The sequence below is a fragment of the Pseudosulfitobacter pseudonitzschiae genome (genome assembly GCF_900129395.1).
Classification (GTDB): Bacteria; Pseudomonadota; Alphaproteobacteria; order Rhodobacterales; family Rhodobacteraceae; genus Pseudosulfitobacter; species Pseudosulfitobacter pseudonitzschiae.
This window is the reverse complement of the sequence record NZ_FQVP01000003.1, coordinates 1-55023: the sequence shown is the minus strand read 5'-3', so window position 1 is coordinate 55023 and position 55023 is coordinate 1. Positions and strand designations below refer to the sequence as shown.

The following is a 55023-nucleotide window of genomic DNA, read 5'->3' as shown; positions in this document are numbered from 1 at the left end:
AGCAGCCGAACTTGCGGCTCAGCGGCCAGTCGGCTTGCGAATGCTCGACGATCACACGGATGTAGACACGCGCGCCGGGGGCGTGTTCGGCCAACTTCAACAGCTCTTCTTCCGCGTCTGCAGCGAACAGGTCGATCCCCACGCCATAGGCAAAGGCGATGTCCGACACTTTCTTGATGGTGTTGCCGAACGAAATGTCACAGGCTTCGGCGCCCTGGCTCAGGCACAGTTCGATTTCCGCCCGGCTTGCCGCGTCAAAGCGCGATCCACGGGCCACGAGGGTGCCGATAATTTCGGGTTGCGGGTTTGCCTTCACGGCATAGTGGATACGGGCACCAGACAGGCCCTCGGCCAGCGCATCGTACTGTGCGGCCACACGCATGGGGTCCAGCACCAGTGTGGGACGGTCGAATTGACGGCTGGCAATATAAGCAGCCGCGCGGTCATGAGAAATAGCATCAGCGGCGCGGGCAATGCCGCGTGTTGTAACGTTCATGGACATCTCCAATGACAACCGCCCATCGAAGGGCGGGGTTGAGTATCAGAGACGTTACCGTCGCTACATAAACGCGGGTCAGTCAGGTGAACTGACCGGCCAGAGGCGCGTGCGTTGGCGTCTGTAAATGCGCACGTATATGCATTGTGGATTCGTACAAGATGTAAAATGCAGTCGGCCCCGTTTTCTCGAAATTCAAACAGTTGCGCATCATAGGTTCAGCCTGCACAAAAGGGCGGCAGGGTTGCCCCCACCGCCCTTTCACAGGTCTAATTTGCCTGCAATCAGTTGTCGTCGTCTTCGTCGTCGTCACCGCCCTCGGGCAGGTTGAACAGGTTGGCGGCATCCAGGTGCGCGCTTTTCTTGTCTTCGTCTTCATCCTCATCACGGCCTGACAGGCTGAATGTCTCCAGACCTTCGATCGCCGTGGGGATCTTGGGCTCGGCCTCCATACCAAGGCTTTGCTCGGTGCTGACCAGCTTGCGGCGCTCGTCATCGGTCATCACGGCACCTTCAGCGGCCTTCTTGGCAGCGGCCTTTTGAACGGCGGCGTCCAGTTCGGACTGTTTGGTCAGGCCAAGCGCGACGGGATCAACAGGCTGGATGTTGGCAATGTTCCAGTGCGTGCGCTCACGAATCGCCTGAATGGTCGGCTTGGTTGTGCCCACCAACTTCGAGATCTGGCTGTCCGCCAGTTCGGGGTGGAACTTGACCAGCCAATAGATCGCGGCGGGACGGTCCTGACGTTTCGACAGCGGCGTATAGCGCGGGCCACGGCGTTTTTCCTCGCCCTGGGCAGCTGCGTTGAATTTCAGCTTCAGCTTGTGCGCGGGGTTCTTTTCCGCGGCGTCGATTTCGTCCTGCGTCAACTGGTTGTTGGCGATGGGGTCAAAGCCTTTGACGCCTGCTGCCACGTCACCGTCGGCGATGCCCTGCACTTCGAGTTCATGCATTTCGACGAAGTCGGCAATCTGCTTGAAGCTGATTGTCGTATTGTCCACCAGCCAGACGGCTGTCGCCTTGGCCATGATCGGTTTTGCCATTGTCTCGCTCCTTTAAGCATAACTTTCCCGTCGCCTGAAAGGGCTGTCCTGCGGGGCAGAACGGTTTCCATTGTCGGGGAACTTGGCGGCTATATACTGTTCCAAGGGGCATAAGGAAAGAGGCGAATGCGCGCAGCACTGATCTGGCTTTGTATGGCCCTGCCCGTTTGGGCGGAAAACGACCGTGCGGGGGTGTTCGACTATTACGTGATGTCGCTGTCATGGTCGCCCAACTGGTGCCTGCGGGAAGGCGATGCGCGCAGGTCACCGCAATGCGATGACAGCCAGGATCACGGCTGGATTCTGCATGGCCTGTGGCCGCAGTACCATCGCGGATTTCCATCCTATTGCAACACCGCTGAGCGCCCGCCATCGCGGGGCATGACCGCACAAATGTCTGATATCATGGGCACATCCGGCCTGGCATGGCACCAGTGGAAAAAACACGGAACCTGCACCGGCCTGAGCGCCGCCGACTATTATGCCCTGTCGCGCGAGGCCTATGCCTTGGTCGTGCGCCCACCCGTTTTTCGCAAGATCACCAAGCGGATGAAGCTGCCTGCATCCGTCGTCGAAGAGGCATTCCTGCAAGCCAATCCCGGATTCGAGCGTGATGGCATCACCATCACCTGTCAGGACGGCATGATAGAGGAAGCCCGCATCTGCCTCTCGCGTGATCTGAAACCGGTGCCCTGCGGGCAGGACGTGGTGCGCGATTGCCGGATGAAAGACGCCGTTTTCGATCCCGTGCGATAGCAAAGAAGGCCGGAACCTGCGGCGGGGATACCTGGTGCCAAAGAACCATACGCCCGGACGCAAAAGGGGCGGATCACCACAGTGTCCGCCCCCCTCCCTGGTTCATAAAGTCCGCGCCAGAGGCTTCCGCGGGGGCGGCAGCCGCTACAGCGTCAGGATGGTGCTGCCGGTCGTCTTGCGGGCCTCCAGCGCGCGGTGCGCTTCGGCCACATCTTTCAGCGCAAACCGTTGATCGATGCGGATCTCCACATCACCGGACAGTACCTTGTCGAACAGGTGTTGCGCCATTTGCTGACAGGTTTTGTGGTCGGCAATATGGGTAAAGATCGACGGTCGGGTGATTTTCAACGATCCCTTGGGGCCCAGAATGCCCAGGTCAAACGGCGGCACCGGCCCAGAAGCATTCCCGAACGAGATCATCATGCCCAGAGGTTTCAGGCAATTCAGCGATCCGTCGAACGTGTCCTTGCCCACGGCGTCCATCACCGCGTCAACGCCCTTGCCGTCGGTCAGTTCACGCACCCGTGCGACCCAGTCCTCGGTGCGATAGTTGATGCAATGCGCGGCCCCATGCTCGCGCGCCAGCGCGCATTTTTCGTCCGTACCAGCGGTGCCGATCAGCTTGATCCCTTCCGACCGCGCCCATTGACAGGCGATCAGCCCCACACCGCCGGCGGCCGCGTGGAACAGCACCGTATTGTTCATTTGCAATGGCGTTGTCCGATGCAGCAGATACTCTACCGTCATGCCTTTCAGCATCATCGCCGCACCCTGTTCAAAGCTGATGTCGTCGGGCAGCGGACAGACCTGTGCCGCGGGCATCACCCGCGCCTCGCAATAGGCACCGGGTGGTTGTGCCGCATAGGCTGCACGGTCACCAACGCTGAGGTGTGTGACCCCCTCGCCCACCGCCTCGATGATCCCGGCGGCCTCCATCCCCAGCGCGTGAGGCAGTTTCATCGGATAAAGCCCCGTGCGCTGGTACACGTCGATGAAATTCAGCCCCACCGCCTTGTGCGCGATACGCACTTCACCGGGGCCGGGATCTCCGACGGGGCGGTCTTCGAGAACAAAATTCTCGGGCCCGCCGTTTTCCTTGATGATTGCTGTCAGTGCCATGTCAGGGACCCCCTTATGCGCCGCCGATTTCCAGAACGATCTTACCGATATGGGTGCTGGTTTCCATGCGCGCGTGCGCGTCGCACGCTTGCTCGAAGGCAAAGGTGCTGTCCATCACCGGCGCAATCTTGCCCGCCGCCAGCAACGGCCAGACCGCTTCGCGCAGGTCCTGTGCGATGCGCGCCTTGGCCAGATCGCTTTGCGGACGCAGCGTGCTGCCCGTCATCGTCAGTCGGCGCGTCATCAACGGGGCAAAGTTCATCTCGACCTTGGGCCCTTGCAGGAACGCGATCTGCACCAGCCGCCCATCATCGGCCAGCGCCGACAGGTTGCGCGGGATGTAATCGCCGCCCACCATGTCCAGGATCAGATCGGCGCCGCCTGCCTCTTTCATGACCTCGACGAAATCCTCGTCCTTGTAGTTGATCGCCCGCTCTGCGCCCAGTTCAACACAGGCGGCACATTTTTCTGCCGACCCAGCGGTGACAAAGACCCGTGCGCCAAAGTGCTGGGCCAACTGGATTGCCGTCGTGCCGATCCCGCTGGACCCGCCGTGGATCAGGAACCGCTCGCCGCCTTTCAGCCCGCCGCGCGTGAACACGTTGGACCAGACGGTAAAGAAGGTTTCGGGCAGGCAAGCCGCCTGTTTCATGTCCATGCCGTCAGGCACAGGCAGGCAATGCGCGGCGGGTGTTGCCACGTATTCTGCATAGCCACCGCCGGGCAGCAGGGCACATACCTTGTCGCCCACGGCCCAATCGGTCACGCCTGCGCCAACTTCGGTGATCACGCCCGACGCTTCCAGCCCCGGCAGATCGCTGGCGGTCTTGGGTGGCGCGTACATGCCTGCACGTTGCAGGGCGTCGGGGCGGTTCACACCGGCAAAGGCCACCTTGATGACAACCTGACCGTGCCCGGCCTGCGGCATCGGGCGTTCGGTGGGTTGCAATACGTCCGGCCCGCCGGGCTTGGTGATCTCGATCGCGCGCATGGTCTGTGTCATGGGGAACTCCTGAATGTCATTTTCACATGCCTAGCAGGGCGCAGGCCGGGACGGAACCGACAGCACATCACGCGGCAGGCGCGGCACGTGGCGTCAATTGCGGGGCTTGCTCCAGCGACCGGGAAAACCGCCCCGGTCCGAAGGGCGCCTGATCGCTTCCATCAACTTGTTCGGGCCTGCCATCAGCCTGGACAGAACAGGATTGTCACGCACCTGCGCCTTGAGCTTTTCGATCTGCATGACGTTGTCGATGCGCCTGTCCAGAAACGCCCATGTCGCCTGGTGGTCGATACTGTCATCGCCCAGCCAGTACAGCACAGTCGAACCATAGACACCCGACAGCGTGGCCCGCTTGGTGTACCAGTTCACATCGTCCGAGGTGTCACCCAACGCGGTCCAGATGGCATCGGCCGTGCCCCAGATCGCCTTGGCCCCGTCGGCGGCATGAGTGGGCAGCGCAAACAGCGTGGTGCCACGGCGCACGGCTTCCTTGTCCTCGACCGCCTCAAGCCGGTAGCGCACGGCGGCAGCGATGCGGTCACGAAAGCGCAGGGCGCTCAGGTCTTCGGACTGCAACCGCGCGACCATCGCCTGATCGCCCGCCGCATGATAGGCCAGCGCCAGATCGACCGCACCGCGCGGGCACACGGCACGCGCAACCGCCGGCGCCACGTCCGCGTCGCGGATGGCGGCCTGAAAGGTCGCATCGGTCCAGCCGTCGAATGCCACGTGGCTCAGGGCCGCCTGCAACAGCGCCTCCTTGGTTTCGGCATAGTTCGCGTTCATCTCGATACCTCCTTGTGGCGGGTGCGTCCGGGTACTGGACAAACTAGGTCACAGTTGCTATATGCCCACTTCCTGCAAATCCTTGCAACTCAACTTAGAAAGGTGGTGAAAACCACATGCAGGTTAGTGTTCGCGACAACAACGTCGATCAAGCGCTGCGCGCCCTGAAGAAAAAACTTCAGCGCGAAGGTGTGTTTCGTGAAATGAAGCTTAAGCAGCATTTCGAGAAACCCTCCGAGAAAAAAGCACGCGAGAAAGCCGAAGCGATCCGCCGTGCCCGCAAGCTGGCACGCAAAAAGGCTCAACGCGAAGGTATGATGTAAGTCATCCCCGGCGTAAGCTGCTTTAAGATTACGGACCCCCGCATGGCCACGCCTGCGGGGGTTTGTTGTTTTCCGGGGCAGGCGAATCGCGCTTAGCCGCGTGCGGCGGCCAGGATCATGTCGCTGGCCTTTTCCGCCATCATGATCGTCGGCGCATTGGTGTTGCCACTGGGGATGGCAGGCATGGCGCTGGCATCCACCACGCGCAGGCCGCCGACCCCGCGCAGGCGCATCTCACCGTCCAGCGGCGCATCATCGCCCCCCATCCGCACCGTGCAGGTGGGATGAAAGATTGTCGTGCCCACATCCCCTGCCGCCTGCGTCAGCTCGGCATCGGTCTGCGCCTGCGCGCCGGGCTTCAATTCTTCCGGCGCATAACGTTGCATCGGGGTCTGCGCCATGATCTCACGCACCTGACGGATGGCATCACGCGCAACCTGACGGTCGCCTTCGGTGGACAGGTAGTTGGGCGCGATGACAGGCGCATCGTGCGGGTCCGCCGACGCAATCTGCACCGTTCCACGGCTTTCGGGACGCAGGTTGCAGACACTGGCGGTGATTGCGGGGTAATTGTGCAAGGGCTGGCCAAACGCCTCGAGCGACAGCGGCTGTACGTGATATTCCAGATCCGCCGTGGCCAGGTCGGGACGCGACTTGCTGAACGCGCCCAACTGGCTGGGGGCCATCGACATCGGGCCGCTGCGGCGCAGGGCATATTCCATGCCGATCATCGCCTTGCCCCACAGGCTGTTGGCCATGGTGTTCAATGTCTTGACCCGTGTCAGCCGCCAGGCACAGCGCAATTGCAAGTGGTCTTGCAGGTTGGCCCCCACCTGTGGCGCGTCATGTTGTACGCCGATCCCATGTTCTTGTAACAGATCGCCCGGGCCGATGCCCGACAGTTGCAGGATTTGCGGACTGTTGACCGCACCGGCACACAGGATCACCTCGGCCCCCGCCCGCGCCTGTCGGGTCTCTCCGGCACGGTCGTATTCCACGCCCACGGCGCGCCCGTCCTTTATCAGGATGCGGCGGGTGTGGGCCTGTGTCTCGACCTTCAGCGTCTTGCCCGTCGCGGTGCGCAGGAACGCCTTGGCCGTGTTCATGCGCCAGCCGTTGCGCTGATTGACGCGGAAATATCCCACGCCTTCGTTGTCGCCGGTGTTGAAATCGGTGACCTTGGGCAAGCCCCAGGCCGCAGCCGCCTCCATCCAGTCGTCCAGCAGGTCCCAGTGCAGGCGCTGGTTCTCAACCCGCCATTCGCCGCCTGCCCCGTGCATGTCTGACGGTCCATCAACGTAATCTTCGGATTTCTTGAAATAGGGCAGCACATCGTCCCAGCCCCAGCCGGTCAGCCCCATTTGCCGCCAGCCATCGTAGTCCGCCGCCTGCCCGCGCAGGTACAACATGCCGTTGATCGACGAACAGCCGCCCAACACCTTGCCGCGTGGGTACAACAGCGACCGCCCGTTCAACCCGTCCATAGGTGCTGTGCGATACATCCAGTCGGTGCGCGGATTGCCGATGCAATAGAGATAGCCCATGGGGATATGCACCCAATGGTAGTTGTCCTTGCCGCCCGCCTCTAACAGCAACACGCGGTGCCCCGCATCGCTCAGACGCTTGGACACCACGCAACCGGCGCTGCCTGCGCCGACAACGATATAATCCCAATCGCTCATTTCTCCCCCCAGACCGGCAAGGCCGTTGTCTTGAACACCGTTCGCAAGGCAAAGCTGGACTGCATCTGCGCCACACCGGGCAGGCGTGCCAGGTGCTGACGGTGGATGCGTGCAAAGTCCTCGGTGTTTTCAGCGACCACTTTCAGGATATAATCGGCGGTGCCTGCCATCAGGTGACACTCCAGCACATCAGGTATCCGGCGCACCGCTTTTTCAAAGGCGTCCAACACCTCGTCCGCCTGCCCCTGAAGCGTGATTTCGACGAAAACCGTTGTCGACACGCCCATCTTGCGTGCATCCAGCAAGGCAACGTAATCTCGGATGTATCCCTCGGCCTCCAGCCGCTGCACCCGCCGGTGACAGGCCGAGGCGCTGAGGTTGACCTGTTCCGACAGGTCCGCATTCGACATCCGGCCCTTGCGCTGAAGCGCTTCGAGAATACGCCGATCGGTCGCATCTACTGACATTTACGCACATTCCTTCGAAATAATAGCGTTTCAACGCCAGACTATTCGACGAAAGGGGCAAATGGCGAGGGGCCTTTCGTGGGTTCTTGCGGCCGAAAGGCAATAAACTGTGCGTCATACTGCAACACGAGGGAGTGGCAGATGAAAATCGGATGTCCAACAGAGATCAAACCACAGGAATTTCGCGTCGGGATTACCCCCAACGCCGCACAAGAGGCCGTGGCGCACGGTCACACCGTCCTCATTCAGGCGGGTGCCGGCGTTGGCGCGGGGTTTGAAGACACGGCTTACACGGCTGCGGGCGCGCAGATCCTCGGCACGGCCAAAGAGGTCTTTGCCGCCGCTGACATGATCGTCAAGGTCAAGGAACCCCAGGCCGTCGAGCGCAAGATGCTGCGCGAGGGGCAGGTACTGTTCACCTATCTGCATCTGGCACCGGACCCCGACCAGACCCACGACCTTCTGGCCTCGGGCGCGACCTGCATCGCCTACGAGACCGTGACCGACCGCATGGGCGGGCTGCCATTGCTGGCCCCGATGTCCGAGGTTGCCGGCCGGCTGGCACCGCAGGTCGGCGCGTGGACGCTGCAAAAGGCCAATGGCGGGCGCGGCGTGCTGCTGGGCGGTGTGCCGGGTGTCAGCCCCGCCCGAGTCGTGGTGATCGGCGGTGGGGTGGTCGGCACCCATGCCGCGCGTGTCGCGGCGGGCATGGGCGCGGACGTGACCGTGCTGGACCGTTCACTGCCGCGTATGCGCTATCTGGACGATACCTTTGCCGGTGTGTTCAAGACCAGCTATGCCAGCGCGGGCAACACCATCGAGTTGGCGCGTTCCGCCGACATGATCATCGGCGCAGTGCTGGTGCCGGGCGCTGCCGCACCCAAGCTGCTGTCACGGGCGCAACTGTCCGAGCTGAAGCCCGGCGCGGCGCTGGTGGATGTGGCGATTGATCAGGGCGGGTGCTTCGAGACATCCAAAGCCACCACGCACCAGGACCCGATCTATGACGTGGACGGGATCATGCATTACTGCGTGGCCAACATGCCGGGGGCTGTTGCGCGGACATCCACCATTGCCTTGGGCAATGCCACGATGCCCTTCATGCTGGCACTGGCCGACAAAGGTTGGAAACAGGCCTGTGCCGATGATCCGCACCTGCTGGCAGGGCTGAACGTGCACGCGGGCAAGCTGACATATGCGGCCGTGGGCGAGGCGCTGGGGCTGGCTGTGACCACACCCGAGGACGCGCTGAAACTATAAGCGTCGGCTGGGGCTCTGCCCCTCGGCGCATACGCGCCTTCCCCCGGAGTTTAACCGGCAAGATGAAGCGAAAAGGCCCGTGCGGAGCGATCTGCGCGGGCCTTTGCCTGTTTAACGCTTGGCCAGCTGGTCGCGGATTTCCAGCAGCACGTCCAGCTCGGACGGGCCCGCGGGCACCTCGGGGGCGACATCCTTGGGCTTTTCAGCGGCGGATTTGATGCGGTTGACCATCTTGACCAGCATGAACACCACAAATGCGATGATCAGGAAGTTGATGACAGCCATCAGGAACGATCCATAAGCAAAGACCGATGCGCCCGCCTCACGGGCAGCTTCCAACGATGCACCAGCCGGAACCTCACCGGACAGAACCGCGTAATTGTTGGTGAAATCGACACCACCGGTGAACAAGCCGATGATCGGGTTGATCAGATCAGCCACCATCGAGCTGACGATGGCGGTAAAGGCAGCGCCCACAATGATACCAACGGCCATGTCCATGACATTGCCCTTGGCGATGAAAGCTTTGAATTCGTTCAGCATGTTTGGTCCCTCGTTAATTGTGGCGCGCGTTATCGCTTTTGATGCGCCGACGCATACGATTTAACACAGGTTTTTGTATCTGGGCAGGCAATTTCACAGACCTGCCAGCGCATTGGCGATTTTTGGAAACAATCAGCGGCAGGTTCAGCCGGGCAGTTTTCCGGTCAGCACATAGCGCAGGATATCGACCACCTGATGCGGCTCTTGCGCCACGGCCAAAGCTGCGGCGTCGACCTCTTTCAGCGCGTGGGCATGGTCGGGGCCGTGCAGGACAATCAGCGATTTGCCCAAGGCGGCCGCCTGCCCCGCGTCAAAGGCCGCGTTCCATTGCTTGTACTGGTCGCCAAAACGCACCACCACAACGTCGGCATCCGCAATGCCCTTGCGGGTGCGGATGGCGTTCAACTGCGCCCCCTTGCGGTCGTGCCAGAACTTGTCTGGCTCGGCCCCAAGGATTTCAACACCGCAATCGTCACTGGCGGCATGATCGGTGACGGGGCTGTCAAAGGACACGTCCAGCCCCTGCGCGCCCTGAATGATCTGGTCGCGCCAATCGGTGTGGATTTCGCCGGAAAGATATACCTTGAGTGTCATCACAATTCCTTTCGCAGATTATCCCCGCAGCGTGCCGCCGGTTGCCTTCGTCACCTTCTCGACCACCTTGGCGCTGACCGCCTCGATGTCGGCCTCTTTCAGCGTCTTGTCGGTGGGTTGCAGGCGCACGGTGATGGCCAGCGATTTCTTGCCCTCGCCCAGGCTGCCGCCGATGAATTCGTCGAACACGCGCACGTCTTCGATCAACGCCTTGTCGGCCCCTTGGGCGGCGTTGACCAGCGTCAGCGCCTCGACTTCGGCGTCGACCACAAAGGCAAAGTCACGCTCGACCGCTTGCAGGTCGCTGATGGTCAGCGCGCCCTTGCTGGCACCGGATTTGCGCGGCATCGGAACTTCGTCGGGCCACAGGGTAAAGGCCATCGCGGGGCCCTTGACGTCCATGGCGGCCAGAACGCGCGGATGAACCTCGCCAAAGACGCCCAGCACCTTTTTCGGCCCGAGGCAGATCTTGCCGTGACGGCCCGGGTGCCACCAGTCTGATGCGCCACGCAGGATCTGCACCTTGGCAGGCGCGCCCATGGCGGCCAGGATCGCCTCGGCGTCGGCTTTGACATCGTAGACATCGACAGGGCGCGAGGCACCGTGCACGTCCTTGGGGCCGGTGCGTCCGACCAGCAGGCCACTGACCAACGTGTGCTGTTCGCCCGGCTCGCCGCCGTGGAAGGCGGGGCCAACCTCGAAGAACGCCAGATCAGAGAACCCGCGCGCCTGGTTGCGCGCCGCGGCGGCCAGCAGACCGGGCAGCAGCGCGGGGCGCATATGGCTCATGTCAGTGGAAATCGGGTTTTCCAGCCGCGTCAGGTCATCCCCACCTCCAAACAGCGCGGCACTGGCCTGATCAATAAAGCTGTAGGTGACCAGTTCGTTATACCCCAGCGCCGCCGTGGTGCGCCGTGCAATCTGCTCGCGACGCTGGCTTGGGGTCATCACGGGGCGCGACACGCCGGCGGTCAGACGCGGCAGCGGCTTGCCCTCCAGCTTGGTCAGCGAGGCGATGCGTGCGACCTCTTCGACCAGATCGGCCTCGCCCTGCACATCGGGGCGCCAGCTGGGCACGTGGGCCATGTCGCCCTCAAGCCGGAAGCCCAGCGCGGTCAGCGTCTGGCGCTGCTGGCTTTCGGGGATTTCCATACCGACCAACGATTGCACCCGTGCCGCGTCCAGTTTGTAGGCGCGCGCCGTGTCGGGCACCGAACCGGCCTGCACCGGGTGCGACGCCTCACCGCCTGCATGGTCCACGATCATCCGCACGGCATGTTCCAACCCTTCGGGTGTGAACGCAGGATCAACCCCGCGTTCAAAGCGATAGCGCGCGTCCGAGTTGATTTTCAGCGCACGGCCCGCATAGGCGATCTGCACCGTATCCCAATAGGCGCTTTCGACAAAGACATTCACCGTCTCGTCGGTACAGCCCGAGGCCGCGCCGCCCATGATGCCCGCGATGCTTTCGACGCCATTGTCGTCGGAAATCACCATCTGGCCCGCTTGCAGGGTATAGTCCTTGTCATCCAGCGCAGTGATGGTTTCCCCACCCGCCGCGCGATGCACGCGCAGGTTTCCCGCAACCTTGTCCGCGTCAAAGACGTGCAAGGGGCGGTTCAGATCGTAGGTGAAGAAGTTGGTGACATCGACCAGGAAGCTGATCGGGCGCAGGCCGATAGCCCGCAGACGGTCCTGCAACCACACAGGGCTGGGGCCATTTTTCACGCCCCTGATCACACGGCCACAGAACAGCGGGCAGCCGTCCAGCGTGTCGTCGTCGATGCTGACCTTGATGTCGCTGGCAAAGCTGCCCTCGACCACATCGACCGCGCTGGGTTTCAACGTGCCCAGACCGCGCGCTGCCAGATCGCGGGCAATGCCGCGCACGCCCAAGGCGTCGGGGCGGTTGGGGGTAATCGCAATCTCGATCACAGGATCGACCTTGGCCGGATCATTCGCGGCCAGCCAGTCGGTGAAGGTTTGCCCGACCTCGCCCGATGCCAACTCGATAATCCCGTCATGCTCTTCCGACAGCTCAAGCTCGCGCTCGGATGCCATCATGCCATAGCTTTCGATGCCACGGATGGTGCCGACGCCGATGGTGGTGTCGATGCCCGGCACGTAAACGCCCGGCTTGGCCACAACCACGGTGATCCCCTGCCGCGCGTTCGGGGCGCCACAGATGATCTGTTTTACGCCCTCGTCGGTCTGCACCTGACAGACGCGCAAACGGTCCGCATCGGGGTGCTTTTCCGCGCTTTCCACGTAACCGATGGTAAACGCCGCCAGCGCCGCCCCGCGATCTTCGACGCCTTCAACCTCAAGCCCGAGGTCGGTCAGCGCATATGTGATCTCATCCAGTGTGGCATCGGTTTCCAGATGCGACTTGAGCCAGGACAGCGTGAATTTCATGGTCTTTTACCCCTGCGGAATATGCCGCCCTGCAATGACAAGAAATACGGTTGGGTGCAACACCTGCGTGGACGGGCGGTTGGCGCACAGGACGGTCGCGCGTTTTCTGCGTCAGTCTTCGGTGAAGCGCGCGCCCAGATCCTTTTCATCCCCCGCCGCTGCCAGCCGCAATTCGCGGATCAGGCGCAGGGTGGGCTTGGTGGCAAACAGCACCGATCCGGCGATGAACAGCCATGTGCCGGGGGTTTGCCACGCCTCGGACAGGAACATGACCGAGCCGATCAGGAACAGCCCCGCCGCCGAAAAGTCAATCAGCGTATAGATGATTTCGAAGACGGCATAACGGCGCAGGTCGTCTTCGCTATAGGTGTGCTGATCGGGTCTGAAGAGCATGGGGGGCCTTCACTTTAAATGTCGCGGACGAAAAGCAATTTCTGCGGCACAAGACTCTAGTGAAACCGCCATGACCACCACCCCGCTGTCTTAGCTCGGTCTGTACTGCCGACCTTTTTTTGTAGGGGCAAATATCGACCAACTCATTGCATCAACTCGCATAGCCCAAACCATACGATTATAATTCCTCATTAGCTCCAAAAACCGAGGATGCCCTGCGTCTTCAACATCTATAAGGATTTCCTGCGCTGCTGCGAAATCCGCGAAATAGTTTAGAAGCGAATTTCAATGCCTCTTCAGAGCCATATAGAGTCAAAATCCCAATGGATCTTTGCATTTGTTTTACGTCCATCTCTTCACCAAACTGAGCTTCGTTCGGCGCAGGGCAAAGTCGCAAAAACTCTTCATAGGCAAGTCGTTTTTGATCAAGGATTCTCTCAGATTGAGAAAAAGCCTTGCCCAAGAGAAATCCCAATCCTGCCAATACGGTTCCACCAAACCAAACGACTGCTCCAGTGAAAGTAATCACCGACTCAACCCACCATGCAACGTCGGCACGTCCAGCGAGGCAAAGCCGTAGTGCCGCAGCCAGCGCAGATCTGAATCAAAGAACGCACGCAGATCGGGGATGCCGTATTTCAGCATCGCGATCCGGTCGATCCCCATGCCAAAGGCAAAGCCCTGCCATTCGTTCGGGTCGATCCCGCCCGCTTGCAGAACCTTGGGGTGCACCATGCCGCTGCCCAGCACCTCCAGCCAGTCGTCGCCTTCGCCCACTTTGACGGTGCCGTTTTCCCACGAACACTGAATGTCCACCTCGGCCGACGGTTCGGTGAAGGGGAAGTGTGACGCGCGGAAGCGGGTCTTGATCGTGTCGACCTCGAAAAAGGCGGCAAAGAATTCTTCCAGCACCCATTTCAGGTTGGCCATCGAGATATCCTTGTCGATCGCCAGACCTTCAATCTGGTGGAACATCGGCGTGTGGGTCTGGTCATAGTCGGCACGGTACACACCGCCGGGGCAGATGATGCGCAGCGGCGCGCCCTGGGCCTCCATCGTGCGGATCTGCACGGGGCTGGTGTGGGTGCGCAGCACGTTGGGCGCACGGTCGTCGCCCTCGGCGCGGTGCATATAGAACGTGTCCATCTCGGCGCGGGCGGGGTGGTGGCCGGGAATGTTCAGCGCGTCGAAGTTGTACCAGTCGGTGTCGATGCGCGGCCCTTCGGCGCTCGCAAAGCCCATCTCGCCAAAGATGGCGGTGACTTCTTCGGTGACCTGGCTGATCGGGTGGATCGTGCCAACACGACGGCCACGACCCGGCAACGACACGTCCAGCCATTCAGACCGCAGGCGTTCGTCCAGTGCGGCATCGCCAAGGGCGGCTTTCTTCGCGGCCAGCGCGCTGTTGATCTCGTCCTTGAGCGCATTCAGCGCCGGGCCGGCAACCTGCCGTTCCTCGGGCGTCATCTTGCCCAGCTCGCGCATCTTCAGCGCCACTTCGCCCTTTTTGCCAACAGCCGTCACGCGGATCTCTTCCAGCGCGGATTCATCGGCAGCGTTGGCAATCTGTCCGAGATATTTTTGCTTGAGATCGTCCATCGTCAACCGTCCTGTAATCTGTCGCAGACGTGCTAGCAGAAACGCGGCTGATTACAAGGGAGGCAAGGCTGTCACGCAGGCGGCAACAGCCATGCACGCAAATACGGGTCCAGCCGCGTCGGCATATCGATATCGCTGTGCAGGGCGCAGAAATGCATTGCGATCACCTGGATCAAAAACGCCTGTATACCTTCGGCCAGCACGGCAACGGATACATCGCGGCGCACCGGTGCGCCGTCCAGCCAGCGTTCCAGCACCTCCTGAAAGCGGCCAATGGTTTCGGCAATCGGCCCGATCTCTTCGGCCAATGCTGCCCCTGAATGGCGCAGGAACACGTCGAACACATAGCGCTCGCGGGTCAACAGCGCCATCAGCGGCAGCAGCGCCTGCACGATCTGATCCACGTCACGCGGGGTCGGTCGTGCCTCGATCCCGTCAAGGGCCGCATTGATCCGCGCCCCGATCAACTGGGACATCAGCGCGTCCTTGTCCGTGAAGTGGGCAAAGAACGTGCCCTTGGCCACACCTGCCCGCACCACGACCTGATCGACGCGCAGCGCTTCGAAGCCTTGGGCCTGCACGACCTCTTCCGCCGCGGCCAAGAGGCGCGCTCGGGTCTTCAGGGTGCGTTGCTGGACAGGCTGTTTCATCCCCCTTGTCTGCCATGGTTCGTGACCGTGGTCAAATTTGTTATTGACCGCGGTCACTTTTGAGCCTATCGATTTTGACCATGGTCAATTTAATGAGATTCCCCCATGCCCAAACGTATTTTCATCCTGAACGGACACCCCGCCGAAACGTCGCTGAACCGCACGCTGGCCGAGACATATGCCGCCGCCGCACAGGCGGCCGGGCATGACGTGCGCCTGACCCACCTGCGCGACATGGCCTTTGATTCCGACTATGGGTTTAACGGCTACACCTATTCCAAGCCGCTGGAGCCGGACCTTGAAACGCTGCTGGGCGATATCGAATGGGCGCAGCACGTGGTGATCACCACGCCCATGTGGTGGGGCGGGCTGCCTGCCAAGCTCAAGGGAATGTTTGACCGGGCATTCCTGCCGGGGCGCAGCTATGACACCCGCAATCTGAAAATCACCGGTATGCCCCGCCCCATGCTGCAAGGGCGCAGCGCGCGCCTGGTCATCACGTCGGACACGCCGCGCTGGTTTCTGTCGCTGATCTACCGCAGCGCCATGATCCGGCAATTGCGCGACCATATCCTGAAGTTTGTGGGCATCACCCCGACCCGCGTCAGCTTTTTCGCGGGGGCCAGCCATCCAAAGGCCGGGCGCACGGACACATGGATCGCCACAGCGCGCCAGTTGGGCACCGCAGGCGCCTGAGCCCGCAACGCAAAAGGCCCCGCCGGATGGCAGGGCCTTTCAAATCTGTTCAACCGTCAAAGGTTACGCGGGCAGCGCGCCTTTGGCCTGGTCGACGATGGCTGCGAAGGCCGCTGGTTCGTTCACGGCCAGATCGGCCAGAACCTTACGGTCAACTTCGATGCCTGCCAGGTTCAGACCATTGATGAACCGGCTGTATGTCAGCGATTCGTCATGGGCGCGAACGCCGGCGTTGATGCGCTGGATCCACAGGGCGCGGAAGTTGCGCTTGCGGTTCTTCCGGTCGCGTGTTGCGTACTGGTTGGCCTTGTCGACCGCCTGTGTTGCAACTTTGAATACTGCTTTGCGACGTCCGTAATAGCCTTTTGCGGCTTTGACGATTTTACGGTGACGTGCGTGTGTGACTGTGCCGCCTTTGGTGCGTGACATGGTTCAGGCTCCTTCTTATCGGTCGTAGGGCATAAAGCCCTTGATGATCTTGGCATCGGGTGCCGACAAAGCTGTCGTACCGCGTGCGTTGCGAATGAACTTGTTTGTCCGCTTGATCATGCCGTGCTGTTTGCCAGCCTGGGCACCGATGACTTTGCCTGTGGCACTCACCTTGAAGCGCTTTTTGGCGCTCGACTTGGTCTTCATCTTGGGCATTTCCGTCTCCTTCTTGAGTTCGGTAGACGCGCGACTCGGCATGCCACTGTGGGCCGGACGCGCAGAACGAGAGGTGCATATAGGAGGCATCCGCCTACGAGGCAAGCGCTAATTCGCAGGCCAGGACGCAGATATCGTCAGGGCATGTAACGGGCGACGACCGTGACAAAGGCATGGGGCACATCGCTGATCTGGTAACCGCCCGGATGGGTCTTGATCGCGAAAATGATCAAGGCCCCCGCAATCAGGATCGTAACGGCCGAAGCCCGCGGCGCACGCCCGTCGGTCATGGCCGACAGGATGGACGGGATCGACAACAATGCGAACACCACCCCCAGTACGAGGGCCATGTCAGAATCCAGATAATTCGACAGCTTGTCCATCCAGCAACGCTATTCCGGATCAGTGCTGAAAATCAAACGTTCATCGCAAGGCGCCACACGAAGGATATTCGTCGTGCCCGGCACGTTGAACGGCACACCGGCCGTCACGACGATCTGGTCGTTCTCGGTCGCAAAGCCTTCGGATCGCGCCGCCTTGGCCGCGCCGACCACGGCCATCTTGAACCGCTCCATCGTTTCGGTGATCACACAGTTGCACCCCCAGCTCAGCGCCAGACGCCGCGCGGTGCCAACCAGCGGGGTCAGCGCGATGATCGGCACACGGGGCCGTTCGCGGGCGGTCAACAGGGCGGTTGTGCCGCTTTGGGTAAAGCAGCAGATCGCCTTGATGTTCGTCGTTTCGGCAATCTCGCGGGCGGCGGCCACGATACCGTCGGCCACACTGTTGCGCTTGGCGTCGCGGCTGCTTTCTATGATCTGCGTATAGGTCGGGTCGCGTTCGACCTCGGTGGCGACATTGTCCATCGTGCGCACCGCCTCGACCGGATAATTGCCTGCGGCGCTTTCGGCGCTCAGCATGACGGCATCCGCACCTTCATAGATCGCAGTGGCCACGTCCGACACTTCGGCGCGGGTCGGCATGGGGCTTTCGATCATGCTTTCCAGCATCTGCGTCGCCACGATCACCGGCTTGGCGGCGCTGCGGCATTTGCGGACCAGCCGCTTCTGGATCGGCGGAACGTTCTGCACCGGCAGTTCCACGCCCAGGTCGCCACGGGCCACCATGATGCCATCGCTGACGGCGAGGATTTCGTCAAACCGCTCCACTGCACTGGGCTTTTCAATCTTGGACAGGATCGCAGCACGGCCCTTGGCCAGCCCCCGCGCCTCTTCCACATCCCCCGGACGCTGCACAAAGCTGAGCGCGAGCCAGTCGACGCCCAGCGCGCACACGAACTCGAGATCGGCACGGTCCTTGTCGCTGAGCGCGGCCAGCGGCAGTTCCACGTCGGGCACGTTCACGCCCTTGCGGTTCGAGATCACACCGCCCGCGATCACCGTGCAATTGGCAAAATCATCGCCGCAATCCTCGACCTTCAGGCGGATCTTGCCATCGTTGACCAGCAAGGAGGCACCGGGCTTCAGTGCCGCGAAAATCTCAGGGTGCGGCAGGCACACACGGGCTGCATTGCCCTCGGCAGGGTCCAGGTCCAGACGAAACGCAGCACCTTCTTCCAGCATTTCGCTGTCGCCCGCGAACACACCAACGCGCAGCTTTGGCCCCTGAAGGTCGGCCAGAATGCCGATGGTGCTGCCAAGGTCCGCTTCCACCTGGCGGATAATCTTGTGCTTGACCGCAATCTCGTCGTGGCTGCCGTGGCTCATGTTCAGACGGAACACATCTGCACCGGCCTCGTGCAGCGCACGAATCATGTCATAGTCATCAGAGGCAGGGCCAAGTGTGGCGACAATCTTTACATTCCGATTACGTCTCATTTAGCGCTAACCTTCTCTCTCAGGGCGTTCCAGCGGCAACCGCAGGCCATTTCAACCGTTATCACCCAATTCGCCCGCAATAACAACTGACCTGCACCTAGAACCAAAGAATGACGGCCATATGAACGCCGCCGCATCAGTTTGGCCCCGCCGATGGTCCAAGGCATGCTTGCACTGCACCTTGAAGCTGCCCACAAAGACGCCAATCTTGAGCTTGCACACCAGCACAAAGGACACCGCCCCATGGACGCACAGACACAGATCGAACTGGAAGCCGCCGCCTTTCGCCGCTTGCAGCAACACCTGATGCAGGACCGCACCGACGTGCAGAACATCGACATGATGAACTTGGCCGGCTTCTGCCGCAACTGTCTGTCGCGCTGGTATCAGGAGGCCGCGAACGCGCGTGGGATCGAGATGACCAAGGACGAAGGCCGCGAGGCGTTCTACGGCATGACCATGGACGAGTGGAAAGCCAACTATCAAACCGATGCTTCCAGCGCCCAGCAGTCCGAGTTCAAGCAAGCCTTTGCAGAGAACGTCACCGACAAGAGCTGATGCATCTTCCGTCGCGGCGGTCCGCCTCTTCGTGACTGGACAAGAGCTGTGCGCCGCGACACCCTCCCGCCACGTCAGGGGAGGACAACAATGACCGAAACACGCCGTTACCACGTGGGTACCCGCGCCGATGCGCCACCCGCGCCCACCCAATACACCCCCAGTCCGTTCAAAAAGGGCCGACCGCCCGAACCGCTGCATTTCGAGGTGAACCTCGTGGCCGAGGCAACGGGCCGCCAGAAAAAGACCGGCACGGTCCAAGTGAACATTCCGGGGTTTTCGCCGCTGCGGCTCTATTGCGACGAACAGACACCCGTGGGCGATGACACAGCGCCGCCGCCGCTGGCCTATTTCTGTGCGGGCATTGGCTTTTGCCTGATGACCCACCTGACCGACATCTACACCGCCCGCAAAATCGAAATCACCTCGTTGCGGCTGGAACAAAGGGTGCGGTTCAAAACCAACCTCAGCACCATGCGCGACATGGGCCACACGACCGAGGGCGAAACCGAAATGGTGGAAACCCATGTACTGATCGACAGCCCCGAGCCGCAAGAGCGAATCCAGGAATTGCTGGACGAGGCCGAAGGCGCCTGCATGGCCCACTTTGCCCTGCGCAACCCGATCCCCTGGTCAACGCGGCTGATCCACAACGGGGTCGAAACCATCAACCGCGAGGGCTGACACATGATCTTCTACGATTGCTCGACCGCCCCCAGCCCGCGCCGCGCGCGGATGTTTCTGGCCGAAAAGAGGCTGACACCCGAAACGCATGACATATCCATCGCCAAGGGCGAACAACTGGGCGAGGCTTTCCGCGCAGTAAACCCGCGTGCGACGCTGCCGGTGTTGATCACTGACGCAGGCACCACGCTGACCGAAAACCTGGCCATCGCCATGTACCTTGAGGACACGCATCCCGAACCGCCGCTGATCGGCACAACACCCGATGAGCGCGCGGAAATCCTGCAATGGAACGCGATCTGCGAAAGCCAGGGGGCAGCGGCCGTGGCCGAGGTGCTGCGCAACTCGAACCCGCATATGAAAAACCGCGCAATTCCGGGGCCTGCCAACTTTGAACAGATCCCGGAACTGGCCGAACGCGGTCGCGTCCGGGTGGGATTGTTCAAGGACATGCTGGAACAGCGGCTGGCCGTCAGCGCCTATCTGGCAGGTGACGCGTTCACATTTGCCGACATCTCGGCCTTTGTGTTCAGCGACTTTGCCCGGGTGATCAAGATGGGCGTGACGGACGAAACGCCGAACCTGATGCGCTGGTACGAGGCGATCAAAGCCCGCCCCAGCGCCAGAGTTTAGCCCGATCCGACCCAACAGGCAGCAGACCGCCCGTCTAACGGTGGTCTGCGTCAGGCAACGCCTGTGTTGGCCTTCTATTATTGACAGATCATGGATATATCCCGGCGAGTCCCCCTAATCGAAAGCCCACCCCTTGGACTTCACCAGCCTCGCCCGCGAATTTGTCACACTGTTCGTTGTTATCGACCCCGTCGGCACCATTCCGGTGTTCCTTTATGCCGCAGCCCGTGCACCGCGCGCGCTGCACCGACGGATCGCCCTGCGCGCCACCATTATCGCGGGGCTGGTGTTGCTGGCCTTCCTGGTCGGCGGCCAGTTCCTGCTGGAGGGTCTCGGCCTGCGCTTCGGCTCGTTCCAGATCGCGGGCGGGATCGTCTTGTTCCTGTTCGCCCTGTCGATGATCTTTGGCGATTCCAAATCCGACAATGAAATCTCCGCCGCGGGCCGCGACCCGATGGCAGGGGCAGTGTTTCCGCTGGCGATGCCATCCATCGCGTCGCCCGGGGCGATGCTGGCCATTGTCGTGCTGACCGACAATCACAGCCAGACGGTGGCCGAACAGGTCATAACAGCGGGCATTCTGGTGCTGGTGCTCGCCATCACGCTGGCCCTGCTTCTGGCCGCGACCGTCATTCACAAGCTGATCGGCAACACCGGCGCCAGCGTCATCAGCCGCGTGATGGGCATCATCCTGGCCACCATCGCGGTGGATTCGATCATGGGCGGCCTGGACGCGCTGGGCGTGCTCAGCCTAGAGCCGCCCGAAGCGATTTCTGCGCCTTTGGAATGATACACATGCGCCGTTTGCCGTTCGGCCCTTCAGGAAGGATTAATCAAACGAGATAGACGCAGGAACCTGCCTTCATCTTGCCAGAAAAACTCTCCCCGAAGGGTCGGATGGCGGCACGCGCCAAAGCCGCGATTTAAATCGCGACCTTGCGGCTTTCTTCCAGATAGATTTCGCGCAGGCGGGGTGCCACCGAACCCGGTTTGCCGTCACCAATCTGCGCGCCGTCGATTTCGACCACGGGCATGACAAAGGTGCTGGCCGAGGTGATGAACGCCTCGTCGGCGTTCTGCGCTTCTTCGATGGTAAAGTTGCGCTCTTCCACGGTCATCTGCGCCTCTTCGGCAAAGCGCAAAACGGCGGCGCGGGTAATGCCGTGCAGGATATCGTTGGTCTTGGGTCGGGTGATAATCTTGCCACCTTTGACGATATAGGCGTTGTTGCTGGTGCCTTCGGTCACGAAACCGTCCTGCACCATCCATGCGTCATCGACGCCTGCCGCCTTGGCCATCATCTTGCCCATCGAAGGGTACAGCAACTGCACCGTCTTGATGTCGCGGCGGCCCCAGCGGATGTCTTCGATGCTGATCACCTTGATGCCCTTTTGCGCCACCGGATTGGCGGCAAGGCCCGGCTTGTTCTGGGTGAACAGAACCACGGTGCACGGCACGGTTTCAGGGTCGGGGAAGGCAAAATCACGGTCATCGGGCGCGCCACGGGTGATTTGCAGATAGATCATGCCCTCTTCGATCCCGTTCAGACGCACCAATTCGCGGTGCACTTCCAGCAGGTCGTCCTTGGTGATCGGGTTCTTCATGTCCAGCTCGTCCAGCGAGCGTTGCAGGCGTACCGCGTGGCCGTCAAAGTCGATCAGCTTGCCGTCCAGCACGCTGGTCACTTCGTAGACGCCGTCGGCCATCAGAAAGCCGCGATCAAAAATCGACACTTTCGCTTCGGTCTCGGGCAGGTAGTCGCCGTTCACATAAACAGTACGCATGTGCATCATCCCCATAGTTTCGCACTGGGGGGATGCACCCCAGCGGCGTCAAAGATCAAAGGTTCGTCGCGGTCTTCGGCCAACAGAAGCGGCCCGTCAAGGTCTACAACCTCGGCCCCTTGCGCCACCAGCGTCGCAGGGGCCATCGCCAGCGACGATCCGACCATACAGCCAACCATCACGCGGTAACCTTGCGCCAGCGCCGCGTCACGCAACGCAAGGGCTTCGGTCAGCCCGCCGGTCTTGTCCAGCTTGATGTTGACAACGTCGTATTTGCCTTTCAGATGCGGCAACGATGCGCGGTCATGACAGCTCTCATCCGCGCACACGGGCACGGGACGGTCCATGCCGATCAGCGCATCATCCTCGCCAGCGGGCAACGGTTGTTCGACCAACTGCACGCCCAGACGCACCAGGTGCGGGGCCAGATCGGCATAAACATCAGCGGACCAGCCTTCGTTGGCGTCCACGATGATCCGCGCGTCGGGCGCACCCGCGCGCACGGCCTCAAGCCGGGGCATGTCGTCTGGCGTGCCCAGTTTGATCTTCAACAGCGGACGAAAGGCGTTCTTCGCCGCCTGCGCCTGCATTGCTTCGGGGCTGTCCAGCGACAGGGTATAGGCGGTGATCTCGGGGCCGGGCCGGACCAGCCCGGCCAGCTCCCACACCCGCTTGCCTGCGCGTTTCGCTTCCAGATCCCACAACGCACAGTCAACGGCGTTGCGCGCCGCACCGGCCGGCAGCAGATCATACAGACCCATCCGCGAAATATCCGCAGGCAACCCGTTGATCTGCTCTGTTACGCTGTCCAGCGTTTCATCATAGCGGGCATAGGGCACGCATTCGCCCACGCCCGTCACGTCTCCGTCGGTCACCCGAACCGTCAGCACCTGCGCCTCGGTCCGCGACCCGCGCGCAATGGTAAAGACTTGTGCCAACTGGAACACATCCCGCGTCACATCAATGCGCATACGTCACCTTCATCTTGCCAGAAAAACTTCCGCCGGAGGCATCCGCCCCCGGCAACAGGCGCAGCTTACAAAGCTGCAATCGCATCCGCCAGCCGCTCGGCCCCGTGGCGGAACGGGTCAACCGCAGGCATGCCGTATTCAGCCTCAAGCTCGGCCAGATAGGCGCGCGCCTCTGCGTCGCCCATGTGCTGTGTGTTCACCGAAATGCCCACGACCTTGCAGTCCGCGTTCGCAACCTTGGCCAGCGCCAGTGCCAGTTCGCTGACCTGACCGATGCTGGGCGGCGTATAGCTGGGCAGGCCGCGCATGTGCTTGCGGGTCGGCTCGTGGCAGATGATCAGCGCGTCGGGCTGGCCGCCGTGGATCAGCGCCAGCGTCACGCCGGAATAGCTGACGTGGAACAGGCTGCCCTGGCCCTCGATGATATCCCAATGGTCGGCATCGTTGTCGGGCGTCAGGTATTCGATCGACCCGGCCATAAAGTCGGCAACGACCGCGTCCAGCGGCACACCTTCGCCGGTGATCAAAATGCCGGTCTGGCCGGTGGCGCGGAACGTGCTTTTCACACCCTTGGCGCGCAATGCCTCGTCCAGCGCCAGTGCTGTGTACATCTTGCCCACGGAACAATCGGTCCCCACGGCCAGCACCCGCTTGCCGGTGCGCTTTTCACCGTTGGCAATGGGATAATCCACGGATGCGACGCGCACGTCGTGCATTTCGCGCCCGAATTTTGCGGCAGCGGCAACCAGTTCGGGTTCGTCTTCCAACAGGTTGTGCAGACCGCTGGCCAGATCATAGCCAGCCTCAAGCGCGGCCAGCAGGACTTCTTTCCATGCCTTGGAAATGATCCCGCCGCGGTTCGCCACACCAATGACCAGCGTCTTGGCGCCCGCTTCCAGACCTTCTTCAAGCGTCATATCGGGCAGCTTCACATCCGCGCCGCAACCCTCCATCCGGAATTGGCCAACAGCGTTGTCCGGGCGCCAGTCCTTGATGCCCTGCGCCACTTTTGCGGCCAGTTGGTCAGGCGCGTCGCCTAGGAAAAGCAGATAGGGTGTCTTGATCATGATGGCAGTCCTTTTTGGTCATGCGTGTCGTCGGCTCAAGCCGCTTTGAGCCGATGTTGAGCGAAATCCAACACAAGTTGGTTCGAAACTCGGCGCACGGCATGGTGATTCAGCATATTTCTTCGAAAGATGGCCGATATTTTCGAAGAAATACCCGTCCGCGCAGTGCATGACGCCACAGGGAAATGCTGCGCTTGCAAAATGAACCTTGCGAAAGGCGGCGTAATTTAATACCTGCAAGAGCAACAGTGACGCAATAATATTACTTCGAAAGGTTCCCAGATGAGCTTCCGCCTTCAGCCCACGCCTCCTGCACGCCCCAACCGCTGCCAGCTCTTTGGCCCCGGCTCGAACACCAAACTGTTCGCCAAGATGGCCTCATCGGATGCCGACGTGATCAACATGGATCTCGAAGACAGCGTCGCCCCGTCGGACAAGGACACCGCGCGCGCCAATATCATTCAGGCGATTTCGGAGCATGACTGGGGCAACAAGACCCTGTCGGTGCGCATCAATGGCCTGGACACGCCCTATTGGTATCGCGACGTGGTCGACCTGCTGGAGCAGGCAGGCGAGCGTCTGGACCAGATCATGATCCCCAAAGTGGGCTGCGCCGCCGACATCTATGCGGTCGATGCGCTGGTCACCGCGATTGAAACCGCCAAGGGGCGCACGAAGAAAATCAATTTCGAGGTCATCATCGAATCTGCCGCCGGCATCGCCCACGTGGAAGAAATCGCGGCATCTTCGCCGCGTTTGGTCGCGATGAGCCTGGGCGCCGCCGACTTTGCCGCGTCGATGGGGATGCAGACCACAGGCATCGGCGGCACACAGGAAAACTATTACATGCTGCGCGACGGGGCGAAACATTGGTCCGATCCGTGGCACTGGGCGCAAGCTGCCATCGTTGCCGCATGCCGCACCCATGGCGTGCTGCCGGTCGATGGCCCCTTTGGCGACTTTTCCGACGATGACGGTTTCCGCGCGCAGGCGCTGCGGTCGGCCACGCTGGGCATGGTCGGGAAATGGGCCATCCACCCCAAACAGATTGCACTGGCCAACGAAGTGTTCACCCCCTCGGAAGAGGCCGTTGCCGAAGCCCGCGAAATTCTGGCCGCGATGGAACAGGCCAAGGCCAACGGCGAGGGTGCCACCGTCTACAAGGGGCGTCTGGTTGACATCGCGTCGATCAAACAGGCCGAAGTCGTGGTCAAACAATACGAGATGATCACTGGCTGACACGCTCGTGACTGGATTTATGGGGCGCGTTCGTGCCTCAATGGGGCCTCCACATACCATGAGAGGCCCCATGCGTTTTCTGATTGCCCTGCTGATGCTGTCCCTGCCCGCCTTTGCCGAGGTCGCGGACATTACCCCACGTGACGGCTGGGCAGTGATCCGCACGTCCAAACCCTATGACCAACTGGTTGCGGATGTGAAAACCGCAGCCAAAGCGCACCAGATGGGCATCGTCACCGAAGCCGGCCCCACAGACGCCGCCGCCACACGCGGCATCACCATTCCCGGCAACCGTGTGATCGGCCTGTTCAACAATGCGCTGGCGGTGCAGATCCTGAACATCGACACCCACGCGATGATCGAAGCGCCGATTCGTGTCTATGTCACCGAGAACACCGACGGCACGGCCACGCTCAGCTACAAACTGCCCTCAGCGATCTATGCGCCCTACAGCAACGCCCTGACCCCTGTTGCGACAGAACTGGACGCGACCTTTGCCGACATTGCGGCGCAAGCCGCCAACTGAACGCCGTTACGCCCGCTCGTCCTTGGGCGATCCCATCACGACGTAAGACGTGATCGCGTTGACCTGCGGCAAGGCCCCCAGCATGTCGGTGTGAAACGCCTTGTAGCTTTGCAAATCAGCGCATTCGACACGCAGTATGTATTCGATGGTGCCGGTTGTGTTGTGACACTCGCGCACCTCGGGCGCGCGGGCGATGGCACGCTCGAACGCCTCTTGCGCGGCTTTGGTGTGATCGCGCAGCCCGACACCGACATAAGCCACGAAACCGGCACCCAGCGCTGCGCGGTCCAGCACAGCGCGATACCCTTTGATCAGCCCGGTCCGCTCCATTTCCTGCACCCGGCGCAGACAGGCCGAAGGGGACAGTCCCACGCGGTCGGCCAGTTCAAGATTGCTGATGCGGCCATCGCGCCCCAGCTCTTGCAATATTCGTTCGTTTATTTGATCCAGCTTCGCCATATATTGCAAAACTCCTTGGTCCAGCACCAAGTTTGCAATTTCAAACCGCCAATTCAACGTCATTCATTGCGCATGACACTTGATATCCTTCTTGCCCTTGCGGCCTTTGCCCTTGTCAGTTCGATCACGCCAGGGCCGAACAACCTGATGCTGATGGCTTCGGGCGCAAACTTTGGCTTTGTGCGCACGGTGCCGCACATGCTGGGGGTTGGGCTGGGCTTTGTCCTGATGGTGGTCGTCGTGGGCATGGGACTGGCGCAGGTGTTTGACGCCTACCCTGTCAGCTACACGGTGCTCAAGGTCGCCTCGATCCTCTATCTTGGCTATCTGGCATGGAAAATTGCCAATGCTGCACCGATCAAGCGTGGCGAGGCTGTGGGCACGCCGATGACCTTCCTGCAGGCCGCGGCTTTCCAATGGGTCAATCCAAAGGCATGGGCGATGGCCCTGACGGCCATATCCGCCTATACGCCGGACACCACATTCGCGGCCATCGCGCTGGTGGCGGTGGTCTTTGGCGCGGTCAACCTGCCCTCGGTCAGCCTGTGGACGGTCATGGGCCAACAGATGGCGCGCGTCCTGACCAACCCGGCCCGGCTGAGGGCGTTCAACTGGACCATGGCCGCCCTGCTGATCGCATCGCTTTACCCGGTCCTGTTTCCCTAAGATTGCATTCGCCGCCCGCCCCCGCCATATATCGGACAAAGCCGAAGCGGAGCGAGCAGATGACTCAATATATGGATTTCGAGAAGCCACTGGCCGAAATCGAAGGCAAAGCCGAAGAATTGCGCGCCATGGCCCGCAACAATCCCGAAACGGACACCAGCGCCGAGGCTGCCGCGCTGGACGCCAAGGGCAAGGCGATGATGCAGGACCTGTACAGTTCGCTGACACCCTGGCGCAAATGCCTTGTGGCGCGGCATCCCGAACGGCCCCATTGCATCGATTATGTGAAACGCCTGTTCACCGATTACACGCCGCTGGCGGGCGACCGGAACTTTGCCGACGATCACGCCGTGATGGGTGGGCTTGCCCGGTTCAACGACACGCCGGTGATGGTGATCGGCCATGAGAAGGGCAACGACACCAAATCCCGCATCGAACGCAATTTCGGCATGGCCCGCCCCGAAGGCTATCGCAAGGCGATCCGCCTGATGGACCTTGCAGGCCGGTTTGGCCTGCCGGTGGTCACGCTGGTGGACACCCCCGGCGCCTATCCCGGCAAAGGCGCCGAAGAACGCGGCCAGTCCGAAGCGATTGCCCGCGCGACCGAGAAATCCTTGCAGATCGGCACGCCGGTGGTCTCCGTGGTGATCGGCGAGGGCGGATCGGGCGGGGCCGTGGCCTTTGCCACCGCCAACCGCGTCGCGATGCTGGAACATGCGGTCTATTCGGTGATCAGCCCCGAAGGCTGCGCGTCGATCCTGTGGAAAGACGCCGAGAAAATGCGCGAAGCGGCCGAGGCTTTGCGCCTGACGGCGCAGGATCTCAAGCAACTGGGCGTGATCGACCAGATCATCCCCGAGCCGATGGGCGGCGCACACCGTCATGCACAGGATGCGATTGATGCAGTCGGCAAAGCGATCGCCGAGATGCTGAAAGACCTCAAGGGCATGGACGCCAAGGCGCTGATCCAGGACCGCCGCCGCAAGTTCCTGGACCTGGGCAACAAGGGGCTGGCTGCATAAGCCGCCAGCCTCGACAGCCGCGTGTCGGCCTGTTCAGCGCGCCAGCATCCGCAGGCCTTGGGTCACGTCCGTGCGCACGGCCAGCCGCAAGCCCGGCTCGTCCCCTGCCCGCAAGGCCGCGATAATCAGCTTATGGTAATGTGGCGGCTCGGTCCGCCGCAACCGCCCGTACAGCGCCCGCATCGTCGGCCCCATCTGCAACCACACCGTTTCGGCCATGGCCAGCATGGCAGGGGCTTGTGCGCGCAAATACAGCGTGCGGTGAAACTCCAGGTTGGTCCGGATGTAGCTGACCGCATCACGATGGGCCACGGCCTCGGACACGGCACCGTTGATGGTCTGCAACCGCTCGATCAGCGCCATATGCGCACGCGGCAAGGCGCGGCTGGCCAGCTCCACCTCAATCAGCGCCCGCAAGGCGGCCAGTTCCTCGATCCGCTCGGCTGACAGCTCGGGCGTGCCCATACGCCCCGAGGACGACATGGTCAGCGCCCCTTCGGCCACCAGACGCCGCACAGCCTCGCGCACGGGGGTCATGCTGACCTCGTAATCCTTCGCCACGCCCCGCAGGGTCAGGGCCTGCCCGGGGGCAATATCACCGTGCATGATGCGCGTACGCAGCTGACGATACACCCTGTCATGGGCGGCGGGGGTGATTTCAGTGGCGCGTGCGGGTGTGGTCATGCCGCCTTGTGATCACAAATGCAGCAACGGTCAATCGCCAAAGCGATAACGGTGATAGTCAGACCCGTGCCGCCGCAACCAGTTGCGTGCGATATCATAAGGGCCGTGAATGCGCGTCACCGTGTCCCAGAAGGCCTGCGAATGGTTCATCTGTTCCAGGTGCGCCACCTCGTGCGCCGCGACATAGTCCAGCACCGTCTGTGGCATCAGCACCAACCGCCAGGAATACATCAGCGTCCCGCGCGTCGAACACGACCCCCACCGCGACCGGGTGTCGCGGATGCTGATCCGCTGGTAAGGGCGCCCCAACCGCTCCGCATAAAGATCGGACGCCGCCGCCAGCCGCGTCCGCGCCAGCGCCCTAAGATGCGCTTGCAACCGCGCGCCAACCTGCTCGGGCGCACCGGGCACCGCAATCGTTTGCTCGCCCACAACGACCCGCCGCCCCGCACCGGGCACAACCAACAGCGATTTCCCGCCCAGCGGCACTTCGACACCGTGCACGATATCAATGTTTTCAAGCCGCGCTTGCAGGTGGCCGCGTATCCAGTCTTCCTTGGACCGCGCAAAGGCCATCGCCTCGCGTTCGGCCACACCCTTGGGCAGGGTCAGCGTCACCCGCCCGTCCAGCGCCGACACCCGCAGCGAGATCCGCCGCGCGCGCGCAGACCGGCGCAGAACCACCTCGACGGGCGGTCCTTCTTGCAACAGATGCATGGCCATCCTATCTGCTCCTTTACCCACTTATCACGAAGGCTTTGACTCCGGGCACACCATATGGCACTTGCCCTGAATCGCCTAGACGCAACAGATATTTCAAAGGGGACATCATGCCCAAGGAAGAATGGGGTACGAAACGCCTTTGCCCGACCACCGGCAAGCGGTTTTACGACCTGAACAAAAATCCGATCGTCAGCCCCTACACGGGTGAAGTGGTCGAGCTGGACGCCAGCAAATCCCGCATGATCGCCGCCGACGCGGAAGACGCGGTAACGGCCAAGGCAAAAGCAGCGGACGTCGACGATGATGATGTCGTACTGGACGATGACGACACAGATGTTGATGTCGATCTGGACGATGATCTGCTCGAAGATGACGACGATGACGATACCGTTCCGCTGGACGAAATCGCCGATGTCGCTTCGGATGACGACGATACATAAAGCTTTCGGCGGGCGTGATCTTTTCGCTTGATCCCGCCCGCCAAACCGCCTAATCAGCGGCGCACGGACCCCACGGGGTCACCAAGGATGGGGCATTAGCTCAGCTGGGAGAGCGCCTGCATGGCATGCAGGAGGTCAGCGGTTCGATCCCGCTATGCTCCACCATCCCCTCTTTTGAGGCGTGCCAGATAGTTTCCGACTTCTGGCCATCTCTTGAAATGGGATGCATAGATGTTCCATTTTCGAAAGTGGTTTTCCATTTTCTTGAAGATGAAGCGCTTGGGTACAAAGTCGCGAACTCAGCTGGTTCGACGGATTATTTTGACCGGTACGTCTCAGACTAACTGCCTTTCGTCATGATTTGACTAGTTATGAAGAGCTTTTTGCCTTCTCTGAAGCCAAGCGTTCGTTCAATGCCCGCAAGATAATTGTCTCGATCTCGCGCACCCGCAACCCGTGGACATAAGCGAGCTGATCAACAAGATTCGCAATCTCAGGATCCTTCGGTCCATATATGGGCCAATCGTGCAGTTCATGGCTGTCCGGGTGGTTTTTTGGTTCCATCGACTCATCTCCAAACCTGGCGTTGGCTGCCCTAAGAGCGTGACTATATTGGCAGCCGGCGGCAATCCAGCGCAACGGAACATCTCGAATTGAGCGCCTCGTGAGGACATTGGACTCTAATTGAGTGTATTGTCCTGAGCCTCCGAGCGTCGTGCCCGCAACGCAAAACGCAAAGGTGGGCGGGAAGCGGACATTCAATGCTGCAACGGACCATCTTTTTGAGGTGTAGCCGCGGAGAAGGTCTGGTTTGAGCCCAATTCACCTGATGCTGCGGCTTGAACCAACGACCGCTTTTTGAGCGCGGCCAAAAACGTGACAGATCCAAAGGCAGTTTCGCCAAGGGCTTGTGGCACAAGATTTTTCAACGATTCTAGCGTCAGCAACGCCTGTGACAAAAACGACCGTTTGTGGCAGAACTGAGCGGAATCCATCATGGGAAAGGCCACCATTCGATCTCCGCCTCGCCCATGGCTTGGAGGGCTTGGTTCACGCTGATCAGAGGGTTGGCACCGTTGAAGTACGTATCCCCCCTATACGCAGTAGGATGCGGGTGAGCGATGGAGGCGGTACGCGGAAAGTCATCAGGTTCCGGAATGCTTCGTCGGAACACATCTTGCGCTTCTCTACCGAGCAGCAAAAAAACAGTCCCGCCTTGCGCCGCCGCGATCTGTCGCAGGAGGTGTTCGGTCAGAAGCCGCCAGATCTCCTTATGCGCACTTTGGTGCTTCTTGTGCGTGAAGGTCCAGCTGGCGTTAACGAACAGCACTCCCTGCTCCTGGAGGCAGTCGAAAAATCTGACTGTCTGGGGGGGCGGGTCACCTAACATCGCACGAAGATTCCGCCAAGGCTCCGGGCCACCTAAGAGCCCAGGGGCCACCGCCGACTGCACCAGACGCCGGAGAGCAGGCCGAGTAGTTTCCGATATCCGTCCCGCGACACCGTCCTCAAAGCTACGCCCGGTCGCCCTATCAGGTTCGGTATACGGGTCCTGGCCAATAAGGACGACTCGAACATCGGTTGGCAGCAGTCCCGTGAACGGGAGAAACAGATGTCTCGCGCCTTCAGCATCATGCAGGGGTGGGTAGGGCGCAAAAGCGCCTTCTTCGTCCTGTGCCCCAACGAGCTTATCTGCTTCCAGATTGGGGGCAATGATCGCCTCCCGCCAGTTTTCCGGGACGGTGGCCGCCCATTCAGCCAAGGCTTGCTGCATGTCGTCGCGCAGGCTCACGTGCGTCCCTCCCAGGCGGAAACCCTATCAGTAGAATCACATTCTACTGGTACCGGAGTTTTGGATCGCAAGGTTCGAACAGAGAAGCATCATACCTCATAACTCCATTAAAATGACCTAAAGCCACTTAAAAGCCCTTATACGCTTGACAAGGGCCCTAATAATCCATATATTGACCTTATCAGGCAATAAGGCCTGCTTTATATTGAAAGGACTTTATATGAATGACAATTTCCAACCAGCAATCGCGGACGCCGTGAAAGCGCTTTACGAACGAGATGACAACGCCAAGAAACTGTTTGATTGGGTCGCATCGCTCCGGCGAGATGCGACAGCAACAAGCATCGAAAGAATATCTGCCAGACTAGGGATTTCCCGAAGTGCAGCCGTATCATTGGCGAAAGCCCTCGAAGAAGCGGGCTGCGGTGAGTTTATCGTAGGGCGAAGAGGCAGTTCTTCCCGCTTTGAGTGGTCGTATAGCCGCGTTAGCCTCGGACAGGTTGCCGCTGGTGAGGCGGACGAAATCGAACAGGTTTCGGACCCAATTTCAGAAACCGAAGAGGAAACCTTTAGCGCGGAAGGATTGGACGGCCCTCTGACCATACAGAAGGCGAAGTCTATGTTGGCCAAGACTCTGGGGGTTCAACCAGATCAGATTGAAATCCAGATTCGGGCTTAACTAGATCGTCCTGCGGGCATTCCATGCCCGTCCGCGCGAAGCGCCGGGCCTATCGGCGGGTGGCCTTTAGGTTGCCCGCCGACAAGTCACCCTAAAACCGCCTACACCCGCGATCACCCCACAACACAATAAGGCCCCCGCCTGCTGACGGGGGCCTCGATCTTTGCGGCGGCGCGGGCTGCTACTCGGTGGCCATCCGGTCGGCCTGCGCGGTGCGCTCCATGATGTAATCCACGGCCTTCTGCGCTTCGGACGCGGCGCGGAAGATCGCGCGGCTGTCTTCCTTCATCGCCTCCAGCCATCCTTCGACATAGGCCGCGCTCTGATCGAATTCAGGCTCCACCCCGATCTGCGCGCACAGCATGCAATTACCGATTTCGGCAACCAGCTCCTCAAACGCGTAGGCCTTGCGGTCATTGAACCGGCCAAAACGGTCCAGCCGCTTTGTCGCGCCAGTCCAATGGATTGTCTCATGGGCCAAGGTGCCAAAATACCCAGTCGCCCGATAAAACCTGCCAATTGGCGGCATGTGGATGCGGTCGGTCTTGATGTTGTAGTAGGCGCGCGGCTCCTCGGTCACGTCGATCTGCGCGCCAGTCGCGGCAAAGAACGCCTCCAACTCGGGGTCGGCCACCGTGCCAAGATCACGGGGCGGATCGGGCAGGATGTAGAATTCAGCGGGCAAGCCCTGGATCTGGTCGGCATTGAACACGCGGTAGGCCTTGGCATAGGGGATCTGGCGTTCCTCGCCGCTCTCGTCCTCGCGCTCGACGGTGCCGTATTTCACGACCGTGGCAGATTTCTCGCCCTTACGAACATGGCCCCCAAGCAGCTTGGCCTGATTGAACGTCATCCAGCGGGCTGAGCTGTAATCCTTGGCCATCGCCGTAGCCCAAAGCATCAGAATATTGATGCCCCGATAGGCTTCGCCGTTGAACCGTTCCGGCAAGCTGACCGATACCCCGCCACCGGTCCATGGCTTGCGCCAGGGCGGTATTCCCGCCTCGATCTGTGCGATGATCTGATTAGTGACATGGGAATAAACGTCAAACTTCTCTGCGGTCATTTGTGACCCTCCTTTGAGTGACGCGGTCCGGGTCTGTTCCCCTTTCCGCCGATGGGCGGGCCTTCCTGTTCTGTTGTTTGGAATGCCCATGCATTCCGAACGGCAGAGCAGGTAAGGGCAAAGCCCGTCCTGCGGCCTGGCGGGGCCGTGACAACCGGGTGGAGGGCGTGAATTTGGGAGGGAACCGCGCGCCTGCGCGTGGGAGGAACCGGAATTTTCGACCGGAACCGACGCCAACGGCGGCGCTTGCCGGTTTTCTCGGACCTGCCAGGATGGCAGGCGGATCAACAGGATTTGCAAACCGCCAAAGTTGGGGGTTTGCGCGGAAGCACCACTTAAGGTAATATGAAAGGAGGCAATCCTGCCGCCCAGGGCCGTCGCGCCCCGTTACATCGGTCCAACGTGACCTATGGAGTATAAGAAAATGGCTATCAAACCATATCGGTTTGAGGTGTCCGAGGCGCGTAGCGTCAAACACCCCACCCTCCCTAACATCGTTAAGCATACCTTCTTGGTCCCTGCACGCCTGTTTCCAAAAGGCGTTCCGACGGGCGCTAACTTGCGTGACCCCGTTGGTATGAATCGGCAGGTATACAAGGACGTGAAAGCAAGCCTCGAAGGTAAGGAAGCCCTTCCGGGAACCTTCGATCTACTGAATTTGGGGATCACCATCATTGCTGAAGACATCGAGGTGATCGACAAGCGGGTCTTCAACGTCATGATTGATGATGATTATGGTATCGCTAATGGCGGCCACACCACCCGGATCATTTATGACTGCCAAGAGGATGACTCGATCGCCGAAGGGCAGCACGTCGAAGTCAAAATCATCACTGGACTAGAAGGTGGGGAAAACCACACGCTGCGCGTGGATATCGCGAGGGGGCAGAACACTGGAATTTCTGTGCAACCTCGGTCGATATTTGAGCTTGATGGCGCGTTCGACAGCCTCAAAGAAATCGTGAAGGATCAAGACTGGGCGAACGATATTGGCTTCAAGGAGTCAGACAAAAAGGACATTGACGTCCGAGAACTGGTGTCAGTTCTTGAGCTGATGAACGTTACCGATTTTCCTGTTCGTGAGTCTAAGCACCCAATTGCGGCCTATGAGAAGTGGTCAACGCCGCTGATGAAGTTTGGTGACGACTTTAAAGAGCACCAGAAAACCGGCGAACCCAGAAAATACGCTGCCTTTGAACCTCTACTGATCGACACTCTTGTCCTATACGATCACATTCGCCGGGAATTTCTCAAGGTCTACAATGAGACTGTCAAAGGCCGCGCCGGGAACCTGAGGATTGTAGAGAAGGCTCCTCCAAGCAAGGGCCGATACAAGTTCCAATATGCAAAACTAGACGATCACGACCAGCGTTTGACCAAAGGGGCCGCTTACCCAATTCTCGGCGCGTTTCGAAATTTTGTTTCAATCAATCCGGACACTGGATGCGCTGAATGGGTTGGCGGTTTCGAAAACGTTCTTTCTTCTTGGCGCAACCTAGCGCCTGAGTTGGTTTCAGAAACAAAACAAGCAATTAATGACATCGGTAATGCGCCGGATTCACTTGGCAAAAATCGAAATCACTGGGCCAATTTATTCAAATCAGTGCGGCTGCATGTCATGCAGCAGCAGTTGGATACGATGGGTTGAGGAGCCTCGGCATGAACAGCCAAGAAAACAAAATCCTCATCAAAATTGGAAAGCACTTCGAGACAAACGCCAGCGGCAACGTCGCTGTCGGTGCAGTCGTTGTGATCGCACTGATGCTTGTCGCGGTTGGCTTTTCTTTCCTTTAAACGCTGCTGGCGGCCGCTTCTTTGCGGCCGCCACTATTCCACTACGGTACTCATTCTTTTCGAGACCGTCTCCGCCGGGGTCGCGCCAGCCTAGATCAGAGCTTTCAGTATCGAAAACAAGGCGACAAATTCACTGCACAAGGAACAGCGCAATCTGCGGAAACACGGCCAACAGGGCGATGAACCCCAGCATCCCTGCAACGAAGGGCATACAGCCGCGGAAAATCTTGCTAAGCGGCACGTCCTTCGCGACCGTCTTGATGACATAGACATTTACACCCAGAGGTGGAGTCACGAGGCCAATCTCGGCGACGATGATCACATAGATCCCGAACCACACTGGGTCGATCCCAAGTGCCATGGCAATCGGAAACAGGATCGGCACCGTCAGGATAAGCATGCCGAACACATCAAGCACGCAGCCCAAGACCAGATAGAGAAGTGTCACTGCAAGGATAAATTGGAAATAGCCCAGATCCATGGCCAGCATTGCACCCGTGAGCGCTTCGATGAAACCTGTCTGTACCAGAAAACGGACGAACAATGTGCCGCCCACAATGATGACGAACAACATCGTCGACATCAGCGCCGCATCGGTGAGCGAAGCACGGATCGCCTCGAGGTTCAGGTTGCGTTGTAGCAGGCCCAAGGCGAGCACCGTGAACACGCCGATCACGGAGCCTTCGGTCGGCGTGAAAACCCCCATGTAGAGTCCTCCCAGAAGCACTGTGAATAATCCCAGCACAGGCAGTACACCCAATAGCGCACGTATCCGTTCGGCCAGCCCCGGCACCTCAATCTTGTCCCCGCCCTGCGTAGGATCGATACGAACGATGACCATGATGATGGTCGCAAAGATCACCGCGATCATCAGGCCGGGAATGACCCCCGCTACGAACAGCGCCCCGATCGAGGTTTCCGTCATCAGGCCGTAGAAGATCATTATAATGCTGGGCGGGATTAGGATACCCAAGGTGCCTGAAGCCGACAGCACGCCCGTGGCCATCGGCATGCCGTAACCATAACGACGCATCTCGGGGATGATGATGGCGCCCATTGTGCGGGCTGTGGCCGTGCTGGACCCGCTGACCGCGCCAAACCCGGCGCAGGCAAAGACCGCCGCTACTGCCAGACCGCCCGGCATCCAGCTGAGCCAATAGGATGCCGCTCGAAACATGTTGCGGGCAATCCCTGTGTGATAGATCAGGTTCCCCATCAGGATGTAGAATGGAATGGAGATAAGCACGAATTTGGTCCCTTCGGACCAGAACGCCAGCGTTGTCTGTGTCATCGCCGTGGACAATGAGCCCACAAGGGCCAGACCGCCGATGCCGACGGCCATCAGGCTGAGGCCGATCGGAACACCGATCACGATCAGCAGGATCAGAAGGATGAAGGCGGCGGTTCCAAGGGCGATCACTGTGCCTCTCCTTGCATTGGGTTTTCGGCCGGTCGCGATGAGAAAAGTTTCCATGCGGCAAGGGCTGCGCAAACTGAAGCCACCGCACCCAGCGCCGCGCGGAACCAGCTGAGGGGAAGATCAAGATCCGTCGACCGTTCGTTGAACAAGATCATCAGGTCAATGTCGCGCCAGCACTGGATCGCGATCAGCAAGGACACCACCAGCAGCATCAGCCAGACCAGCCGCGCCAGCGCCGTATTCACGCTTGGCCGCATCATTGCCGTCAGAAAGTCGGCTCGAATATGGACATTGCGCCGCCAGCTTTCGGGCAGGGCAAGGATGATGGCCATGAACAGCGCCATGGTCGAAGCTTCCTGCGCCCAGATTAACGGAGCATTGAAGACATAACGCAGTGTCACATCGACGCCGATGAGCACAAGGATCAATGGCAGGCAAATGTAGGCTGAAAGTATGAATAGCCTGCGGGACACGTAAGAAAGAAAGGTCATGGCTGCCTCCGTTTGTGTTGGCGCGTCCGGACCCGCTGGCGCAGGGCCGGACCGGTTCAGGATGTGCTCGACATCCAGATCAGCGCAGACCCTCTACCGGTGGCAGGGCAAGGATGTCCGCATCGCTCATGGCGGAGTATTTGTCGCGTAGCTCACGCATGTCGGCGGCGAAGGCGGCGGCGGTAGAGCCTTCGCCCCCGTTCTGCGCCACGAAGTCATTCCACATCGGGTTCAGAAGTTCGGTGATGCGCGCCTGATCCTCGGCACTTGCCTGGACAATGGTCACCCCTTCCTGCGCCATGCGTTCAATCGCGCTTTCTGTCAGCCCCGTATACATGTTTGCATAGTCGTAACTGGCCGCATTTCCGGCTTCGGCCACAACAGACCGCAGGTCAGGCGATAGCCCGTCATAGAACGCCGCATTGATCGCATGGGGAATGGCGATCCGCGCAACACCCATTTGATAGTAGTGCTTGCCCACTTCATACACGCGATAGGCAACCATGTCAGCACTCGCCAGAATGATCCCGTCTACGACGCCCTGCTGGAAGGCGGTATATGAGTCGGTGATCGACATAGTCACCGGAATACCGCCCAGCCGCTCCACGATTTCTGTGGCCGTGCTGCCACCTGCACGGATTCGCAGGCCGCGCAGGTCGTCCATCGAATTTATCGGCTTCGAGGCGAGGATGTCATAGCTGGGGGTCGAAGCATTGAAAGCCAGCTTGACCCGCATCCTCTCATATTCGTCGCGCAGATACTTGGCGTAAAGCTCGTCCATCACTCGCACCGTGGCGATGTCGCTGCTGGGCATGGCGCCGGGCAGTTGCAGGCCGTGGAACAGTGCGAAGCTACTGGCCTGATAAAGCGGCCAGGCGGAAGTTACATCTGTGATGCCGGTGGCTGCGGCGCGAAAGCCATCCGCCACGGGGTGCAGCACTTCACCAGGGTAGCGCGCGACCGTCAGCTTACCTTCACTGAGGGTCTCAAGGCGCGTGGCATAGGGCTCGATTACTTCGAGCCATGCCGCCGAGGTAGCTGGCTGGTTGTAGGACAGCTTCAACTCTGTCTGCGCCTGAACAACCGAGGCCGCGCCGGTGATTGCCATGGCCATGGCGAAACCCGCGGCCTTCATTCCTGATAGTTTCATCTTGTCTGATCCTCCCTTGGTGTGGCTGGCGGCATCCCCGCCAGTGGACTTCCGATACGGCACTCAGGCGTTTTCTCCCCGGTGCCGAGTACTTTGCGCTACTTGATGGCAGCCGAAGCGTGCTGCCCGGCGATAAACCCGAAGGCCATGCCCGGCCCAAGCGTGATCCCCCCGCCCGAGTAATTCCCGCCCAGAACGCTGGCCATGTCATTGCCCACGGCATAGAGCCCGCTCACGACCGTACCATCCTCACTCAGGACACGCGCGTGGCGGTCGGTCTTGATGCCCGCAAAGGTGCCGATGCTGCCGGGGATGACGCGGACAGCATAGAAGGGTCCATCCTTTATCGGAGCCATGCAGGGATTGGGCGTCACCTGCGGGTCGCCGTGAAACCGGTTGTAGGCAGTGCTGCCCCGACCGAATTCAGTATCTACGCTGGTCGGCACATCCGAGTTGAAACGGGTGACCGTCGCTTTGAAGACCACAGGATCAACCCCAGCGTTGCGGGCCAGATCGTCCAGTGTCTTGCCTGCGATCAGATAGCCGGATTTGATTGACGGCCCCAGCGATAGCGGCGCGGGTTTTACATGGCCAAGCCCATATTTCCGGATGGTGCGATGGTCGCAGATAAGGAAAGCCTCGGCAGGCTCGCCGGACGGGGTCGCCGCCTCCAATCCCTGAACGAAGTCGTGATAGCTGTTGGCCTCGTTCACAAAGCGGCGGCCGTTCCGCAGCACGGCGATCACACCCGGCTTGCCGCGGTCGATGAAATGCGGGAACGGCCCCTTGGTTCCATCGGGGCGAGGCACCAGACTGGTGGGTGCCCATGCGCCTGCGTTGGGATAGTCCATAAGCGTGGCCGCCCCGATCGCTTCGGCCATGCGCAGACCATCGCCTGTATTGCCCGGACTTGCAGTCGACACATGCTCGCCTTCTGCGGACGGATGTTTGTAAAGCGCCTTGCGCCGCGCGATATCCTGCGGAAAGCCGCCACAGGCCAGCACGACACCGCGCCGCGCCAGAACACGCCGCGAACCTTGCGGGGTAAGGATGGTGGCGCCGGTCACGGCGCCGTCCGCATCGCGCGTGATAGCCTTGACCGGGCTGTCCAGTAACACCTCGACGCCCAGATCGCGGGCCGAGCGGAACAAGCGCGCCGCCAGTGCATTGCCATTCGTGAGAAGTTGAGATCGACCGGTCAGCGCCTTGTCGATGCCAAACTTGGTTAACCGTTGAGTGACGTAAATGAAGGAAGCAGGCGACTTGAACGCCCGGTAGAAGTGCCACAACTCCTTGCCCGATCCGATGGCCAGACCAAACAGCGTCAATTCCTTGCGCGGCGGACGCAGCTTGTCCAGATCGCGACCCAGCATAGATGCCTTCACCGGTTGCGCCAGGATCGAGCGACCGCCCGCGGTGCCCCCCGGCGCATCAGGGTGATAATCCGAAAAGGCCGGGGATGCCTCGAACCGGACATGGGTATGCTCGTGCATGAAGGTGACCATCGCGGGCCCGGCATCAAGGAAAGCCTCGGCCCGATCCCCGTCGAACTGGTTTCCGGCCTCGTGACGAATGTAGTTAAGCGCCGCTTCCTTGCTGTCCTTGACGCCCGCCTCTTGACTTACGAAATTGTTCGGAACCCAGAGATAGCCACCCGACAGCGCCGTCGTGCCGCCGAAGACAGATTCCTTTTCGACCACGATGACCTTGAGTCCATTTTTGGCCGCAACGATGGCGGCGGTCATGCCACTCGCGCCCGAGCCTGCAACCAGAAGGTCGCAGTCAATTACTGGCAAGGTCTCGTCGGTTCTGTCCGTCATAATTCAATCTTTCTGATGCAGGAATAGAAGGCAGTTCAGTTCGCCAGATAGCCGCCGTCCACAGGCAGCATGGTGCCGGTCACGTAGCTGGACAGCCTTGATGCCAGAAACAGCACAGGTCCGACCAACTCGTCGGGTTCGCCCACACGTCCCATAGGGGTATGGGACATGAAACGCGCCATCGCTTCGGGATTGGCTCGGGTACCTTCGGTCATAGGGGTCGCGATGACGCCGGGAGCAATGCCGTTGACGCGCACACCATCGGTGGCAAGATCGCAGGCCAAAGCCTTGGTCAATTGGATCACGCCACCTTTGGACGCGGCATAGCTGGCCGAATTCCGATAACCTACGAACGAGGCAATGGAACCCAAGTTGACGATGCGGCCACGGGTGGCCTTGATCTGGGGCAGCAGCGCCACAACCATATTTGCGGTGCCGTTCAAGTTAACAGCGACTTGGGCGTCGAGATGATCAAGAAAGTCGGCATCACCTGGTGCGGTGCGCCGGGTGATGCCCGCGTTGTTCACAAGTATTGAGACATTGCCGAACACAGCTTTCGCCCGGTCCGCAAAGGCGGTGCAGGCCGTACGATCCGTCACGTCCAGCGCAAAGCCTTCGGCGCGTCCGCCTTGTTGCCTAATCTCTTCGGCCTCGGCCTTTGCACCTGCCTCGTTCATGTCGCACAGCAGGACCGCAGCCCCCGCAGCCGCAAGCCCCCGTGCAATCGCCGCCCCGTTGCCTTGGGCGGCACCGGTAATGACCGCGACATCACCATCCAGCAAAACGGTCAAACTTTCGATCATCATTGTCATCCCCCCCTTGCGTCGTGTCGCAAGCTTGCAAGACACGACCTTCCACTGATGAATAAATATTACGTTATTCGTAATGTATTTTGTCAAGCGTAACATTGCTTACGGGTTGGTTTCATGTCAAGGATCATTTATAATTGTTGAACGGTCGGACCTGAGGGGAGCGACAAAACATGGACGGGACAGCAAGCGGCGAGAAAACGATGCTCCGGTCGACCCAAAGCGGTGTTCAATCCGTTGAAGTGGCCGGTATAATTCTGGATGCGCTGATTCAGGCCGATGGCCCCTTGAAGCTGGCCGAAGTTGCGGCTCTGGTTGAGATGCCCTCGGCCAAAGCTCACCGTTATCTGGTCAGCCTGATCCGAATCGGATTGGCTCTTCAGTCGAAGGAAACGTCGAAATACGACCTTGGGCCGACAGCCTTCCAGCTTGGCATCAAGGGCTTTGCCCGGTTTGAACCGCTCAAGGTGGCCGAACAGATGTTGCGCGACATGGTCGAGATGGTCGGTGAAACTGCCGCATTGGCAGTCTGGACCGAAAAGGGGCCGACCATGATCCGGGTGATCGAGGCGAGGCATGATTTCGCGACGACCATTGCACCCACACACCATTGCCCGCTGACCTTTTCGGCCACCGGCCTTCTGTTTGCCAGCTTCGAAGATACCGCGCGCACCGATGTCGTGATCGAGCGCGAGTTGGAGCAGAACCGCAATGTCGGCCGAACCCACGCACCGAAGGATCGCAGCATACTGGCAGAAATGATCGCCGAGACGCGTGGACAGGGCTATGCTGTAATGAACAACGGCGGCGGTGACGGGTTCGGTGCAGTCAGCGCGCCAATTTTTGACGTGACGGGGCGTCTTTGCATGGCGCTGACGGTCTTCGGCCGCACAGAAAGAGTAGACGCCAGCCCTGACGGCACCCTGGCCCGCATTGTGTCACGGACCGCCGGAAAGGTCTCATCTGCGTTCGGCCATAAGGTGTAGGTCACCAGGAAAAGACCGAGGCGACATGCACAGATCACAAGAGCGAGTGGTTCCGGTGTGCTGCGCTGAGAAGTGTTACCTTCACTGACAGGGGACTGTTGCATTAATCGCAGGCCTCGGCCAACTTTGGGCTTTTGAGGTTGAGCATGCCGCGTAGATCCCCGTTCAAGCACCACCGTTTTCCACGTGACATCATCCTTTGCGCGGTACGGTGGTACTTGCGGTATCCGCTGTCCTATCAGGATGTTGTGGATTTGATGGCTGAGCGTGGGATCACGGTTGATCGGTCAACTGTGTTTCGATGGGTGAACAAGTTTGGCCCCGAGATCACGAAGCGAACGGAGAAGCACCTGCGCCGCGCCAGCCTGGACTGGCACGTCGACGAAACGTATATACGGGTCGGCGGCAAATGGCGTTATCTGTGGCGGGCCGTGGATGCTAACGGTCAGATGGTCGACTTCCGCCTGACTGCCCGGCGGGATGCGAAAGCGGCCAAAGCCTTTCTGAACAAAGCGATTGAGCGTGTCAGATTCCATAGACCGGTCACGATCGTAACGGACAAGGCCCACTCATATCGACGAGTGATCCACGAGATCAATCAACACTATGATCCACATTTTGACAGCATCCGGCACATCGACAAGAAGTGGCGCAACAATCTGATCGAGAGCGACCATGCAGCTATGAAGCGGCTGCTCGGATATCGTCAGAGCTTTCGGTCCCTGCGATCAGCCAAAGCAACCCTGAGCGGGATCGAGACGATCAGAACAATCAAACGCGGCCACATCTATCAAAAACAATCTGGCGTTCAGGGCGAAATCAAGTTCATCAACCAACTGTTCGCGGCCGCATGATCCGGCAAACCCACAGTACCCGGCATTCGCCGTACCCAATTAATGCAACAGTCCCGTCCTGAGCCACTTTTATGGGTTGCGCCACTCCTTTTGGGCGATTGTATATTTGATCACCCTGACGTGAGATAAGCTCGGATTCGACCAATCTAGACTCGTGTGCCAGCGAGAACCGCTTGCTCTCAGTCAAACCCTCCTGGCAAAATCAGCGCGGTTCTAGCAATTTGGTGATCAGTCTTTTTTGCCGCTAAAACGACCCTTTTCGCGGCAGTTCGTCATCTTACGCCAAGTCATTGATCCAATTGGTGCTGGACCGTCGCAAAAACCTCGTGCAAAAAGAATCCATGAAAGTCGGTTACGCACGTGTGTCCACAGAGGAACAGAACCTTGATCTACAGATCGAGGCGCTGACCGAAGCTGGCTGCGACCGGATCGTTACCGACCATGCGCAGAGCGGCGCGAAAGCAGCCGAGACCCGCGAGGGATTTTCCGAGGCGCTCAAGCTTCTAGGCTCCGGAGACCTTCTGGTGGTCTGGAAGCTGGACCGTGTAGGCCGATCCATTGCAGACTTGATCCATCTTCTGAAGCTTTTTGAGGACCGTGGTATCGAGTTCCGCAGCTTGACAGACGGGATCGACACGACGACCGCAGGTGGCCGTCTGGTGTTCCACATCATGGGCGCACTTGCCGAGTTTGAGCGCGACCTGATCCAGGAGCGGACCAGAGCGGGCCTGCGGTCTGCTAAGAAGCGCGGAAAGCGACTTGGCCGCCCCCCTGCCCTCACGCCCGCGCAGATCGCACACGCGAAAGCGGCAATCTCCGCGAAGCGGGAAACCGTCACCGGCATGGCGGAAATCCTTGGCGTACACCGCAGCACCATCCAACGCGCGCTTGGCGCATCGGCGTGAGGCGGATCAAATATGGATAGCCTTCAACGCGCTTTCTACGGGCTGAAGTTCGAGAACGCTTTTCTCAGGCAAAAGGGAAAGGCGTTTGAGGATCTGTTTTCAAGGATCATGGGGCACGCCTCCCCCGGCGATTTTCAAGCCGTGCGGCCTTATGGAAATCGCGGCGACCTGAAATGCGATGGCTACCGTGTCAGCGACAAGACTGTTTTCCAGTGCTACGCTCCGTCTGCCATGAAGCTGGCTAATATGCTCACCAAGATGGACGAGGACTTCAACGGCGCAGTTGCTCATTGGGGCGGCCGAATGGAACGCTGGTCGTTCGTTCACAACGAGGATGATGGCCTGCCCGCAGACGCGACACAGAAGCTGGTGGACCTCGGCACCGCGAACCCGGATGTCAGCCTCGACCAGACCGGGTATCCGGAGCTGTTCGCAATCGTCATGGCACTTTCTGTCTCGCAGCTCGAAGACCTGTTCGGATCGGTGCCTTCACAGCGCACGATGGCTCAATTGGACTACGCAGCCCTGCGCCCAGTCGTATCCCTGATCCAGAAGCTATCCCCAGACGACAATCCGCCCCTGTCTGCGCCTTCGGCGTCGAAGCTGGACGCGAACAAACTCGCGTCTGATGCCGCCGAGCTGCTGCGCCAAGGCCGCCGTCGTGAGCCGCTGGTCGAGCAGTTTTTCAACGACTGGCCCGATCCGAGCTTTGGCGAGGAGATTGCCCAGGGGTTCCGCGAGCGGTATCAGGCATTGAAGGCGGAAGACCTGACGTCTGACCAGATATTCTCCGAGCTGCAAACTTTCGCCGGTGGTATGGACGGGACGCCTCCGCATCAGGCAGCTGTGCTCGCGGTCATGTCCTACTTCTTCGAGCGGTGCGATATATTCGAGGATCACGCGGAGGGGGATGTGGGAATATGATCCTGCCGACCAAACACATAAGACCGGAACGCGCACTTCTGACAATTGGGGCCGAGGTTCTAGGGTGTCTGCGCGAGCCGATGACCGTCTCCCGTGTCTGGGACGAGCTTCGCAAACGGCGTGGCGAGACGTCGGAGCCGTCCGCGATCACATACGATTGGTTCATCTTGGCGCTCGACCTTCTGTTCATCGTGAAGGCCGTTGATTTTGACAGTGGCGTGCTGCGGAAGACGGCACCATGATCCATACGATTTCGAGCGACCTTGATGGTTTCAAGGGGCTGACGTTTACACCTGGATTGAATATCCTGCTTGCCGAGAAGAGTGCTGACGCAACGGATCGCCAATCTCGCAACGGAGCTGGGAAGACCAGCTTCGTAGAACTGATCCACTTTCTGTTCGGCGGCAACGCCAAGCCGGACAGTATTTTCAGGACGGACGAGCTGGTCGCATCCACGTTCGAGATGCAGATCGACATGGGCGGGCATGTGATTTCGGCAGCACGATCTGGCGCAAAGCCTTCTCGCATCCGCATACAGGGCGAGACGTCCCATTGGCCGATCGAACCCACCTTGGAAGCCAAGACCGGCGACCTTATTCTGTCCAACGACCACTGGAAATCTGATCTAGGGGCTCTGATGTTCGGCCTTCCTGTGGACCCTGATGCTCAAAGCCGCTTCGGAGCGACCTTCCGGTCCCTCTTCTCGTATTTTGCCCGCCGCCAGAACAGCGGGGGTTTCATTCAGCCGACCCAGCAATCGGGTCAGCAGCAGAATTGGGATCAGCAAGTCGCGGTATCTTACCTTCTCGGTCTCGACTCCGGCATTTCCCAAGAATTTCAGGAGATCCGCGCGCAGGAAAAGGCTATGGCCGAACTTCGTAAGGCTGCAAAGCAGGGCAACCTAGGCAAGTTCTACGGCAACGCCGCTGATTTTCGTACGCGCCTTGCCATCGCCGAGACAAAGGCGCGACAGCTCCAGCAGCAGCTCGCTACGTTCAACGTAGTCCCTGAATACGCGGCGATGGAGCAGGAAGCTTCGGAGATCACCCGGACCATCTCCGCCGTCAACGACGACAACCTGATCGACCGCGAGTTGATCCTGCAACTCACATCCGCCCTGGCGGATGAGCGACCGCCTGCGGCCGACAATATCGCAAAGCTCTACAGTGAGGCGGGCGTCGTCCTGCCGGGCACGGTCGGTCGGCGGTTCGAGGAAGTCTCGCAGTTCCATGAAGCCATCGTTCGGAACCGTCAAGCCCATCTTTCGGCTGAGATCGCAGCTGCCGAAGAGCGAATTTCCGTGCGGGTTGCCGAACGTATCGACTTTGATCGGCGACGGGCGCAACTCATGGGCATCCTGCAATCCGGCGGCGCTCTGGAGCATTACGCGAAGCTCCAGGAAGAGGCGGGCCGAGCCGAGGCCAATGTCGAAGGGCTTCGCCAGCAGCTTGAGATCGCCGAGCGGATCGAAAGCACCAAGGTCCAGCTGGAGATCGAGCGCGCCCGCCTTCGTCAGGCATTACAGAATGACCTTCACGAGCGCAGCGCTATTGTGAACGAAGCCATCGTCATCTTTGAGAAACTGTCGCAGGCCCTCTATGAACAGGCCGGAAACCTGACCATCGCAGCGACACCGAACGGACCAACGTTCGAGGTGAAGATCGACGCGCAGCGAAGCAAGGGCATCACGAACATGCAGATTTTCTGCTTCGATTTGATGCTGGCCGAACTGGCGACCCGGCGGGGCATCGGCCCAGGCTTTCTGATCCATGACAGCCATCTGTTCGATGGCGTGGATGAACGTCAGGTCGCCAAGGCCTTGCAACTCGGTGGTGACCATGCGGCCAATGTCGGTTTCCAGTATCTCGTCACCATGAACTCTGACGCAGTGCCTGAAGACGGGTTTCGCGGGGACTTCGATGTGCAGAGCTTCATCAATCCGACTCGTCTGACCGACGAAATTGAGACCGGCGGGCTGTTTGGTGTCCGGTTCGGTTAAAGAAGATCGTAGATACGCGCTTGTATCCCCGGCCGAAAGCAACGCAAGACGCCATTCAGATATGACAAACGCCATTACAAGCGCCGCAACCGGATCGAGATCCTGTTCGGGAAGCTCATGGATTGGAGGCGCGTCGCGACCCGCTATGACCGCTGGGGTCGAGCCGAACTGCACTGTCCTGCCGATCGCCCCGCCCACGTAATATGAACATTTGGCGAAGCGGGCTGGTCCAGCCCGGTTGTCGGATCGTGCCCGGCGTGACGAGGCATTGCGGCTCGAGATCCGGCGGGTTCCTGCCGGACATTGAAACTCTCATAGCCACCAAAGAATTTGCCGTCATTCTTATAAGGAATGCCAGATCCTATAATGTTGTCAAACACTTACCTCGCACTCATCGTCGAATAGTTATTGACCTAAGTGCTACGGACGTGATTCGATGTAGTCGTGGGTATGGTCCATATTTGGTATCTTCCACATGGAGGACCGCAAAATGCTCGATCAGAACCGCCACAAGGAAATCAAGCGTCGGCTCCGCGAATGTGGCACTTCGATCACGCAAATCGCCCGTGATATCGGCAAGGATCAGAGTACGGTGACGATCGTCAGCCAAGGGCATCGCAAGTCAGATCCCATTCAGCGGGCGATCGCGGAGCGGCTCGGCACGACCGCTGAGGCCCTTTTCCCCGAACGATACAAGGAGGAAAACGGATGAAATAGACAGCCCAAAAACAAGAGAACTCCAACAAGCATAGCCTGCCAGAGTCCTGATGTCGTATCGATTGGTACCCGATAGCTTCATCTTCCCTCACACGGCAGAAAAGTCAAGTCCGGTGGCGACTGACCGCCCTCGGAAGTCGTGTTCAAATGAGATGAAAGGGGACCGCCTCCCCCGGTCAGTCGCGCGCTACGCACGGCATCGGGTGAGGTGTGTCCGATTAAGAAATGAACCAACAAACACACACATTCCGTCCCCCTCACCCTTCGAGAGGCCTTCGCAAGATATCCTTCCGGTCGCGTGGTAGTTGTCGCACGTCGTCTGCGTGCTCAATGCCGAGCGTTGACGGATTGGTCACGGTCGACTGCGAAAGCAGGCTGGAGGACCGGACACGTTCGATCCTGCTTGCGCAACCCGGTCTTCATGATTTGCGGGAGCAGTATCCACGCGTCGAGTATCACGGAAACGATGGCGTCCGCCGGTGGCATACGTTCGATTTCATGGCCACGTACCTAACGGGTCGCCGTATTGCTATCGCCGTCAAACCAAAGAAGCTATCGGATCGGCGGCGGTTCTTCGAGGAACTCGTAGACGTTGAGGCTGCGCTACCTCGCCGCGTGGCCGACGAGGTAAGGCTCGTCACCGATGACGACATCGACCGCACCGAGGCGACGAATGCCGCCCGATACCTTCATTTCGCGCGCGATACCGACCCGGAGGCGGATGCGTGGCTGACCGAACGTCTCCGGCGGGCGGACGGCCAACTCTCGGTGTCGGACCTGATCAACGAAAGCGACATGGGTGGGCGCATGTTCCGCGCGGTGTTCCGTGCGATTTACGTCGGACACCTTCGTGCCGATCGCCGCTCTCCGATCACGGTCGCAAGCGTCGTTTTCCGGGAGTCTGTCCAATGACCATCCGCATGAAATTTGCCGAGACGGACCGTCTTCTCATACACGGCACGGCTTACAGGGTCGCCGACCACGACGAACACAGCCTCACCGTATTCCAACACGATAACCCCGGCATAACCGAGACCATCGCGTTCGAGGAGATGTCGCGCCTTCTCCGCACACGAACGGCCCATCTTCAACGAGGGTTTTACGATCGGGCTTCCCGGAGCGCATCTTCGAATGATTTCGAGGGTTTGAACGACCTTCCGGCTGATGTGCAGAGCGAAGTTCTCTGGCGGCACCGTTGGTGTACCCTGCTCGACGAACGGCGCAAGCGAGGTGCCCTAGTTCTGACCCGGAACTCGATCCGACAGGCAATGACAGATCTCGTACCGCAGATCATCGAAATGGAAACCGCCGCACAGCGCGGAGCTCGGAAAAGACGGTCCGCTTCGAAAATCGAACTTCACGATCTCCCCAAACCATCCACTCTCCTCGAATGGTATCGGAGCTATCGCGACGGCGCGCGCGGAATCATGGCTCTCGTTCCCGAGTTATACCGGTCCGGCAATCGAGCACGTCGCTTCAGCTTAGCCACGGAGGCATTCGTCGCCAAGAGCATTGAGGATTACGCATGTCCGCTTCGGCCTTCAAAGGCGCAAGTCGTGGAAAGAACGATGCTTCGGCTCAAAGAAGAAAACCGTTGCCGCGCGGACGCCGGAGAAGTGGCTCTCGACCCTATGTCCGGTCGGACGATACGTCGTCGCCTGGATGGCCTCGATCCCTATCATACCTACGCGCAGCGGTTCGGCCCCGCTGCCGCCAACAGAAAGTTTAACATCAGTGAAAACGGCGACAAAGCGCTCTTCCCGATGGAGGTGCTCGAAACGGACTCGTGGAAGATTGATCTCATCACCTTGTTCGCTCGCAGCGGTATCCTGGAAGGGCTAAACCCCGAGATGCGCGCGCGGCTCGAAAAGGGCCGACGATGGATCACGGTCGCGATCGACAAGGCCACGCGTGTCGTGGTCGCGTTCCGCATCGTCGACGCACCCTCGGCAGCGAGTTCGGTCGCCGTCATCGCGGACGCGACTCGAGACAAATCACATATCGCGCGAGCCATGGGCTGCGAAAATCCGTGGCCCTTCCACGGCGGGCTGAACGTCGTCAGCGCCGACATGGGCCCCGAGAATAACAACGAGACCTTCCGCGCAGCCATCCACTCGGCGGGCGGAAACGTCATCTACGGCCCCGCGAGTCAGCCGCAGCTCAGGGGTATGGTCGAGAGCCTATTCCGCACCTTCGGACAGAAGCTCATGCCACTTCTCCACGCTCGCACGCATTCAAACCCCGTCGAGAAAGGCGACTATGACGCCGAGCGATACGCCAGTCTCGCCGATGACGAACTGACGCGGATCGTCACGAGGTACATCGTCGACATATATCACCAGCAAGGACACGAGGGGCTCGGAGGGGAAACGCCTGCGCACTGCTGGAAGCGCCTGAGTAATCTCTACGGCGTTACTCCGCCACCAGACGGACATGTCCGGCGGGCCGCATTCGGCATCCCAAACAACCGTATAATTGTTGGCGGCAACGTTAAAGTTGTAGGGATAGAGTACACGTCCGATGCGGTTCGAAATCAATTTCTGCATGGTCACGATAGCAACGTCGATGTCCGCATGGATCCGCAGGACTTGGGCTGGATCACCGTTCGGATCGACGGGAAATGGCACGCCGCCGAAGCTGTTCCCGAAGGGTTTCATGGTCGTTCTCTGGACGAGTGGATCGACACCTGTACAGCGCTGCGCCAGAAGCATCGACGTGACGCCGCGATCCATGAAGACTCCATCCGCCGCGCATTCGACGGGATAGAAACGATCCAGAGGGACGCGCTTCTGAGGATGGAATTGACACCGAGCCGTATGTCAGCAGAGGCGCTACATCGCCTCGAAGGGGAATTGTTCCTCGGGCTGAACATCACGACGGAGGCCAAGCAGGGCGGTTCCGACGGATCGAGATTGATCGTCTCTCGCAATCGTCAAGAGGGACCGGACGAGGACGATTCGTTCGACATCGGGATCGGCAAACCGGTTCGTCCGAACACCGACGGATCGGGGGGCAGTGCTGTGCCCGAAGACGATCATGAAGCCGACGGGCACTCGCCCTGGACACTGGAGGACGAATGATGTCCGAGGCTCTTCTGCAATCGGTCGGCGAGCAAATCGCCGACCTTCAGGCCCACTTCGTGCGGCACGAGCGGTTCCGACAGCTCGACGAGGTTTTCCGGCTCCTCAAACACAGGCGGCAGGCCGACATCCGCGCTGGTCGATCCCGCGAGCTGCGTGGGATCGCCGTCATAGGTGCATCGGGAAGCGGCAAGACCACCGCCGTGGATAGACTTCTGCGAAACGCATCGAAAGACGGAGACACCGGCGACCATTGGGAAATCATCAGCCTGCGCGTTCCCTCGCCTGCCACGGTGAAATTCGTCGGGCAGACAATCCTTCGGGGGCTCGGCTATCCCGTCAACGGTCGGCGGGAGGCATGGTACGTCTGGAACCTCGTTCGTCACCACCTGCGGGAACGGCAAACCCTCTTCCTCCATCTCGACGAAGCGCAGGACCTTGCCGCACGGGGCACCGAACGCGAACGCCAGTCCGTCGTGAACCTTCTGAAATCCCTAATGCAAGACCCCGACTGGCCGGTCTGCCTCATTCTCTCTGGGACCGGCGAGCTTGCGGACATCCTGAATTTCGACCCGCAACTCGGCAGGCGGTTTCAGCCGATCCGGTTCGACCCCGTTAACGAGATCTCCGATCTGGGCAAGGTCCGCGACCTGCTTTCCGCGTATGTCGCCAAGACCTCTCTATCCGCCGACGACGGGATCGGGACGAACGAGTTCGCAGCCCGTCTCGTCCATGCTGCCGCCAATGAGTTCGGCCTGATCATTGAGATCACAATCGTCGCCATCGAGGTAGCATTTCTCAGGCAGGGGGCATCGCTGACGGTCGCGGATTTCGCCGGTGCGTTTCGGCGGCGGACGGGCTGCATCGACGGGCTCAATCCGTTCGTCGCGCAGAATTTCCGTCGGATCGACCCGCGCGAGCTGTTGGCCGACGAGGGACGGATCGCATGACGGACATCAAGCCCCCGTCTCCGCTCTCCGTTCCGAGCCACGACGATGAGACATTCATGTCGCTCGTGTCCCGCATCGCGGTCCGGAACGGCGCTGCCGACCTCTCAGATTTCAGAAAGGACATCGGCGTCCGCCAGGAAGACATGCTTCGGGCTGATCCGGAAGCATTGGCGGAACTCGCGCTCGGTGCTGGTATACACGATCATCCGTCTCTCCGGCGAACGCCCGTTGCGTTCGATGGCGGTCGCTTCGCTTACGGAAAAGCGATCCTGACGTCGAGAGATCTCGCCCGCTTTCGCGTTCGCATCTGCCAGAAGTGCATCAACGGTGACCGGCGCCGCGATTCCGTACTCGGCCCATATCAACGGTTCGAATGGCTTCTCGCGGATGTCCACACGTGCCACGAGCACAATTGCCTTCTGATCGATGTCACGGACACTGTGGGCTCGTGCGGCAGATTGGACTTTCACTTCGCGATCCAAAATGCGGATCTGCGAGCCTTCTCCCGGCTTGGCGACCGAGTCACGCCCCAGCATCGCGGCCTCGAAAACTATCTCATAGGCCGGGTCCGCGGCGCTCGAACGTCTGCGTTCCTCGACGGAATGGAGTACCGGGTCATCGCGGCGACCTCTACTGCGCTCGGGTGCTTGATCCAGTCAGGTCCGAAGGCGAAACTCGACGACCTATCCGAGCGGGAGCTCCGTTCGGCAGGACACTACGGCTTTCAGATCCTCAGCGAAGGCCCGGCGTCGTTTCGGGGAGCTCTCGAGAGGATCCGTATGTCAAAGCCTGTAGCGGCGGCCAAGCACCGCAAACGTTTTGGAGGGTTCTTCGACTGGCTTCGGAACAAGGAAGACCCGGCATTCAATCCGATCAAGGATATAGTCCGTGAGTATATCCTCGACACGTTTCCGGTGCCGGAAGGAATGGAGGTTCTCGGTGTGGAATGCGGCGAGCAGCGTCGTCACACACTCGCGACCGGGGCGCGAATGATCGATATGAATCGCGCACGCCTGGGCCATCGTCTCGTTGAGCGTGGGTTGGCTTCAGTCAAACCCGGTAGACCTATTCCGGTTCTCCTCGACTACATCCCCGTCGATGTTCTGGAACAAATAAAGAAAGACGAGGCGACCGATTACGACCTCGACGAAGTCTGCGAGCTGTTCGGAGTGCATCGCAACATCGCCGGTCGTTTGGCGAGGGCTGGTTTTCTCGGAACGCGTTCGTTCGAGGATACCGGCACCTATAGATTCGAGCGGGACGACGTATGGAAGCTCAAGCATCGGCTTTTCGGCACGGTTGCGATGCGCTCGCTCGGAACCGACACTCACCTGCCGCTTTTCGATGCGGCCCGTCAATTCCGCCTGCCGATCGAAGCCCTGATCCATTACTGCTGCAACGAAACGTTGAAGCTGAAGCATCCTCCATCGTCGCGACGCTTGTTGACCGACCTTCTCGTTCCCATCGACGAGTTGAAAAGGCATATCGAGCCGAAGCGCTCGGAGGGGCTTTTGCATAAGGACGCCGCCAAGACCCTGCATGTTGATCGGAAGACTATCTCCGAGTTGGTCGCTGCTGGTAAGCTGGTCGAGAAGTCCATCCACATTCCATATGCGGACCACAGCATACGCTACATCACGGTCGAATCGTTGCGTGCTTTTTGCGCAGACTATTTTTCACTCGCCAACTTGGCCTTAAGCGTCGACCGCGAACCTGGCCCTTACGCACAGTATCTGGCGGCACGCGGCATTCGGCCGTGCGTCGATATCGCGTCAAGTTCCCGCATCTACAAACGCTCGGACTTTCGTCGCAAGAAAGACTGATTTATTTATCCTTAGGATGGGGCCGACCTGCGGGTCGGCCCTTTTTCGTCGACCTAGTTGCGGACGAGTCGGTGCCTTTTTGGCAAAGAGTCGGGATTGCGTGATACATCCGCCAGAACAGTATCGGAAAACCAGTGTTTATTCGTTTTTCTGAATCGGATACTTCGTGGCACGTATCATCTTGAAAAGGGGCAGATAGTTCTGCCTTTCTTGTCAGAGGATTTGCCTCTGTCGCGAAGACAGGTGCTGATTTCCCTACGAACATCTAAGCTGTTTCGATCCGGGCCTTTCGGCGTGTTGATCGCTTTGCAGCCCTTCCCCATGGAACCTTTCGCCGAGGATACTTCCGAATTTGACGTACCATACACCTCCAAGAGAGGGTCACAAACGGCGGCACAAAGTCCTCCGTTGCGATTGACTTGCAATCCAAATCCGAACTGAGAAACGAACCTTTAGTACATATCGCAAAAATTCCATAGATGGGGCAGAAAGCCAGTTCCTGGATACTGTGCTCGCCGGCTCTCTCGTCGCCACCAAACCGCGAAGATAGCACCTTGAGAAGGGCGTTAGAAATGGCTATCATTGCTCCAAAAATTGCGCATTTCTATCAGCACGTTAGGTGGCATTACTTTGAGCGAGGAAAGTACAGAAGCAAATCAACATAGTCAGCCACAACCGCGCATGTGCAAGGCACTGACGGCTATCGACCTGTTTAGCGGCGCAGGTGGCCTGACACTGGGCTTAAAACAGGCCGGGTTTCGCGTGCTGGCTGGCATAGAAATCGAAAAAATCCCTGCAGCGACTTACAAACTCAACCATCCAGATGTTCATTGCTTTGACAAGGACATACGCAAAATTGGTGCGGTTGAGATCTTGAAAGCAACTGGCTTGAAGCGGGGCGAACTCGACTTATTAGCAGGTTGCCCACCTTGCCAGGGCTTCTCCACGCTCCGAACCAGAAAAAAGTCCAATGCGGTCGCAGATGATCGGAACGATCTTCTGTTTGAGTTTCTTCGCATAGTTGAGGCTCTTTCTCCTCGATCAATCATGATGGAGAATGTGCCTGCATTAGCACACGATATACGGATGAAGACGTTCTTAAAACGTATCTCTGTTCTCGGCTATAAGGTTGGGCGGAAGAACGTAAGGGTGGAGGACGCTGCGGAATACGGTGTTCCTCAGCGTCGCTACAGGATGATCCTGCTCGCCTCTAAGACTGGCCAAGTCAAGCAAGCTGAAAAATCAGAAGCTATTACTGTTCGCAAATGCCTCGAAGCTGTTCGTCTGGCACCAGTTGGTGAAGCAGGGGATCCATTGCATGATCATGTTCCAAACAGGGCAGCTCATGTTGCGGAGATCATCCGAAATATACCAAAGGACGGGGGCTCAAGAACATCCTTGCCTGACCATTTGGTATTGGAATGCCATAAGAAGAAGAACACTGGTTTTCGAGATGTTTATGGACGAATGTCGTGGGACAAAGTTTCGCCAACGATGACTGGTGGCTGCGGAAATCCATCAAAAGGGCGATATCTTCATCCCGAAGAAGACCGTGCAATAAGCCTTCGCGAAGCCGCGTTGTTTCAAACGTTTCCTGCTGATTATCAGTTTGACCTCACTGAAGGTCGCGGCAAGGTCGCTCTAATGATCGGTAACGCGTTGCCGCCAGAGTTCATTAGGCGGCATGCGGTACAGATTTCAAAATCGTTGTCTTACGGCTGACCCCAGATCAGGGGGCGCTAACCTTTGCGAAATGGCTCGAATTCATCGAAGCCGATCCTAGAGATTTCCTGGCTCATATTCTGTGCAATTCTAAGTGCCCGCTTGTACTTAAGATTTGCGAGCCAGCGGTAGTCCGTGTTGTTGGCATCCGAAACATGGTATATCTCTCTCTGCTCATCATAGGGTAATCCCCCCGTTTTTGCGGGGGCTTGGTCGTAGAATTTACGCGGCCATTCTCAGTTTCTGGGCGGGGGTCATCCCGCCGTTGCCCATGTTTG

At 59.7% G+C, this 55023-nt stretch carries 61 protein-coding genes, 1 tRNA gene and 1 pseudogene (1 of these 63 only partly in view); 30 read left to right on the top strand and 33 right to left on the bottom strand.

Annotated elements, in window-relative coordinates; all coding sequences use genetic code 11:
- On the bottom strand, positions 1-502 hold the start of the coding sequence (locus BUC08_RS08230) for a type III PLP-dependent enzyme (protein ID WP_037927854.1). The gene continues 677 nt to the left of window position 1, outside the view; the window shows 502 of its 1179 coding nt (coding positions 1-502); it begins with the start codon at positions 500-502; its stop codon lies off the left edge, out of view.
- Positions 503-780: 278 nt separating this feature from the next.
- Entirely contained in the window at positions 781-1539 is a 759-nt protein-coding gene (locus tag BUC08_RS08225; RefSeq protein ID WP_037927851.1) for a DUF1013 domain-containing protein, read from the bottom strand.
- 126 nt (positions 1540-1665) lie between these two features.
- Here BUC08_RS08225 and BUC08_RS08220 point away from each other — a divergent pair, with 126 nt between their 5' ends.
- Positions 1666-2295: a ribonuclease T2 family protein gene (locus tag BUC08_RS08220; protein ID WP_037927848.1), complete on the top strand. Its 630-nt coding sequence runs from the start codon at positions 1666-1668 to the stop codon at positions 2293-2295.
- Between the two features lie 144 nt (positions 2296-2439).
- Here BUC08_RS08220 and BUC08_RS08215 read toward each other — a convergent pair whose 3' ends face one another.
- The 3 genes from BUC08_RS08215 to BUC08_RS08205 all read right to left on the bottom strand — a co-directional run bounded on the left by BUC08_RS08215 (position 2440) and on the right by BUC08_RS08205 (position 5203).
- Positions 2440-3414 carry a quinone oxidoreductase family protein gene (locus BUC08_RS08215; RefSeq protein ID WP_037927845.1) on the bottom strand — a complete coding sequence of 325 codons (975 nt, stop codon included), beginning with the start codon at positions 3412-3414 and terminating at the stop codon, positions 2440-2442.
- 13 nt (positions 3415-3427) lie between these two features.
- The gene (locus BUC08_RS08210; RefSeq protein WP_037927843.1) at positions 3428-4417 is read right to left on the bottom strand and encodes an NAD(P)H-quinone oxidoreductase; all 990 of its coding nucleotides are present in this window, start codon (positions 4415-4417) and stop codon (positions 3428-3430) included.
- 93 nt (positions 4418-4510) lie between these two features.
- The gene (locus BUC08_RS08205) at positions 4511-5203 is read right to left on the bottom strand and encodes a COQ9 family protein (RefSeq protein ID WP_037927840.1); all 693 of its coding nucleotides are present in this window, start codon (positions 5201-5203) and stop codon (positions 4511-4513) included.
- Positions 5204-5319: 116 nt separating this feature from the next.
- Here BUC08_RS08205 and rpsU point away from each other — a divergent pair, with 116 nt between their 5' ends.
- Positions 5320-5526 carry a 30S ribosomal protein S21 gene (gene rpsU / locus BUC08_RS08200; protein WP_007118112.1) on the top strand — a complete coding sequence of 69 codons (207 nt, stop codon included), beginning with the start codon at positions 5320-5322 and terminating at the stop codon, positions 5524-5526.
- 92 nt (positions 5527-5618) lie between these two features.
- On the opposite strand, the gene BUC08_RS08195 is transcribed toward rpsU, so the two are convergent.
- Complete coding sequence (locus BUC08_RS08195; RefSeq protein ID WP_037927837.1) at positions 5619-7208, bottom strand: GMC family oxidoreductase; 1590 nt, start codon at positions 7206-7208, stop codon at positions 5619-5621.
- A complete protein-coding gene (locus BUC08_RS08190) occupies positions 7205-7675 on the bottom strand; it encodes an Lrp/AsnC family transcriptional regulator (protein WP_028957292.1) in 471 nt (156 codons plus the stop codon). Before BUC08_RS08190 ends, BUC08_RS08195 begins: the two co-directional genes overlap by 4 nt.
- Positions 7676-7816: 141 nt before the next feature.
- Between BUC08_RS08190 and ald the strand changes: the two genes are divergently transcribed.
- Positions 7817-8935, top strand: a complete 1119-nt coding sequence (gene ald / locus BUC08_RS08185) for an alanine dehydrogenase (protein WP_037927835.1) — start codon at positions 7817-7819, stop codon at positions 8933-8935.
- Positions 8936-9046: 111 nt separating this feature from the next.
- Here ald and mscL read toward each other — a convergent pair whose 3' ends face one another.
- The 7 genes from mscL to BUC08_RS08155 form a co-directional block, all read right to left on the bottom strand.
- Complete coding sequence (gene mscL, locus BUC08_RS08180) at positions 9047-9478, bottom strand: large conductance mechanosensitive channel protein MscL (RefSeq protein ID WP_037927833.1); 432 nt, start codon at positions 9476-9478, stop codon at positions 9047-9049.
- A gap of 144 nt (positions 9479-9622) precedes the next feature.
- Positions 9623-10072, bottom strand: a complete 450-nt coding sequence (locus tag BUC08_RS08175; RefSeq protein ID WP_037927830.1) for a YtoQ family protein — start codon at positions 10070-10072, stop codon at positions 9623-9625.
- An 18-nt stretch (positions 10073-10090) separates the two neighbouring features.
- On the bottom strand, positions 10091-12487 hold the full coding sequence (gene pheT, locus BUC08_RS08170; RefSeq protein WP_037927827.1) for a phenylalanine--tRNA ligase subunit beta: 2397 nt from the start codon (positions 12485-12487) through the stop codon (positions 10091-10093).
- Between the two features lie 111 nt (positions 12488-12598).
- A complete protein-coding gene (locus BUC08_RS08165; protein ID WP_037927824.1) occupies positions 12599-12880 on the bottom strand; it encodes a YrhK family protein in 282 nt (93 codons plus the stop codon).
- A gap of 223 nt (positions 12881-13103) precedes the next feature.
- Positions 13104-13409 (bottom strand): hypothetical protein, encoded by a 306-nt coding sequence (locus tag BUC08_RS24300; protein ID WP_143186704.1) that lies wholly within the window; start codon positions 13407-13409, stop codon positions 13104-13106.
- Positions 13406-14479 carry a phenylalanine--tRNA ligase subunit alpha gene (gene pheS, locus BUC08_RS08160; protein ID WP_037927821.1) on the bottom strand — a complete coding sequence of 358 codons (1074 nt, stop codon included), beginning with the start codon at positions 14477-14479 and terminating at the stop codon, positions 13406-13408. The genes BUC08_RS24300 and pheS overlap by 4 nt, the downstream gene beginning before the upstream one ends.
- 71 nt (positions 14480-14550) lie before the next feature.
- Entirely contained in the window at positions 14551-15129 is a 579-nt protein-coding gene (locus BUC08_RS08155) for a TetR/AcrR family transcriptional regulator (RefSeq protein ID WP_037927818.1), read from the bottom strand.
- Between the two features lie 105 nt (positions 15130-15234).
- Between BUC08_RS08155 and BUC08_RS08150 the strand changes: the two genes are divergently transcribed.
- Positions 15235-15825, top strand: coding sequence for an NAD(P)H-dependent oxidoreductase (locus BUC08_RS08150; protein WP_037927815.1), 591 nt, complete (start codon positions 15235-15237; stop codon positions 15823-15825).
- 63 nt (positions 15826-15888) lie between these two features.
- On the opposite strand, the gene rplT is transcribed toward BUC08_RS08150, so the two are convergent.
- The 4 genes from rplT to pyk all read right to left on the bottom strand — a co-directional run bounded on the left by rplT (position 15889) and on the right by pyk (position 18308).
- On the bottom strand, positions 15889-16254 hold the full coding sequence (rplT, locus tag BUC08_RS08145; RefSeq protein WP_028957079.1) for a 50S ribosomal protein L20: 366 nt from the start codon (positions 16252-16254) through the stop codon (positions 15889-15891).
- Positions 16255-16269: 15 nt separating this feature from the next.
- Positions 16270-16470: a 50S ribosomal protein L35 gene (rpmI, locus tag BUC08_RS08140; protein ID WP_028957078.1), complete on the bottom strand. Its 201-nt coding sequence runs from the start codon at positions 16468-16470 to the stop codon at positions 16270-16272.
- Between the two features lie 137 nt (positions 16471-16607).
- A complete protein-coding gene (locus tag BUC08_RS08135) occupies positions 16608-16820 on the bottom strand; it encodes a hypothetical protein (RefSeq protein ID WP_224554827.1) in 213 nt (70 codons plus the stop codon).
- A 42-nt stretch (positions 16821-16862) separates the two neighbouring features.
- A complete protein-coding gene (gene pyk / locus BUC08_RS08130; RefSeq protein WP_037927813.1) occupies positions 16863-18308 on the bottom strand; it encodes a pyruvate kinase in 1446 nt (481 codons plus the stop codon).
- A gap of 243 nt (positions 18309-18551) precedes the next feature.
- Between pyk and BUC08_RS08125 the strand changes: the two genes are divergently transcribed.
- From BUC08_RS08125 to BUC08_RS08110, 4 genes are all read left to right on the top strand, one after another.
- Positions 18552-18866, top strand: a complete 315-nt coding sequence (locus BUC08_RS08125; RefSeq protein WP_037928166.1) for a DUF1244 domain-containing protein — start codon at positions 18552-18554, stop codon at positions 18864-18866.
- A gap of 90 nt (positions 18867-18956) precedes the next feature.
- The gene (locus tag BUC08_RS08120) at positions 18957-19550 is read left to right on the top strand and encodes an OsmC family protein (RefSeq protein ID WP_037927810.1); all 594 of its coding nucleotides are present in this window, start codon (positions 18957-18959) and stop codon (positions 19548-19550) included.
- A gap of 3 nt (positions 19551-19553) precedes the next feature.
- A complete protein-coding gene (locus BUC08_RS08115; protein WP_037927807.1) occupies positions 19554-20183 on the top strand; it encodes a glutathione S-transferase family protein in 630 nt (209 codons plus the stop codon).
- Positions 20184-20316: 133 nt separating this feature from the next.
- Positions 20317-20973 carry a MarC family protein gene (locus BUC08_RS08110; protein ID WP_037927804.1) on the top strand — a complete coding sequence of 219 codons (657 nt, stop codon included), beginning with the start codon at positions 20317-20319 and terminating at the stop codon, positions 20971-20973.
- Positions 20974-21106: 133 nt separating this feature from the next.
- Here BUC08_RS08110 and BUC08_RS08105 read toward each other — a convergent pair whose 3' ends face one another.
- From BUC08_RS08105 to dgcN, 3 genes are all read right to left on the bottom strand, one after another.
- A complete protein-coding gene (locus BUC08_RS08105; protein WP_037928162.1) occupies positions 21107-21973 on the bottom strand; it encodes a D-amino-acid transaminase in 867 nt (288 codons plus the stop codon).
- Positions 21973-22938, bottom strand: a complete 966-nt coding sequence (dgcA, locus tag BUC08_RS08100) for an N-acetyl-D-Glu racemase DgcA (protein ID WP_037927801.1) — start codon at positions 22936-22938, stop codon at positions 21973-21975. The genes BUC08_RS08105 and dgcA overlap by 1 nt, the downstream gene beginning before the upstream one ends.
- Before the next feature lie 65 nt (positions 22939-23003).
- The gene (gene dgcN, locus BUC08_RS08095; protein ID WP_037927799.1) at positions 23004-24005 is read right to left on the bottom strand and encodes an N-acetyltransferase DgcN; all 1002 of its coding nucleotides are present in this window, start codon (positions 24003-24005) and stop codon (positions 23004-23006) included.
- Positions 24006-24287: 282 nt separating this feature from the next.
- Here dgcN and BUC08_RS08090 point away from each other — a divergent pair, with 282 nt between their 5' ends.
- Both BUC08_RS08090 and BUC08_RS08085 read left to right on the top strand, forming a co-directional pair.
- A complete protein-coding gene (locus BUC08_RS08090; RefSeq protein ID WP_037927796.1) occupies positions 24288-25244 on the top strand; it encodes an L-malyl-CoA/beta-methylmalyl-CoA lyase in 957 nt (318 codons plus the stop codon).
- Positions 25245-25314: 70 nt separating this feature from the next.
- On the top strand, positions 25315-25770 hold the full coding sequence (locus tag BUC08_RS08085; RefSeq protein ID WP_143186703.1) for a DUF302 domain-containing protein: 456 nt from the start codon (positions 25315-25317) through the stop codon (positions 25768-25770).
- A 6-nt stretch (positions 25771-25776) separates the two neighbouring features.
- On the opposite strand, the gene BUC08_RS08080 is transcribed toward BUC08_RS08085, so the two are convergent.
- On the bottom strand, positions 25777-26229 hold the full coding sequence (locus BUC08_RS08080; RefSeq protein ID WP_037928160.1) for an Lrp/AsnC family transcriptional regulator: 453 nt from the start codon (positions 26227-26229) through the stop codon (positions 25777-25779).
- 72 nt (positions 26230-26301) lie between these two features.
- On the opposite strand from BUC08_RS08080, the gene BUC08_RS08075 reads away from it, so the two are divergent.
- Positions 26302-26895 carry a LysE family translocator gene (locus BUC08_RS08075; protein WP_037927790.1) on the top strand — a complete coding sequence of 198 codons (594 nt, stop codon included), beginning with the start codon at positions 26302-26304 and terminating at the stop codon, positions 26893-26895.
- Between the two features lie 59 nt (positions 26896-26954).
- Positions 26955-27917 (top strand): acetyl-CoA carboxylase carboxyltransferase subunit alpha, encoded by a 963-nt coding sequence (locus tag BUC08_RS08070; protein WP_037927788.1) that lies wholly within the window; start codon positions 26955-26957, stop codon positions 27915-27917.
- Positions 27918-27950: 33 nt separating this feature from the next.
- Here BUC08_RS08070 and BUC08_RS08065 read toward each other — a convergent pair whose 3' ends face one another.
- Together BUC08_RS08065 and BUC08_RS08060 are read right to left on the bottom strand one after the other, a co-directional pair.
- Positions 27951-28601, bottom strand: a complete 651-nt coding sequence (locus BUC08_RS08065; protein WP_037927786.1) for a GntR family transcriptional regulator — start codon at positions 28599-28601, stop codon at positions 27951-27953.
- Between the two features lie 30 nt (positions 28602-28631).
- On the bottom strand, positions 28632-29324 hold the full coding sequence (locus BUC08_RS08060) for a M48 family metallopeptidase (protein WP_037927784.1): 693 nt from the start codon (positions 29322-29324) through the stop codon (positions 28632-28634).
- 107 nt (positions 29325-29431) lie between these two features.
- On the opposite strand from BUC08_RS08060, the gene BUC08_RS08055 reads away from it, so the two are divergent.
- Both BUC08_RS08055 and BUC08_RS08050 read left to right on the top strand, forming a co-directional pair.
- On the top strand, positions 29432-29764 hold the full coding sequence (locus BUC08_RS08055) for a TIGR02300 family protein (RefSeq protein WP_037927782.1): 333 nt from the start codon (positions 29432-29434) through the stop codon (positions 29762-29764).
- An 89-nt stretch (positions 29765-29853) separates the two neighbouring features.
- A tRNA-Ala gene (locus tag BUC08_RS08050) sits at positions 29854-29929 on the top strand.
- Between the two features lie 204 nt (positions 29930-30133).
- On the opposite strand, the gene BUC08_RS08045 is transcribed toward BUC08_RS08050, so the two are convergent.
- The 3 genes from BUC08_RS08045 to BUC08_RS08040 form a co-directional block, all read right to left on the bottom strand.
- Entirely contained in the window at positions 30134-30328 is a 195-nt protein-coding gene (locus BUC08_RS08045) for a hypothetical protein (RefSeq protein WP_037927780.1), read from the bottom strand.
- Positions 30329-30522: 194 nt separating this feature from the next.
- A complete protein-coding gene (locus tag BUC08_RS24295) occupies positions 30523-30762 on the bottom strand; it encodes a hypothetical protein (protein WP_143186702.1) in 240 nt (79 codons plus the stop codon).
- On the bottom strand, positions 30759-31556 hold the full coding sequence (locus BUC08_RS08040) for a uracil-DNA glycosylase family protein (RefSeq protein WP_037927778.1): 798 nt from the start codon (positions 31554-31556) through the stop codon (positions 30759-30761). Before BUC08_RS08040 ends, BUC08_RS24295 begins: the two co-directional genes overlap by 4 nt.
- 220 nt (positions 31557-31776) lie before the next feature.
- Between BUC08_RS08040 and BUC08_RS08035 the strand changes: the two genes are divergently transcribed.
- Positions 31777-32235: a hypothetical protein gene (locus BUC08_RS08035; protein ID WP_037927777.1), complete on the top strand. Its 459-nt coding sequence runs from the start codon at positions 31777-31779 to the stop codon at positions 32233-32235.
- A gap of 181 nt (positions 32236-32416) precedes the next feature.
- Here BUC08_RS08035 and BUC08_RS08030 read toward each other — a convergent pair whose 3' ends face one another.
- Positions 32417-33301: an ArdC family protein gene (locus BUC08_RS08030; protein ID WP_073194181.1), complete on the bottom strand. Its 885-nt coding sequence runs from the start codon at positions 33299-33301 to the stop codon at positions 32417-32419.
- 424 nt (positions 33302-33725) lie between these two features.
- On the opposite strand from BUC08_RS08030, the gene BUC08_RS08025 reads away from it, so the two are divergent.
- Both BUC08_RS08025 and BUC08_RS25105 read left to right on the top strand, forming a co-directional pair.
- Complete coding sequence (locus BUC08_RS08025) at positions 33726-34949, top strand: AIPR family protein (RefSeq protein ID WP_159436685.1); 1224 nt, start codon at positions 33726-33728, stop codon at positions 34947-34949.
- An 11-nt stretch (positions 34950-34960) separates the two neighbouring features.
- Positions 34961-35095, top strand: a complete 135-nt coding sequence (locus BUC08_RS25105; protein WP_263596501.1) for a hypothetical protein — start codon at positions 34961-34963, stop codon at positions 35093-35095.
- 130 nt (positions 35096-35225) lie between these two features.
- Here BUC08_RS25105 and BUC08_RS08020 read toward each other — a convergent pair whose 3' ends face one another.
- From BUC08_RS08020 to BUC08_RS08000, 5 genes are all read right to left on the bottom strand, one after another.
- Entirely contained in the window at positions 35226-36515 is a 1290-nt protein-coding gene (locus BUC08_RS08020; protein WP_037931717.1) for a TRAP transporter large permease, read from the bottom strand.
- Entirely contained in the window at positions 36512-37006 is a 495-nt protein-coding gene (locus tag BUC08_RS08015) for a TRAP transporter small permease (RefSeq protein ID WP_037931719.1), read from the bottom strand. The genes BUC08_RS08020 and BUC08_RS08015 overlap by 4 nt, the downstream gene beginning before the upstream one ends.
- 79 nt (positions 37007-37085) lie before the next feature.
- Positions 37086-38156, bottom strand: a complete 1071-nt coding sequence (locus tag BUC08_RS08010) for a TRAP transporter substrate-binding protein (RefSeq protein WP_081855500.1) — start codon at positions 38154-38156, stop codon at positions 37086-37088.
- 98 nt (positions 38157-38254) lie between these two features.
- Positions 38255-39976 carry an FAD-dependent oxidoreductase gene (locus BUC08_RS08005; protein ID WP_051694709.1) on the bottom strand — a complete coding sequence of 574 codons (1722 nt, stop codon included), beginning with the start codon at positions 39974-39976 and terminating at the stop codon, positions 38255-38257.
- Between the two features lie 35 nt (positions 39977-40011).
- Positions 40012-40779 (bottom strand): SDR family NAD(P)-dependent oxidoreductase, encoded by a 768-nt coding sequence (locus BUC08_RS08000; protein ID WP_037931757.1) that lies wholly within the window; start codon positions 40777-40779, stop codon positions 40012-40014.
- Between the two features lie 179 nt (positions 40780-40958).
- Here BUC08_RS08000 and BUC08_RS07995 point away from each other — a divergent pair, with 179 nt between their 5' ends.
- The 13 genes and pseudogenes from BUC08_RS07995 (at position 40959) to BUC08_RS07935 (ending at position 54745) form a co-directional block, all read left to right on the top strand.
- A complete protein-coding gene (locus tag BUC08_RS07995) occupies positions 40959-41771 on the top strand; it encodes an IclR family transcriptional regulator (RefSeq protein ID WP_037931725.1) in 813 nt (270 codons plus the stop codon).
- Between the two features lie 146 nt (positions 41772-41917).
- Positions 41918-42625, top strand: coding sequence for an IS6 family transposase (locus BUC08_RS07990; protein WP_037931728.1), 708 nt, complete (start codon positions 41918-41920; stop codon positions 42623-42625).
- A 290-nt stretch (positions 42626-42915) separates the two neighbouring features.
- Positions 42916-43530 carry a recombinase family protein gene (locus BUC08_RS07985; RefSeq protein WP_234973749.1) on the top strand — a complete coding sequence of 205 codons (615 nt, stop codon included), beginning with the start codon at positions 42916-42918 and terminating at the stop codon, positions 43528-43530.
- Between the two features lie 12 nt (positions 43531-43542).
- Positions 43543-44454 (top strand): ABC-three component system protein, encoded by a 912-nt coding sequence (locus BUC08_RS07980; RefSeq protein WP_037931734.1) that lies wholly within the window; start codon positions 43543-43545, stop codon positions 44452-44454.
- Positions 44451-44696 carry an ABC-three component system middle component 6 gene (locus BUC08_RS07975; protein ID WP_037931736.1) on the top strand — a complete coding sequence of 82 codons (246 nt, stop codon included), beginning with the start codon at positions 44451-44453 and terminating at the stop codon, positions 44694-44696. Before BUC08_RS07980 ends, BUC08_RS07975 begins: the two co-directional genes overlap by 4 nt.
- Entirely contained in the window at positions 44693-46453 is a 1761-nt protein-coding gene (locus BUC08_RS07970; RefSeq protein WP_037931739.1) for an ABC-three component system protein, read from the top strand. Before BUC08_RS07975 ends, BUC08_RS07970 begins: the two co-directional genes overlap by 4 nt.
- Positions 46454-46465: 12 nt before the next feature.
- A pseudogene (locus BUC08_RS07965) lies at positions 46466-46660 on the top strand (hypothetical protein); the annotation flags it as partial.
- Positions 46661-46943: 283 nt separating this feature from the next.
- The gene (locus tag BUC08_RS07960; protein WP_037931742.1) at positions 46944-47165 is read left to right on the top strand and encodes a helix-turn-helix domain-containing protein; all 222 of its coding nucleotides are present in this window, start codon (positions 46944-46946) and stop codon (positions 47163-47165) included.
- Between the two features lie 335 nt (positions 47166-47500).
- Entirely contained in the window at positions 47501-48082 is a 582-nt protein-coding gene (locus BUC08_RS07955) for a PDDEXK family nuclease (protein WP_143186701.1), read from the top strand.
- Complete coding sequence (locus tag BUC08_RS07950) at positions 48079-50250, top strand: DDE-type integrase/transposase/recombinase (protein ID WP_143186700.1); 2172 nt, start codon at positions 48079-48081, stop codon at positions 50248-50250. The genes BUC08_RS07955 and BUC08_RS07950 overlap by 4 nt, the downstream gene beginning before the upstream one ends.
- Positions 50250-51200 carry a TniB family NTP-binding protein gene (locus tag BUC08_RS07945; RefSeq protein WP_037931745.1) on the top strand — a complete coding sequence of 317 codons (951 nt, stop codon included), beginning with the start codon at positions 50250-50252 and terminating at the stop codon, positions 51198-51200. The genes BUC08_RS07950 and BUC08_RS07945 overlap by 1 nt, the downstream gene beginning before the upstream one ends.
- Entirely contained in the window at positions 51197-53023 is a 1827-nt protein-coding gene (locus tag BUC08_RS07940; RefSeq protein ID WP_037931748.1) for a TniQ family protein, read from the top strand. The genes BUC08_RS07945 and BUC08_RS07940 overlap by 4 nt, the downstream gene beginning before the upstream one ends.
- Positions 53024-53605: 582 nt before the next feature.
- Positions 53606-54745, top strand: a complete 1140-nt coding sequence (locus BUC08_RS07935; protein WP_200796203.1) for a DNA cytosine methyltransferase — start codon at positions 53606-53608, stop codon at positions 54743-54745.
- Positions 54746-55023: the final 278 nt, after the last annotated feature.

Coding starts and splice junctions, on each gene's coding strand:
- rpsU (WP_007118112.1), top strand. CDS start 5,320: ATGCAGGTTAGTGTTCGCGACAACAACGTCGATCAAGCGCTGCGCGCC.
- mscL (WP_037927833.1), bottom strand. CDS start 9,478: ATGCTGAACGAATTCAAAGCTTTCATCGCCAAGGGCAATGTCATGGAC.
- rpmI (WP_028957078.1), bottom strand. CDS start 16,470: ATGCCCAAGATGAAGACCAAGTCGAGCGCCAAAAAGCGCTTCAAGGTG.
- ald (WP_037927835.1), top strand. CDS start 7,817: ATGAAAATCGGATGTCCAACAGAGATCAAACCACAGGAATTTCGCGTC.
- BUC08_RS07945 (WP_037931745.1), top strand. CDS start 50,250: ATGTCCGAGGCTCTTCTGCAATCGGTCGGCGAGCAAATCGCCGACCTT.
- BUC08_RS08150 (WP_037927815.1), top strand. CDS start 15,235: ATGCCCAAACGTATTTTCATCCTGAACGGACACCCCGCCGAAACGTCG.
- dgcN (WP_037927799.1), bottom strand. CDS start 24,005: ATGATCAAGACACCCTATCTGCTTTTCCTAGGCGACGCGCCTGACCAA.
- BUC08_RS08015 (WP_037931719.1), bottom strand. CDS start 37,006: ATGACCTTTCTTTCTTACGTGTCCCGCAGGCTATTCATACTTTCAGCC.
- BUC08_RS08225 (WP_037927851.1), bottom strand. CDS start 1,539: ATGGCAAAACCGATCATGGCCAAGGCGACAGCCGTCTGGCTGGTGGAC.
- pheS (WP_037927821.1), bottom strand. CDS start 14,479: ATGGACGATCTCAAGCAAAAATATCTCGGACAGATTGCCAACGCTGCC.
- pyk (WP_037927813.1), bottom strand. CDS start 18,308: ATGAGACGTAATCGGAATGTAAAGATTGTCGCCACACTTGGCCCTGCC.
- BUC08_RS08085 (WP_143186703.1), top strand. CDS start 25,315: ATGCGTTTTCTGATTGCCCTGCTGATGCTGTCCCTGCCCGCCTTTGCC.
- BUC08_RS08075 (WP_037927790.1), top strand. CDS start 26,302: ATGACACTTGATATCCTTCTTGCCCTTGCGGCCTTTGCCCTTGTCAGT.
- BUC08_RS08155 (WP_037927818.1), bottom strand. CDS start 15,129: ATGAAACAGCCTGTCCAGCAACGCACCCTGAAGACCCGAGCGCGCCTC.
- BUC08_RS08010 (WP_081855500.1), bottom strand. CDS start 38,156: ATGAAACTATCAGGAATGAAGGCCGCGGGTTTCGCCATGGCCATGGCA.
- BUC08_RS08210 (WP_037927843.1), bottom strand. CDS start 4,417: ATGACACAGACCATGCGCGCGATCGAGATCACCAAGCCCGGCGGGCCG.
- BUC08_RS08080 (WP_037928160.1), bottom strand. CDS start 26,229: ATGGCGAAGCTGGATCAAATAAACGAACGAATATTGCAAGAGCTGGGG.
- BUC08_RS07950 (WP_143186700.1), top strand. CDS start 48,079: ATGACCATCCGCATGAAATTTGCCGAGACGGACCGTCTTCTCATACAC.
- BUC08_RS08205 (WP_037927840.1), bottom strand. CDS start 5,203: ATGAACGCGAACTATGCCGAAACCAAGGAGGCGCTGTTGCAGGCGGCC.
- BUC08_RS08105 (WP_037928162.1), bottom strand. CDS start 21,973: ATGCACATGCGTACTGTTTATGTGAACGGCGACTACCTGCCCGAGACC.
- BUC08_RS08030 (WP_073194181.1), bottom strand. CDS start 33,301: ATGACCGCAGAGAAGTTTGACGTTTATTCCCATGTCACTAATCAGATC.
- pheT (WP_037927827.1), bottom strand. CDS start 12,487: ATGAAATTCACGCTGTCCTGGCTCAAGTCGCATCTGGAAACCGATGCC.
- BUC08_RS08090 (WP_037927796.1), top strand. CDS start 24,288: ATGAGCTTCCGCCTTCAGCCCACGCCTCCTGCACGCCCCAACCGCTGC.
- BUC08_RS08045 (WP_037927780.1), bottom strand. CDS start 30,328: ATGGAACCAAAAAACCACCCGGACAGCCATGAACTGCACGATTGGCCC.
- BUC08_RS25105 (WP_263596501.1), top strand. CDS start 34,961: ATGAACAGCCAAGAAAACAAAATCCTCATCAAAATTGGAAAGCACTTC.
- BUC08_RS07960 (WP_037931742.1), top strand. CDS start 46,944: ATGCTCGATCAGAACCGCCACAAGGAAATCAAGCGTCGGCTCCGCGAA.
- BUC08_RS08220 (WP_037927848.1), top strand. CDS start 1,666: ATGCGCGCAGCACTGATCTGGCTTTGTATGGCCCTGCCCGTTTGGGCG.
- BUC08_RS08215 (WP_037927845.1), bottom strand. CDS start 3,414: ATGGCACTGACAGCAATCATCAAGGAAAACGGCGGGCCCGAGAATTTT.
- BUC08_RS08055 (WP_037927782.1), top strand. CDS start 29,432: ATGCCCAAGGAAGAATGGGGTACGAAACGCCTTTGCCCGACCACCGGC.
- BUC08_RS08115 (WP_037927807.1), top strand. CDS start 19,554: ATGATCTTCTACGATTGCTCGACCGCCCCCAGCCCGCGCCGCGCGCGG.
- BUC08_RS08060 (WP_037927784.1), bottom strand. CDS start 29,324: ATGGCCATGCATCTGTTGCAAGAAGGACCGCCCGTCGAGGTGGTTCTG.
- BUC08_RS08195 (WP_037927837.1), bottom strand. CDS start 7,208: ATGAGCGATTGGGATTATATCGTTGTCGGCGCAGGCAGCGCCGGTTGC.
- BUC08_RS07980 (WP_037931734.1), top strand. CDS start 43,543: ATGGATAGCCTTCAACGCGCTTTCTACGGGCTGAAGTTCGAGAACGCT.
- BUC08_RS08135 (WP_224554827.1), bottom strand. CDS start 16,820: ATGGCCCTCGTACTGGGGGTGGTGTTCGCATTGTTGTCGATCCCGTCC.
- BUC08_RS08025 (WP_159436685.1), top strand. CDS start 33,726: ATGGCTATCAAACCATATCGGTTTGAGGTGTCCGAGGCGCGTAGCGTC.
- BUC08_RS08035 (WP_037927777.1), top strand. CDS start 31,777: ATGAATGACAATTTCCAACCAGCAATCGCGGACGCCGTGAAAGCGCTT.
- BUC08_RS07970 (WP_037931739.1), top strand. CDS start 44,693: ATGATCCATACGATTTCGAGCGACCTTGATGGTTTCAAGGGGCTGACG.
- BUC08_RS08125 (WP_037928166.1), top strand. CDS start 18,552: ATGGACGCACAGACACAGATCGAACTGGAAGCCGCCGCCTTTCGCCGC.
- BUC08_RS07990 (WP_037931728.1), top strand. CDS start 41,918: ATGCCGCGTAGATCCCCGTTCAAGCACCACCGTTTTCCACGTGACATC.
- BUC08_RS08165 (WP_037927824.1), bottom strand. CDS start 12,880: ATGCTCTTCAGACCCGATCAGCACACCTATAGCGAAGACGACCTGCGC.
- BUC08_RS07955 (WP_143186701.1), top strand. CDS start 47,501: ATGCCGAGCGTTGACGGATTGGTCACGGTCGACTGCGAAAGCAGGCTG.
- BUC08_RS24295 (WP_143186702.1), bottom strand. CDS start 30,762: ATGATGGATTCCGCTCAGTTCTGCCACAAACGGTCGTTTTTGTCACAG.
- BUC08_RS08190 (WP_028957292.1), bottom strand. CDS start 7,675: ATGTCAGTAGATGCGACCGATCGGCGTATTCTCGAAGCGCTTCAGCGC.
- BUC08_RS08000 (WP_037931757.1), bottom strand. CDS start 40,779: ATGATCGAAAGTTTGACCGTTTTGCTGGATGGTGATGTCGCGGTCATT.
- dgcA (WP_037927801.1), bottom strand. CDS start 22,938: ATGCGCATTGATGTGACGCGGGATGTGTTCCAGTTGGCACAAGTCTTT.
- BUC08_RS08065 (WP_037927786.1), bottom strand. CDS start 28,601: ATGACCACACCCGCACGCGCCACTGAAATCACCCCCGCCGCCCATGAC.
- rplT (WP_028957079.1), bottom strand. CDS start 16,254: ATGTCACGCACCAAAGGCGGCACAGTCACACACGCACGTCACCGTAAA.
- BUC08_RS07940 (WP_037931748.1), top strand. CDS start 51,197: ATGACGGACATCAAGCCCCCGTCTCCGCTCTCCGTTCCGAGCCACGAC.
- BUC08_RS08175 (WP_037927830.1), bottom strand. CDS start 10,072: ATGACACTCAAGGTATATCTTTCCGGCGAAATCCACACCGATTGGCGC.
- BUC08_RS07995 (WP_037931725.1), top strand. CDS start 40,959: ATGGACGGGACAGCAAGCGGCGAGAAAACGATGCTCCGGTCGACCCAA.
- BUC08_RS08005 (WP_051694709.1), bottom strand. CDS start 39,976: ATGACGGACAGAACCGACGAGACCTTGCCAGTAATTGACTGCGACCTT.
- BUC08_RS08120 (WP_037927810.1), top strand. CDS start 18,957: ATGACCGAAACACGCCGTTACCACGTGGGTACCCGCGCCGATGCGCCA.
- BUC08_RS07975 (WP_037931736.1), top strand. CDS start 44,451: ATGATCCTGCCGACCAAACACATAAGACCGGAACGCGCACTTCTGACA.
- BUC08_RS08070 (WP_037927788.1), top strand. CDS start 26,955: ATGACTCAATATATGGATTTCGAGAAGCCACTGGCCGAAATCGAAGGC.